General features: G+C 39.6%; 48 protein-coding genes and 1 tRNA gene (2 of these 49 running past the window's edge). 26 read left to right on the plus strand and 23 right to left on the minus strand.

Going from position 1 to position 57,671, the window contains the following annotated elements:
• The 3 genes from IM793_RS03070 to IM793_RS03080 form a co-directional block, all read right to left on the minus strand.
• Window positions 1-25, minus strand: partial view of an MgtC/SapB family protein gene (locus IM793_RS03070; protein ID WP_193419687.1) — the 5' end (the start) only. It extends 677 nt beyond the left edge of the window; 25 of the gene's 702 nt are visible here — the first part of the coding sequence; the start codon lies at window positions 23-25; its stop codon lies beyond the left edge, outside the window.
• A gap of 260 nt (window positions 26-285) precedes the next feature.
• Complete coding sequence (locus IM793_RS03075) at window positions 286-1,653, minus strand: HAMP domain-containing sensor histidine kinase (RefSeq protein WP_193419688.1); 1,368 nt, start codon at window positions 1,651-1,653, stop codon at window positions 286-288.
• Window positions 1,654-1,679: 26 nt separating this feature from the next.
• Entirely contained in the window at window positions 1,680-2,363 is a 684-nt protein-coding gene (locus tag IM793_RS03080; protein WP_193419689.1) for a response regulator transcription factor, read from the minus strand.
• Between the two features lie 506 nt (window positions 2,364-2,869).
• Between IM793_RS03080 and IM793_RS03085 the strand changes: the two genes are divergently transcribed.
• The 11 genes from IM793_RS03085 to IM793_RS03135 all read left to right on the plus strand — a co-directional run bounded on the left by IM793_RS03085 (window position 2,870) and on the right by IM793_RS03135 (window position 15,519).
• Window positions 2,870-3,481, plus strand: a complete 612-nt coding sequence (locus IM793_RS03085) for a DUF3575 domain-containing protein (protein WP_193419690.1) — start codon at window positions 2,870-2,872, stop codon at window positions 3,479-3,481.
• Window positions 3,482-3,656: 175 nt separating this feature from the next.
• The gene (locus tag IM793_RS03090) at window positions 3,657-4,985 is read left to right on the plus strand and encodes an Mfa1 family fimbria major subunit (RefSeq protein ID WP_193419691.1); all 1,329 of its coding nucleotides are present in this window, start codon (window positions 3,657-3,659) and stop codon (window positions 4,983-4,985) included.
• Between the two features lie 127 nt (window positions 4,986-5,112).
• On the plus strand, window positions 5,113-6,003 hold the full coding sequence (locus IM793_RS03095) for a FimB/Mfa2 family fimbrial subunit (RefSeq protein ID WP_193419692.1): 891 nt from the start codon (window positions 5,113-5,115) through the stop codon (window positions 6,001-6,003).
• 163 nt (window positions 6,004-6,166) lie between these two features.
• Window positions 6,167-7,978: a BACON domain-containing protein gene (locus IM793_RS03100; protein WP_193419693.1), complete on the plus strand. Its 1,812-nt coding sequence runs from the start codon at window positions 6,167-6,169 to the stop codon at window positions 7,976-7,978.
• Between the two features lie 115 nt (window positions 7,979-8,093).
• A complete protein-coding gene (locus IM793_RS03105) occupies window positions 8,094-9,563 on the plus strand; it encodes a FimB/Mfa2 family fimbrial subunit (protein ID WP_193419694.1) in 1,470 nt (489 codons plus the stop codon).
• 34 nt (window positions 9,564-9,597) lie between these two features.
• Entirely contained in the window at window positions 9,598-10,725 is a 1,128-nt protein-coding gene (locus tag IM793_RS03110) for a clostripain-related cysteine peptidase (RefSeq protein WP_227256120.1), read from the plus strand.
• Between the two features lie 72 nt (window positions 10,726-10,797).
• Window positions 10,798-11,706 (plus strand): DUF5106 domain-containing protein, encoded by a 909-nt coding sequence (locus IM793_RS03115; protein WP_193419696.1) that lies wholly within the window; start codon window positions 10,798-10,800, stop codon window positions 11,704-11,706.
• 39 nt (window positions 11,707-11,745) lie between these two features.
• Window positions 11,746-12,654: a class A beta-lactamase, subclass A2 gene (bla, locus tag IM793_RS03120; protein ID WP_193419697.1), complete on the plus strand. Its 909-nt coding sequence runs from the start codon at window positions 11,746-11,748 to the stop codon at window positions 12,652-12,654.
• 123 nt (window positions 12,655-12,777) lie between these two features.
• Window positions 12,778-13,758, plus strand: a complete 981-nt coding sequence (locus tag IM793_RS03125) for an AraC family transcriptional regulator (protein ID WP_193419698.1) — start codon at window positions 12,778-12,780, stop codon at window positions 13,756-13,758.
• A gap of 3 nt (window positions 13,759-13,761) precedes the next feature.
• Window positions 13,762-14,724, plus strand: a complete 963-nt coding sequence (locus IM793_RS03130; protein WP_193419699.1) for a helix-turn-helix transcriptional regulator — start codon at window positions 13,762-13,764, stop codon at window positions 14,722-14,724.
• Between the two features lie 249 nt (window positions 14,725-14,973).
• A complete protein-coding gene (locus IM793_RS03135) occupies window positions 14,974-15,519 on the plus strand; it encodes a transposase (RefSeq protein WP_193419700.1) in 546 nt (181 codons plus the stop codon).
• 397 nt (window positions 15,520-15,916) lie between these two features.
• On the opposite strand, the gene IM793_RS03140 is transcribed toward IM793_RS03135, so the two are convergent.
• The 8 genes from IM793_RS03140 to IM793_RS03175 all read right to left on the minus strand — a co-directional run bounded on the left by IM793_RS03140 (window position 15,917) and on the right by IM793_RS03175 (window position 23,743).
• Entirely contained in the window at window positions 15,917-16,333 is a 417-nt protein-coding gene (locus IM793_RS03140) for a hypothetical protein (protein ID WP_193419701.1), read from the minus strand.
• Between the two features lie 10 nt (window positions 16,334-16,343).
• Window positions 16,344-17,060 carry a hypothetical protein gene (locus tag IM793_RS03145; RefSeq protein ID WP_193419702.1) on the minus strand — a complete coding sequence of 239 codons (717 nt, stop codon included), beginning with the start codon at window positions 17,058-17,060 and terminating at the stop codon, window positions 16,344-16,346.
• A 270-nt stretch (window positions 17,061-17,330) separates the two neighbouring features.
• Window positions 17,331-17,708, minus strand: coding sequence for a carboxypeptidase-like regulatory domain-containing protein (locus IM793_RS03150; RefSeq protein WP_193419703.1), 378 nt, complete (start codon window positions 17,706-17,708; stop codon window positions 17,331-17,333).
• 90 nt (window positions 17,709-17,798) lie between these two features.
• Window positions 17,799-18,068: a hypothetical protein gene (locus IM793_RS03155; RefSeq protein WP_193419704.1), complete on the minus strand. Its 270-nt coding sequence runs from the start codon at window positions 18,066-18,068 to the stop codon at window positions 17,799-17,801.
• A gap of 332 nt (window positions 18,069-18,400) precedes the next feature.
• Window positions 18,401-18,487, minus strand: a tRNA-Ser gene (locus IM793_RS03160).
• A 172-nt stretch (window positions 18,488-18,659) separates the two neighbouring features.
• On the minus strand, window positions 18,660-19,100 hold the full coding sequence (locus IM793_RS03165; RefSeq protein WP_227256121.1) for a DoxX family protein: 441 nt from the start codon (window positions 19,098-19,100) through the stop codon (window positions 18,660-18,662).
• A 660-nt stretch (window positions 19,101-19,760) separates the two neighbouring features.
• Window positions 19,761-20,585 (minus strand): response regulator, encoded by an 825-nt coding sequence (locus IM793_RS03170; protein ID WP_193419706.1) that lies wholly within the window; start codon window positions 20,583-20,585, stop codon window positions 19,761-19,763.
• Complete coding sequence (locus IM793_RS03175; protein ID WP_193419707.1) at window positions 20,570-23,743, minus strand: two-component regulator propeller domain-containing protein; 3,174 nt, start codon at window positions 23,741-23,743, stop codon at window positions 20,570-20,572. The genes IM793_RS03170 and IM793_RS03175 overlap by 16 nt, the downstream gene beginning before the upstream one ends.
• A 1,316-nt stretch (window positions 23,744-25,059) precedes the next feature.
• On the opposite strand from IM793_RS03175, the gene IM793_RS03180 reads away from it, so the two are divergent.
• The 7 genes from IM793_RS03180 (at window position 25,060) to IM793_RS03210 (ending at window position 36,459) form a co-directional block, all read left to right on the plus strand.
• Window positions 25,060-28,263 (plus strand): TonB-dependent receptor, encoded by a 3,204-nt coding sequence (locus IM793_RS03180; RefSeq protein WP_227256122.1) that lies wholly within the window; start codon window positions 25,060-25,062, stop codon window positions 28,261-28,263.
• Window positions 28,264-28,282: 19 nt separating this feature from the next.
• Window positions 28,283-30,187: a RagB/SusD family nutrient uptake outer membrane protein gene (locus tag IM793_RS03185; protein ID WP_193419708.1), complete on the plus strand. Its 1,905-nt coding sequence runs from the start codon at window positions 28,283-28,285 to the stop codon at window positions 30,185-30,187.
• 12 nt (window positions 30,188-30,199) lie between these two features.
• On the plus strand, window positions 30,200-30,901 hold the full coding sequence (locus tag IM793_RS03190) for a DUF3823 domain-containing protein (RefSeq protein ID WP_193419709.1): 702 nt from the start codon (window positions 30,200-30,202) through the stop codon (window positions 30,899-30,901).
• Between the two features lie 156 nt (window positions 30,902-31,057).
• Window positions 31,058-32,023: a glycoside hydrolase family 43 protein gene (locus IM793_RS03195; protein ID WP_193419710.1), complete on the plus strand. Its 966-nt coding sequence runs from the start codon at window positions 31,058-31,060 to the stop codon at window positions 32,021-32,023.
• A gap of 117 nt (window positions 32,024-32,140) precedes the next feature.
• Window positions 32,141-33,178, plus strand: a complete 1,038-nt coding sequence (locus IM793_RS03200; protein ID WP_193419711.1) for a family 43 glycosylhydrolase — start codon at window positions 32,141-32,143, stop codon at window positions 33,176-33,178.
• A gap of 15 nt (window positions 33,179-33,193) precedes the next feature.
• Entirely contained in the window at window positions 33,194-34,273 is a 1,080-nt protein-coding gene (locus IM793_RS03205; protein WP_193419712.1) for a cellulase family glycosylhydrolase, read from the plus strand.
• Window positions 34,274-34,605: 332 nt separating this feature from the next.
• Window positions 34,606-36,459: a glycoside hydrolase family 2 protein gene (locus IM793_RS03210; protein WP_193419713.1), complete on the plus strand. Its 1,854-nt coding sequence runs from the start codon at window positions 34,606-34,608 to the stop codon at window positions 36,457-36,459.
• 105 nt (window positions 36,460-36,564) lie between these two features.
• Here the strand turns inward: IM793_RS03210 and IM793_RS03215 are convergent, their stop codons facing one another.
• Window positions 36,565-36,867 (minus strand): HigA family addiction module antitoxin, encoded by a 303-nt coding sequence (locus IM793_RS03215; RefSeq protein WP_131526778.1) that lies wholly within the window; start codon window positions 36,865-36,867, stop codon window positions 36,565-36,567.
• Window positions 36,868-36,935: 68 nt separating this feature from the next.
• Window positions 36,936-37,244 (minus strand): type II toxin-antitoxin system RelE/ParE family toxin, encoded by a 309-nt coding sequence (locus tag IM793_RS03220; protein WP_131526779.1) that lies wholly within the window; start codon window positions 37,242-37,244, stop codon window positions 36,936-36,938.
• Between the two features lie 384 nt (window positions 37,245-37,628).
• Here IM793_RS03220 and IM793_RS03225 point away from each other — a divergent pair, with 384 nt between their 5' ends.
• Both IM793_RS03225 and IM793_RS03230 read left to right on the plus strand, forming a co-directional pair.
• Window positions 37,629-40,697 carry a glycosyl hydrolase gene (locus IM793_RS03225; protein WP_227256123.1) on the plus strand — a complete coding sequence of 1,023 codons (3,069 nt, stop codon included), beginning with the start codon at window positions 37,629-37,631 and terminating at the stop codon, window positions 40,695-40,697.
• A gap of 72 nt (window positions 40,698-40,769) precedes the next feature.
• On the plus strand, window positions 40,770-42,275 hold the full coding sequence (locus IM793_RS03230) for a glycoside hydrolase family 43 protein (RefSeq protein ID WP_193419714.1): 1,506 nt from the start codon (window positions 40,770-40,772) through the stop codon (window positions 42,273-42,275).
• Window positions 42,276-42,399: 124 nt separating this feature from the next.
• Here IM793_RS03230 and IM793_RS03235 read toward each other — a convergent pair whose 3' ends face one another.
• The 4 genes from IM793_RS03235 to IM793_RS03250 all read right to left on the minus strand — a co-directional run bounded on the left by IM793_RS03235 (window position 42,400) and on the right by IM793_RS03250 (window position 47,300).
• Window positions 42,400-43,395 carry a hypothetical protein gene (locus IM793_RS03235; RefSeq protein ID WP_193419715.1) on the minus strand — a complete coding sequence of 332 codons (996 nt, stop codon included), beginning with the start codon at window positions 43,393-43,395 and terminating at the stop codon, window positions 42,400-42,402.
• Window positions 43,396-43,435: 40 nt separating this feature from the next.
• Complete coding sequence (locus IM793_RS03240) at window positions 43,436-43,879, minus strand: GNAT family N-acetyltransferase (protein WP_193419716.1); 444 nt, start codon at window positions 43,877-43,879, stop codon at window positions 43,436-43,438.
• 233 nt (window positions 43,880-44,112) lie between these two features.
• On the minus strand, window positions 44,113-44,928 hold the full coding sequence (locus tag IM793_RS03245; protein WP_193419717.1) for an MOSC domain-containing protein: 816 nt from the start codon (window positions 44,926-44,928) through the stop codon (window positions 44,113-44,115).
• An 11-nt stretch (window positions 44,929-44,939) separates the two neighbouring features.
• A complete protein-coding gene (locus IM793_RS03250) occupies window positions 44,940-47,300 on the minus strand; it encodes a mechanosensitive ion channel family protein (RefSeq protein ID WP_193419718.1) in 2,361 nt (786 codons plus the stop codon).
• Between the two features lie 270 nt (window positions 47,301-47,570).
• Here IM793_RS03250 and IM793_RS03255 point away from each other — a divergent pair, with 270 nt between their 5' ends.
• Window positions 47,571-48,344 carry a hypothetical protein gene (locus IM793_RS03255; protein WP_193419719.1) on the plus strand — a complete coding sequence of 258 codons (774 nt, stop codon included), beginning with the start codon at window positions 47,571-47,573 and terminating at the stop codon, window positions 48,342-48,344.
• A gap of 48 nt (window positions 48,345-48,392) precedes the next feature.
• Here IM793_RS03255 and IM793_RS03260 read toward each other — a convergent pair whose 3' ends face one another.
• Entirely contained in the window at window positions 48,393-48,845 is a 453-nt protein-coding gene (locus IM793_RS03260; protein ID WP_193419720.1) for a hypothetical protein, read from the minus strand.
• Between the two features lie 178 nt (window positions 48,846-49,023).
• On the opposite strand from IM793_RS03260, the gene IM793_RS03265 reads away from it, so the two are divergent.
• Complete coding sequence (locus IM793_RS03265) at window positions 49,024-49,692, plus strand: hypothetical protein (RefSeq protein WP_193419721.1); 669 nt, start codon at window positions 49,024-49,026, stop codon at window positions 49,690-49,692.
• Between the two features lie 639 nt (window positions 49,693-50,331).
• On the opposite strand, the gene IM793_RS03270 is transcribed toward IM793_RS03265, so the two are convergent.
• Window positions 50,332-50,841 carry a PRC-barrel domain-containing protein gene (locus IM793_RS03270; RefSeq protein WP_193419722.1) on the minus strand — a complete coding sequence of 170 codons (510 nt, stop codon included), beginning with the start codon at window positions 50,839-50,841 and terminating at the stop codon, window positions 50,332-50,334.
• Between the two features lie 282 nt (window positions 50,842-51,123).
• On the opposite strand from IM793_RS03270, the gene IM793_RS03275 reads away from it, so the two are divergent.
• Together IM793_RS03275 and IM793_RS03280 are read left to right on the plus strand one after the other, a co-directional pair.
• Window positions 51,124-51,429 carry a hypothetical protein gene (locus tag IM793_RS03275; RefSeq protein ID WP_193419723.1) on the plus strand — a complete coding sequence of 102 codons (306 nt, stop codon included), beginning with the start codon at window positions 51,124-51,126 and terminating at the stop codon, window positions 51,427-51,429.
• Between the two features lie 92 nt (window positions 51,430-51,521).
• Entirely contained in the window at window positions 51,522-51,701 is a 180-nt protein-coding gene (locus tag IM793_RS03280) for a hypothetical protein (RefSeq protein WP_193419724.1), read from the plus strand.
• A gap of 67 nt (window positions 51,702-51,768) precedes the next feature.
• Here IM793_RS03280 and IM793_RS03285 read toward each other — a convergent pair whose 3' ends face one another.
• Together IM793_RS03285 and IM793_RS03290 are read right to left on the minus strand one after the other, a co-directional pair.
• A complete protein-coding gene (locus IM793_RS03285; RefSeq protein ID WP_193419725.1) occupies window positions 51,769-52,368 on the minus strand; it encodes a GIN domain-containing protein in 600 nt (199 codons plus the stop codon).
• Between the two features lie 566 nt (window positions 52,369-52,934).
• Window positions 52,935-53,684: a hypothetical protein gene (locus IM793_RS03290; protein WP_193419726.1), complete on the minus strand. Its 750-nt coding sequence runs from the start codon at window positions 53,682-53,684 to the stop codon at window positions 52,935-52,937.
• 444 nt (window positions 53,685-54,128) lie between these two features.
• Here IM793_RS03290 and IM793_RS03295 point away from each other — a divergent pair, with 444 nt between their 5' ends.
• Window positions 54,129-55,400, plus strand: a complete 1,272-nt coding sequence (locus IM793_RS03295) for a sugar MFS transporter (RefSeq protein WP_193419727.1) — start codon at window positions 54,129-54,131, stop codon at window positions 55,398-55,400.
• 136 nt (window positions 55,401-55,536) lie between these two features.
• On the opposite strand, the gene pepE is transcribed toward IM793_RS03295, so the two are convergent.
• The gene (pepE, locus tag IM793_RS03300) at window positions 55,537-56,232 is read right to left on the minus strand and encodes a dipeptidase PepE (protein WP_193419728.1); all 696 of its coding nucleotides are present in this window, start codon (window positions 56,230-56,232) and stop codon (window positions 55,537-55,539) included.
• A 94-nt stretch (window positions 56,233-56,326) separates the two neighbouring features.
• On the opposite strand from pepE, the gene IM793_RS03305 reads away from it, so the two are divergent.
• Window positions 56,327-57,406 (plus strand): ATP-binding protein, encoded by a 1,080-nt coding sequence (locus tag IM793_RS03305; RefSeq protein ID WP_193419729.1) that lies wholly within the window; start codon window positions 56,327-56,329, stop codon window positions 57,404-57,406.
• A 260-nt stretch (window positions 57,407-57,666) separates the two neighbouring features.
• On the opposite strand, the gene IM793_RS03310 is transcribed toward IM793_RS03305, so the two are convergent.
• A protein-coding gene (locus IM793_RS03310) for a hypothetical protein (protein WP_193419730.1) crosses the window boundary here: on the minus strand, window positions 57,667-57,671 show its 3' portion. 367 nt of this gene lie beyond the right edge of the window; the window shows 5 of its 372 coding nt (coding positions 368-372); its start codon lies beyond the right edge, outside the window; it ends in the stop codon at window positions 57,667-57,669.

A 57,671-nucleotide genomic window follows, 5' to 3' on the forward strand; every position in this document is an offset into this window, starting at 1 on the left:
TGAGGGTGAATTCAAAAAGTGTCATAAATTTCTTTTCTATGCCCGAACCGGACATAAAAGAAATTTATGCCTGAGGGGCGGTTAAACCATTAATTGTTGTTTTGAAATAGGGGCCTGCGTCCATTATTGTTCTTTTTTATTGTGCTGCAAAAGTAGAAAATGCCTTTTAAAGAGGCTGTTAGAAGAGAAACAGAAATTTATTAGAAATTCATTAGAAAAGATCGGGCAGTTAGCTTATCCGAGGCGGAAAACCAATAAGAATCAATACAGAATAATGCAGGATTACTAAAGATGCGGGATATCAATCCTGAACGTGCTGCCCTTGTTTACAATTGAATTGAGCTGTATAGTTCCCTGATGCATAGAAATGATTTTTTGGCTGAGCGATAGCCCTATTCCATTTCCTGAGCTAAAGTCTTTATTTTTACCCCTGTAAAAAGCGGTAAATATGTTTGGTATATCTTCAGGAGGGATTCCTATTCCGGTATCTTTAAAACTTAAACTGATTCGTGTAGCATTAAAATCAATTTCTATGGTGCACAAGTGATTTGGAGAAAACTTGCAGGCATTTTCAATCAGGTTAATAAACGCCACTTTCAATAAATACTCGTTCCCGTTAATTAAGATATCATCATCATCCTCAATTTCGCGGGCAAACTGCACATCAACTTTATAATTTTCACTGATTTTAAGTACGGCTTCCCTGGCTTCCATTAAGAGTTCGTCTGCACGGAGTTTTTTCATGCTTACGGTGTTTTGATCATAGCTGGCTTTTGCAAGATCGAGCAGACCATTTGAGAGCTTTGCCAAACTTTGGGCATCATTTAATGAAAGTTTGATGATTTCTTTATACTCATCCGTATTGCGTTCCCTAATCAGCGCCAGTTGTAGTTCGCCTATAATTGTTGATAATGGTGTGCGGAGTTCGTGGGAGATATTGCTGACAAAACTTTTCTGACTATCGAAAGATTGCTCCAGGCGATCAAGCATACCGTTAAAGGTATGTGCCAGTTCGCCAATCTCATCTTTTTGGTTTTTTACCTGAACGCGGTTATACAGATTGGTCGCCGTAATTTGAGCTACTTTATCTACAATTTCGGTTACCGGTTTTAATGCCCTGCTAACAAAGTAATAACCAGCGGCAATGGTTAAACTGATGATGATGATAAAAGAAACAATTAAAGCGTATTTAAACGCTTGCAAACGGTTTAAGCCATACTGGTCGCTAGCAGCTGCTGTGATTACATAGGTTTTTTGATGGTGCTCATAGAGCAGGCCTACCACCTGTAACGAACCCTGATCGAAGGTAATTTCTTTTTCCTGCACAATCTGATCGATCATTTTTCGTGTTTCCTTAACCTTGTCTATCTGTACCGCATCATGGTAAAGGAGGTGAAACGAGGTGTCGTATATTGCTACCTCTTCTTCAAAAAGCGAATTGGGCGTAGTTTTATAAATGAGCTGTAATACTGCTGCAGGTACTTTTGCATCAAAAAGCAGGTTAGCTTTTGTAATTGCTTCTCTTTTTAGCTGTTTATAATACTGGTCTTTTCTTGTCTTTGCAGAGTAGATATAAATAAATACCGCAAAGGCGAGGAGCAGCGAGGCAAAAAGCGTGAGAAATAACAACAGAAGTTTTACCCTTATTTTCATATTTGAGTTTTAATGGTAACAATGTTTTATCCTTCTTTAAATATGAAGCCCATACCCGGCTTGGTATGGATCAGTTTAACACTATGGTTTTTATCTATTTTCTTTCTGAGGTAATTGATATAAACATCGATAAAATTTGTGCCCGAATCAAAAGTGTCCCAAACTTTTTCAGCTATTTCCGTTCTGGACAGTACCCTTTCTGAGTTTCCCATCATATACTCCAATAAGCGGAATTCTTTAGGTGTAAGGTTAACGGGCTCATTGTTCCTTTGTACCATTTTGGTTTCCAAATTCATTTCAAGATCGGCAAAGCGGAGGATAAAACCCTGGCTAAAAGTATTGTTTAAAGCCTGGTTCCGATTAATCAAAGCCCTGATCCGTGCATGAAGCTCTCTGAAATCAAAGGGTTTTACCAGGTAATCGTTTGCACCGGCATCAAAGCCTTCAATCTTATCATCGGTGGTACCCAATGCGGTAAGCATAATAATAGGGATATTGGGAAGGCTAAGCCTGATCTCTTTACACAGGTCTATCCCGTTTATTTTTGGCAGGATCAAATCCATAAGGATCAGATCAAATGATTTTGATAAGGCCAGTTTCTTTCCCATTTCTCCATCATAAGCAAGGGTAACCTGGAAACCAAGTTCGGTCAACCCTTTATGGATCAGTTCAGCTACCCTTTGTTCATCTTCTATTACCAGAATCTGCATACCGAAAATTTATAAGTGCAAACTTCAATATTATTTGCCTATAATTTATGTTTTTGTGTTTTAAAAATTTTAGAAAAGGGTTTAAATGCTTACAGGAGTAACATCATTGAACGGCCGTTGAATTTGAAGGGCGGGCAAATGAAAACTATTTTAGGTTGATAAAACCAGGAAATGCTAACCCATAAATTTCACAATAGGTTTCCATTAGCGCATCCGTCCGCATAGCATCATTAATGTATAATGGCTCCGTTGTAGACCTGCTTATACATCCAAAGCTTATCGCTGAGTAAAGAATAGGGTATAGTAAATCATTTCATTTTGCCGCTGCCTGGGAGATGTTTTAGTGAAAAACGTCTAAACAGGCAAGAAACATACCTCTTTTTTTGTCTTAATCTGATAGTTTAATGGCTGAACATAGCCTCACTTAAAAGGCATAAAACCGAATTTTGCGGCGTGAAAAGGTTAAGCCATTTTAAATGATCCCGGATTAATTAAATAAATAAGTCATGAAAAAAAAGCTACTATCTATATGTTTCTTTATACTATTAATTTGCTGTGGCAGGGTGCTGGCGCAGGAAAAGGAAAATACTTTCTTTAAAGAACATCAACTTGTTATAAAGACCAATCTACCAGCCATTGCATTAAGAAATATCAATATCGCAGGTGAAATAAGCTTAAGCCCGGATAACACCGCACACCCGCTTACCCTGCATATACCGGTGTCCTATAACCCCTTTAACTATGGTGGAGATGCCAAACTAAAACACATCGCTGTGCAACCCGAACTAAGGCTGTGGCAGAGAGAAGCTTTCAGTAAATTCTTTGTAGGCCTTCATGCGCATTATGCTTACTATAATGTAGGAGGTATCTCGGGGATTAACAGGCAACTGAAAGAAAACCGCTACCAGGGAAATCTTTTCGGAATGGGGGTATCGGGAGGTTATACGCACATGATCAATGATAGGTTTGGTGTTGAATCAGTTTTAGGTTTAGGCTATGCATTTATGGATTATGACGTTTATGATTGCCAGCACTGTGGCGCTAAAACAGGAGAAGAAAGCAAAGTTTACTTCGGTCCCACAAAATTTTCAATCTCATTAGTATACAAGATTAGGTAATAACCCAAAAATTAGTGAAAACAACGGTTGAATAATGCTTAAAAAGTGTTGTAAGGCCTTTCTATACAATAAATAAAAGGAATAATTAAACAAAAGTAAAATGAAACCATCATGGGCAAACCTTATAAACATGCGCATGATAGCTTCATCAGCAATAAAAATAAATGATATAACGATGAAAAAGTTTATTAAAAATTATGCCTTTGTGGCATTCGCTGCCTTATCAATAGCAGCTTGTAAAAAAGATCAAAAAAACGGAGTTAATTTTAGCGGAAGTAATGGAAAAGATGCCAGGCTTCAGCTAATGGTAACCGCACCAAAATCTGTATCTACTTATGCCGTGGGAGATGACAATGCAACTGATGCGGAGATGAAAATCAATACGATAGATGTATTTGTGTATGATGATGGGGCACCTTTCACGCTTACCTCTTATGTCCATATTGAGGGAAGTGATATTTATGAAGCTGATGGAAAAACGATCAAAGCGCAATCTCTTGATGTGAAAACTGGCGCCAAACAGGTTTTTGCTGGCGTAAACCTTCCTCAGGAAATTGTAAACAAATTAAAGTCAAACTACGCCAACATGAATACCGCTATCAACGTAGATATGCCTGCTTTGGTAAACGGCGATGGTTCTGTTGCCATGTTTAACGAAAGTATCAACCGTATCACCATTTCAGATATTGACGGTGCCAACAAAATAACAGTACCTGTTAGCCGCTTGGTTGCTAAAACCAGTGTGAAATCTGGACAATCTTTAATGCTTTCTAATATAGCAGGTGGTAATTTGTCAGAACTTAATTATACTATAGGCCAGGCAAATACAAAACAAATTGTAGCTCCTTTAGTTAACTTTAAGGATGCTAACTGGTTGGCTGCAGCGCATAATGCTTCTGATTTAAAATTGGTAGATGTTGCCAGTTTCCATCCGGTAAATGCTGCCTCGGCCACCGTTGGTAGCCAAAATGTGGTATATGTGCCAGAGAATACCTCTAAAGAGCACCAACACAATCAGGTAACCTATGTTAGTGTAAGGGCCAAGTTTACGCCGTCTGTACTAACCGGTACCAACCCGCTTGCAGCCGATGGAACATTCTATGCCGTATTCACCAATTTTGGGGTATACTACTTTGGTGCATTAGAAGAGGCACAGGAATATGCTATAGCAAATGGAGGTGCAGCACCAATTACTTACAATAACGGCCATTGCTACTACCGCTTATATTTAAATCCAGAAGGAAACGTAATGGGTGAAGGCAAATATGACTTACTGAGAAATGTATATTATAATGCAACTGTTACCAAAATTAACGGTTTAGGAACGCCGGGCGAAAACCAGATCAATGGCGACAACGGTACGCCTGCTAATCCCGGAAAACCACTAATATCACCAGACCCGATATCGCCTACAGATCCAATCGCACCATCTAAAAAAGTAAGCATAGAGGCTACCATTACCATTGTACCATGGGCTATGCACGTTGCAGATTACGAAATTTAAAATTTGTCTGAAGCTTTTTAAAGATGAATAAGCAGATTTCTGAATTGCAGAAATCTGCTTATTCCCATAACAAAAACGGCTCTTTTAAACAGCTTTATTTAAAAAATGCAATTATACCATTTTGAATATGAGAAGGATATTTATAATTATACTGGTGCTCATGGTGTCAACCCAAGCTTGTATAAAAGAGAAGCTGGAGGATTGTGAATTTAAGATAGCTGTTTATTTTACCCAACCAGATAGCTGTAATAATCGGCCGGTTTATACAAAGAGTGGTCAGCTCACTGTTTTTGCGTTTAACCAGTCGGGTATTTTATCGGGCCGTTTTTCTAATGCCGGAGTTTCTTTCGGGGCGGATGAGCAAATTACATTAAACCTGAAACAGGGGGTTTATACCCTTGTGGCAGTAGCGGGATTAAGTGACAAGCATTTTGCAAACCAAAGCCTTATAAATGGGCAGACGCGTCTTAGCGAATTTTATATCCCCTCCTATGTGGTGAAAGATGGTGATAAAGAAACAGAAAACGGGGCATTTTTTATTGGAGTACTGCAACAGGTTAAAATAACACAAAACAATGCATGTTCAATAGCCATGAAATTAGTGGGCAAACCGCTCAATTTAACTTTAAATGGTGGTTTGGTTAACCATAGTTACCAGGCAAGAATAAGTTATAATGCCATTGGGTATAGCTTAACAAATAATTTAACCTACAATTTTGCTACAGATCATTTTACAACTGCAAAGCTTTATACCAATGCCGTAAAACAGGATGTTTATCATGCAAATACGGGTATTCTTTGGCCTGCCGGAAATCAGGCATCCAGGTTAATAATACGCGATTTAATTAACGATGTCGACATTTTTAATGCTGATGTCAAAACGCTACTGGCCAAATTTAGCCAGGTCGATTTTAACTGTGAACCTGTAATTAATATACAGATTAATTATTCCCTTTCCCATAATATTGAAATTGTTATAAATGGCTGGAAAGTGCAATACTCAGAAATGGAGCTATAGTTTAATCATAAAAATGGGTACTAATGAAACCATCATGAGCATACCTATTCACAAACAATAGTAAATATGCCCATGGTAGCTTTATTGCCGCTAAAAAACAAGCTGCGAAGCAAGCATGAGTTCCGTTAAAAAAGATGAAATAATAACGAATAATTATATGCTGATGAAAAAGTATCTATATGCATTTATGCTGATGTGTAGTATGGCAATTGTAAGTTGTCGTAAAGAAACAGCACAATTCGAAAGTATGCCAGATGGGGCAATAAATCAGAGGGTGAAACTCATGTTGAACCTGCCCAAATCTGTGCAGCCCAAAACCTATGCCATTACCGAAAATGATGAAAACAGGATAGCATCCATAGATTTGTTTGCTTTTAAAATAGTGGATGGCAAAGAACTTTTTTCATATTATACAAAAGGAATCATACTGGCAGCAGACGGCATGTTGGGAGAGGCCGCTTTTTATGCGGATTTAGTAAAAACTACAGACGATTACCGTTTTGTAATTCTTTGTAATGCCAGGGAGGAAGTACAAAAAGCAGCGGGTTCATTTATCGAGGGTAAACCTAAAGACGATATATTGCATAGCCTGGTTAAGTTAAGCAGTGAAAAATGGACAGCGGCAACTTCTGCTAATTTCATACCTTTCCCGATGTGGGGAGAAGGTGAGATTGTAAAAGGAGTAAATGTGCAAACCAGTAGCATGACTTTTAGTGTATTGCGCAGTTTGGCAGCTATAGATGTAGTTTTAGCACAAGATGCAGGCAATGATTTCCGGATAACTTCGGTGAGTATCTTTAACGCTAACAACAGCGGTCAGATTGTGCCTTTTTCAACCAATTATGATGTAAATCATCAATCTGTAACAGAGGTAAGTTTACCAGCTTGTGTTCAGTTTTTACCGGTTCAGGATTATCACCTTGACCAGCCTTCCACCGAACTGAAAAATGAAATTTATCTTTTTGAGAGCAAAGCGGCCTCAGATGTCTTTACATCTGAGGCAACAGGGCTGGTAATTGGTGGAAAATACAAGGGCAGTAACCAGATCACCTATTACAGGATAGATATGGTTGATAATAGGGGTAAGCCCATCGCATTGTTGCGCAATCACCATTATACTGTAAATATAATTAAGGTAAATGGTGCAGGTATTGCAGATAAGGAGTTGGCATGGCATAACAGGCCCGTAAACATAACGGTAGGCATTACCCAATGGAGTGAAGCCAATTTACCCGACGTGAATATCCCCGAAGTTTATGAATTAAAGGTTGGGCAGGAAATTTTCCAGGATAATGGTGGAAGGAAACGGATAAACCTTGATCTTAATGCCACTTATTCAGGCGGGTGGACCGTTACTTCAAGTACAAATTGGATAATTCCAGCCGCTGGCAGTGGCCCGGCCGGCCAGGCGCAAAATTTTTCTTTTAATGTAGCCAGTAATAAATCAGGCGCATCCAGAACAGGTACACTCACTTTCAAATCCGGAATATTAAGTAAAACCATCAAGGTTACCCAGGCTGTACCAAACTTTGCAGATAATTTGCCAGGTCTTGATGTATATGTGGCCAAGGACGACCTTCCCGGTTTACCTACCTGGTACCTTGCAGCAAATGTAAAGGATGGGTCTACATCTACATTAGATGCCTTGAAAATTCAGTTAAACCCTGCGCGTACAGGCAGCTGTGCCCAGGTATATGGTGAAGGCTGGCGTTTGCCCAACTATGATGAATTAACCCGCCTTATTCCGTACCAATACAATCAGCGCAGTGCTGTTGAAAAAGCTCTTCGTGAGGCTGGGGCAACTCTTTTTGACAGACAGTATTTTTACTGGACAGGTACAAATTATATCAATAATTCCTCTGGCGCCTGGGCCCATATCATCAACGCTAACCCTGGTGGGGGTACCTTAAGCACTATAACTTTAAAAACTTCTGTAAAATACCGGGCCAGATGTGTAAAAAGTATCCCGTTGTAATAACAAAAACTTAACGCAAAATGCGATGAAACCATCATAAGTACACCGCTTACAAACAGCAATAAAATATGCTTATGATAGCTTCATTAACCAATAAAAGACAAATTATATTCCAATGAAAATATTCAGCTATAACTTAACGGAAAAATGGCCATATACTGTCTTAAAAACAGGGTATGTAATGGTTGCTATCGTATGGTGCATAAATATGCTATCCTGCCGGAAACAAGAGATGCTGCCCGCACAGGTATGGAACGGAAACACAAGAGCTGTAGATTTTAATGTGCAGCTGCCCGGCCATGCAGAAGCAGTTAGTACCTACGCCATTACCGAAAACGAAGAGAATGCAATAAATACAGTAAACGTATTGGCATTTAAAGTAACGAATAAAGGTTTGGAAAATGAAAGTGAAACCTTTGCATACAGTGTAACAGGAACCGGTATTTCAACACCTGATGGTGCAAATAGTGCTGGTAAAAGTTTTAAAGCCAGTCTTAAAATAGATAACGACAATAATTACCGCTTTGTAGTGCTGGCCAATGTAAGTGAGCAACTTAACGGAATAACGATAAATGAAGGGGAGCGTAAAGAAGCAGTGATGGCAAAATTGGCTTTCTCTAAAATGGGTCAGTGGAATGCCACTTCCGTAACAAATTATGATGCTTTTCCGATGTGGGGTGAAACGGAACCTGCTGTTATTACTGCAAATACAACTGCATTAAACAGCATTGCACTGGTAAGAAGTCTGGCCCGTATAGATGTAGTTCTTAAAGAAACTGCCGTGTCAAACTTTCAGCTCAGTACAGTAAATTTGGTTAATAGCTATTCTGAGGGGTTAATTGCACCTTTGAGCAATAACTTTAATGGAAATACGGTAACATCAGAAAGCATGCCGCCAGCAGCACAGCGAAACGTTAGCCCGGTTACCTATCGGGTACTTTCTCCAGGCAAAAGCCTGCAACAGGAAATCTATGCTTTTGAAAGTCCTAAAAGTTCATTACAGCCAAACCAAACCACCGGTACAGAATTAATAATTGGTGGGAGGTATAAGGGAAGTGCTGTGGATACCTATTATCGGATTGCTTTTATGGATCGGTCAGGCAACGCCATACCCTTATTGCGTAATTATAAGTACACCGTTAATATTACTGCCGTAGGCGGAGCTGGTTATGCCAGTATCTCCGATGCACAGAATAACATTCCCATAAATATGGAGGTAGAACTGAAGCAATTAGATGATGGTGGCTTAAATGTAATCAGCACAGATGGCCAGTACCTATTGGCTTTAAGTACAGATCAGGCTGAGGTGGGTGCGGCAAGCGGGCAGGTTATCCGTATCAGAATTTCTTCACTAGGTGCTTCATGGTATGCATACCGGAACCCTAAAGATACAGGCTGGATAAGTGTTGCTACAGAAATGGATTCTGCAAGCGGTAAATGGAGTTTGCTGATCTATATCAACAGCAGTAACCTAGGCGCTTCCAAGCCCAGAACGGGGAAAATCACCGTTAGGCTTGGCGATGCAAATACAACAATTGGCAGGATCAGTAAAACAATTACCATAACCCAGCGCAATACAAATTAGGCTGTAATTGATCGGAATCTTATTTTAAATGGACATGAAAACAAAAAACTATTTATTATGTGGCTTGCTGATGATGTTTATATCCTGTAAAAAGGATGCTAACATGGTATCTCCTGTTGTAAATACTTCTCCTGAAAGTAATCGCACGGTGTTGGTTTACATGGGTGGTAACAATAATCTGAGCAACGAAACTTACGACAAAATAGAGGCGCTTAAAACATCTTACACTTTGGGCATGGGCAAATTGTTGATTTTCCAGGCTGCAAAAGGTATAAGTCCAAAGCTAATGGAAATTAGTGCTGGCAATAACGGGCATGGAGAAATCAAAACACTGAAGACATATAATAACAGAAATGCAGCCAGCAGCGGTGTATTTAAAGATGTATTGCAGGATCTTGTAAAAGAAGCGCCCGCAGATTCGTATGGACTGGTGCTCTTTTCGCATGCGTCGGGTTGGTTGCCCGAGCGTACGCTGATTATGCCCCGCACTATTTTACAGGATAGCGATAAAGATATGGAACTGCCAGATTTTGCAGCAGCCATACCCGACCATTTTTTTGATTTCATGGTTTTTGAAAGCTGTTTTATGGCAGGGATAGAGGTAGCCTATGAGCTTAAAGATAAAACAGATTATATTGTGGCCTCCTCTGCCGAGATACTTTCTCCGGGTTTTATAGAAATCTACCCGAAGGTGTTGCCTTGCCTTTATAAGCCAACCGCAGATTTGGTATCCTTTGCCCAACTGTATTTTAATCATTACAACCAAAAAGAAGGTGATTTGCGTGCAGCAACGGTTGCTGTTGTAAATACCAGAACATTACCCGCGCTTGCGGCATGGGTAAGGCAGCATGTAGATGGTACTTTTTCCGCAAACGATTTAAAGGAGGTACAGCATTTCGACAGGTACCAGACGCATCGCCTGTTTTTCGATTTCGAAGATTATTACCGTCGCTTATCTCCGCCCGAAAGCCATAACGAATTAGCCATCCTGCTAAAAAATACGGTGGTATACAAAGCTGCAACTCCCCGGTTTCTATTGGGGTATAGTGGTTTTGTAATACACGAATTCAGCGGTTTAACCAGCTACATTCCCCAGGAAGATTTCGGATATCTGAATACAGCGTATAAGAAATTGAAGTGGACGGTAGCGGTAACCCATTAAAGATTATTTTATGAAACCATCATGATTATAAATCATGACAGCTTCATCGCTATTGAAGAAAAAAATAAACAAATGAAAAATCTGATATTAATAGGCTTGTTTATCCCTTGTTTACTTAACTCCTGCAATGTCTCCACCTCAAAACAGGCAGGCCACCAGGATAAGCCAGGTGTAACCGGTAATTTCGAAGAAACCATTAATGATACCATACTGCACTATTGGGACAACCTCAATGTGAGTGATACGGCAACACTTTTTAGAAAAGAGGTGGGCGAGCAACAACTGGTTGATTATCTGTATTTGCTAAATAAAACATCGGCAGGTTCAGCTCATGATGGTTTAATCACTTTGTTGGATAAAATGTTAACCAATCAGGCCTTATTCGATCATTTTATCAGTCTTATCGAAAAATATCTTGATCATCCTGATTCTCCGCTAAGGAACGAAGAGCAGTATATTTCCGTGTTGGAGTACTGTATAAAAGATGAACGGTTAGATGCCAGATATAAGATAAGGTCACAATACCAGTTGAGCATGTTATATAAAAATAGGTTGGGCCATGCAGCAGAAGATTTTAACTACAGCACACCTTCTGCTGATCAAGGTAGTTTGTATAAGATAGATGCCCCGCTCACATTGTTGCTTTTTTATGATCCCGATTGTGAAAACTGTAGGGAAACCATCAGCCAGCTATCCAATAGCAAAATGCTGAAAGCGATGCAGCGTAAAAAAGAATTGCAGGTATTGGCTATTTACACAGCAGACAATCTTGGTCTTTGGAAGGACTATGCCTCTTCAATACCTGCCGAATGGATAAATGGCAGCGATAAGCAGCAAATACACAAACAAAAAAAATACGATTTACGGGCGTTTCCAACGTTTTATCTGCTGGACAAAGATAAAAAAGTGTTACTGAAAGATGCCTATATTGATGTAGTTATGGATACCCTGGGTACGATTGCAAATAAAAAAATTGGTTAATCAGCGGTCAAAATCGATGTAAAATATATATTTATAGATATGAAATGTTTTAAAGTTCCGAATCAGGTTTGGATTGTATTATGCTTATTGCTTATCTCAATTAACATCCTTGCGCAACAACGTAAACAGGATTTAAAAAAGGCAATCGAAACCATCGCCGGTAAACACGCCGCTAAAATAGGTTTTGCGGTAGCTGATCTCCAGAATGCGGATACCATTGGGTTTAATGGAACAGTCCATTATCCAATGCAAAGTGTATATAAATTTCATCTGGCCTTAGCTGTGCTAAAACAGGTTGATGAAGGTAAGTTGACGCTTGATCAGCAGATTCTTGTAAAAGCTAAAGATCTTTTACCCAGTACCTGGAGCCCCCTTAGGGATAAATATCCTCAAGGTAACGTGTATATTCCGCTTGCCGAAATATTGGGATATACAGTATCACAAAGCGATAATAACGGTTGCGACATCTTGTTCAGATTAGTTGGTGGGCTAGCAAAGGTAAACCAGTTTATCCACGGCATTGGCCTAAAAGATGTAGCCATTGTAGCCACAGAGGAGGAGATGCATTTAGATGAAAAAGTTCAGTTTAAGAACTGGAGTACATCTTTCTCGGCTGTACAATTGCTGAAGATGTTTTACGACAAGAAAGTACTTTCTAAATCTTCTGGTGATTTTCTCTGGGATATTATGGTAAAAACTGTTTCAGGGCCAAACAAGATAAAAGGTTTACTCCCTAAAGGAACCATAGTGGCACATAAAACGGGTAGTTCTGGTATAAATTCAGCAGGAATTACAACGGCAAGCAATGATATTGGTATTGTTGCTTTACCAAATGGGAAACATTTTGCCATTGCTGTTTTTGTATCAATGACAAAGGAAGAGGAAAAAGTAACGGATCAGATCATTGCCGAGTGCAGTAAAGCCGCCTGGGATTATTTTTCGAAATAACATATTTGTATTTCCGGTGTTTGCTATAAAACCACCAAACGTCTTTAATGCTTTTTTTCTATACTGCACTCAGTCACTGGTTCTAGGGTTTCTGATCTTCAGATTTTTCTTTAAATTAGTCTCATGAGAGAAGTCATACAGCATCACGGTGTAGATTTATCATGGACAGAGGACTTGTCGGTTCAGCTCAATGGTTACGTTGATGGAAACTTCATCTGCATTCCCGAAGAATTACAATCCGGAACCTGTTATGCTATAAAAGTAAATGAATATATATCCGTATATGTTACAGACGTAACCTATAACACCTCTATCGTTTTTCGCTACAGAAATAAAAGTAGTGATTTTGTAACCCTGCACTATGATTTTACGGAAGGTAATGCCGTAATTATTCTAAACGAAGAGCTAAAATCAGTTGGTCGCTGGGCGTATAACGAGGCTTTTGTAGACAGTTGTATGGATGTCGATTATGAAATTAAAAAAGGCAGCAAAGTTTATAGCATCACCATTTTTATTTTAAAGGAAGAAATTAAACGTCAGCTTTCATTTATTCCACAGTTCGACCAAATACTGGGTGCTTTATTTGATCCCGAGCAAAATACATTTATCCGCTTTAGTAGGGGAAGTAATCGGTCCTGGTGGATTGCTGATGAATTACGCAAAGCCAATCAGCAGGATCCCCTGTATGAAACACTCCTTAAAGGCATTGTTTATTCCTTACTCAGTGAGTATATGGATGGAATACTAACTCAGGAAATTTTGATTGAAAAGGTATCAAAAGAAGATCTGGTTGGAATTATCGAATCTCAGTCTTTTTTAATTGCAGCACTGAGAAGACCATTTCCGGGAATAAAAGAATTATCCGCCCGTGCCTGTATGTCAGAAACAAAATATAAGACTTTATTCAAAAAAATCACGGGTAACACAGCGAATTCCTTTTTTTTAGAAAATAAATTATTTCATGCCCGTGAGATGCTCGAAACTGGTTTACACACCATAAGTGAGGTGGCCGATCATTTTAACTTTACTACAGCTTCGCATTTTACGGATCAATTTAAAAGTTTGTATAATGTACCACCTAAAGATTACCTGAATCATTTTTAACCAATGAAAGAGGGAACTTTACATATCAAACACAGGTTTGAATTAACGGCTGAATGGCAGCAGGAAATCGTAGATGGCTTGGGGAATAAGTTAATCGACGATAAATACATGATTCATGATGGCCGTGCAGCTACCGGCTTTTCTTTATTTTTAGCGGTAATGCCTGGCCTGTCTGTATTGCTGATGGATGTAGTTTATCATATTGATGTGGCCTTTACAAGGATGGCCAGTCGCGAACCTCTTTACCTGATGTATTTTGATTTGAATGAAGGATTTAGCACACGCATTGTAGAAGGTGATAGACAAAAAGTGCGCTACAGTTCAGATATTGGTATGGGATTTATAGATTCTGATACACAAAGTACGCTAATCCCTTCGCCGGGGGAAAGGTATTACAGCCTTCGTATTTTTGCGAGTAAACAGCTCATCAACTCCATTGTGGGCGAGGTTACACTCTTTTTTAATACCCATGTGGATAGTGCCAGCCGGTTAATTCTTAATGAGCTGAAAGACCGTCCTTTCAATACACCTTCTTATGAATTGCTGTTAAAAGGCGTTGCACTCAGGGTATTGACCAATACGTTAAATAGGGTGAGGGAACTGGAAACTTCAGATCATAAAATGTCGAATACCGATGTTAAAGGGGTTATGGAGACAGTAAAGTATTTAACTAGTGATTTGTTGATGGATTTTCCGGGTTTAGAAACTTTGGCTGAGATAGCGGGTATGTCTATTTCCAAGTATAAAATTATTTTTTCCAAAATGATGAACAACAGTCCTCAAAGGTTTTTCACAAAAGAGAAACTATCACTGGCAAATAACTTGTTGCAAAAAGGCACTTTTGCTTCAATAAAAGATGTAGCTCTTGAACTTGGCTACGGCAAGCCTGGACATTTTGCTGCTGTTTACAAAAAAAACTTTGGATATCTTCCAAGCGATGTTTTTGTGAAAAAAGTAAGCGTTTAGATCATTCTAAATGTTTGGTGGTTAACCAAGCTGACCGATACTGAGGGATTAATTCAAACTTGAAATCCCCTGCCAGTCCGAGCGGATTGCAATTAGATAAAATCTGCTGGTGCGAGTTTTTAACTCGTATCGATATAGAAAAGCCATAGTTCTAAAATTTAGAAAGTCGCAATCTTAAACTTTCATAATTTTCGAAGCATAATAATCATAGATTATCTAAATTGCTGTAAATTAGATAAACAGAACAAAATGAGCAGAAAATATAAGTTTTATAACAAAGAGGGGCTATATTTTGTCAGCTTTGCAACTGTGTATTGGATTGATGTTTTTGTTAGGTTACAATATTTTAACATTTTGATAGAGAGTTTAGATTATTGTAGAAAAAATAAAGGCATGGAAGTTTATTGCTGGTGCATAATGCCTAGTCATGTACATTTAATATTTAGAGCAAAAAATAATAATCCAGGCGATGTACTACGCGACTTTAAAGTACATACATCCAAGAAACTTCAGAAGGAGATTAGTGAAAATATACAAGAAAGCAGAAAAGAGTGGCTGCTTTGGATGTTTAAACGAGCAGGAGACAAAACCAGTAATGTAACAAATGGCCAGTTTTGGCAACAGCATAACAAGCCTATTGAGCTGTGGTCAAATGAAGTAATTGATCAAAAAGTCGATTATATTCACAACAATCCAGTTGAGGCAGGCTTTGTAACAGAAGATTACCATTGGAAGTATAGTAGTGCAATAGATTTTTCTGGAGAAAAGGGTTTGTTAGAAATTGATATGATTTAAGTTAATTTGGATACGAGCTACAAGCTCGCACCAGCTCGGGGAAAAGGGTTTGTTAGAAATTGATATGGTTTAAGTTAATTTGGATACGAGCTACAAGCTCGCACTAGCTCGGGAATCACTCACCAGAACTATGTAAATTCATGCATGTCTTGGGTATGCCGGAAACGAAAAAAGCCCGAAATATCTCTATTTCAGGCTTTTGTTTCTTCAGCGGGGATGAGGGGATGCCTCTGCAACATCTGGAAGGAATTTTGGCCATTATTAAGGAAATTTACAAGAATAATTTGTCTTGTAATTTAAGCCTTAAAACCGCTTAAAATAAGTTGCTTGATCAATTTACGTAGAAAAATTGGACACTTTGCTGAAAAACAAATGGCAATTTTTGATATATCCAAGCTTAAATTTCGTTATATTTCCATACGCCGGAAATGGTAAGCAAAGTTAGTCCAGGTTGTTTTTCACCATAGCTAAAAACACAAATATATTTTGAATGACAAGACGGACAATCTGTTCCAAAGTACAATGTTGGTAAATCATTCACTGTCAATTCTCCAAAGTGAAGTAAATTTATGGAGGTTTCGGAGACAATTTTATTTTTTAATAATTCATTTTTAGCTAAAACCTTTTCGTTATTGTACAATTGAAAAATCGGAAAGCCTGATTCATAAGGTGTTATTTTAACGGTATTTTCATGGCCACAGGTACAACATTTGAATTTTACTGCTGCTGAGTTACCGATCTCTGCATTACTGAACATGCTTTTGGCAACAGAAACCTGTTTTTCAATGAATATTTTTTTTGAAATGGAATACATCTAAATGATTTTATTGTGCAATAACTACGCCCACAGCTCCCGGGTATTTTCCACTCGGGTTTTTCTTAATTGTTACTTTAATATACCCTTCCTGGGCCAATTTATTCCAGGTTTTTTGGTAGCCAGTAGCTGGATCGATCGGGATTTTCCACATGGTCTGCTTACCATTGCCCACCTGATTAAACCAGGGAATAATATCTGCTGTTTGGCCTTTGAAATTTAATGAATTATTTAAAACTTCGATTTCATAATAAAAATCATAAGTATTTTCTGGTTGATTCAAGGCTCTTTGCCCAAAGGTATACACATATCCATTGATGATTGGACTTGTAAAACTTCCTCCCAAGGTCGGAGCTCCTGTTCCGCTGTAGGTTCCAATCGCACCACTGTATCTATCGTATTTTTGTCCCATCGTGATTGGTGTATCATCTAATGTATTGTAACCTCCGTTTGCAGGTGGCCATTTTCCGTTTAAGTTGTTGTTTATAAATAGCGTTTCCAGTTCGCCCCACTTTTGTTTCTTGTATAAATCGTAAATCTGATCCCTCATCGTCTGGCTTACAGTGTTTGAAGGATCATAGGTCGCAGCCAGTTGGTTTGCGTTTTTGTAAAATTCAGTGGGTGCCGTAATTGGTGGTTCATCTAGAAGACCATCCTTATCTGAGCGGCAAGCCACAGAGAACAATGCAATGTTTAAAAGTAGTAGGTACTTTAATAAATTTTTCATAGCTGTTAATTTAGTTTAGTAAAATGATGATTTGGAAATAGATCGGTAATGAGAGTAAAATAAGACATTAAACCGCATGACGAATCTAATATTTTTTAATGATAAAAAATACAATTGAATAAGAATATTCGCTACATATTGCCCTCGCTGGCGCATGTGTGTCGCGTGTGAAAAATATGCAGAAGGCATGTTTACACCAAAGCGCCATTCATAAAAAAAAACCTTCAGGGTTTAAGCCTTCAGGGTTTTATTTTAGAGATTATTAGTGATTTAGTTTATCGTTCTCTCATTAGATTCTTTCAATACGAAATCAATAACTAAAGAATCACCCTTTACTAGATTAAGTGGCATAGTAGAAGAAAGTAAATATCCGATGTAGGAAGCGCGTAAAATAGTTTTTCCTGGCTTAACTTCAAGCTTGTATTGACCATTCCTATCAGTACTTGTCAGGAATGTTGTATCAGTAGATTTAATGGCAACACCTGGTAATACTCGGTTGGTCTTTTCCGTATCATACACAATTCCAGTAATAACTACTTTATCACCTTTAGTTTTAAATAAAGAATGAGTATATGTGCCTTGACGGTTTATCGAGCAGCTAGCTAAACCAATGTATATTAGCGATAGAAGCAAAATTCCTTTTTTCATAGTTATAGTATTTAAATATTTAACATCCCGATATTGTGCCTTTGCCTACCTTAGGCGTTCCGTTTCTATCTGTACCGTATTGCTCAGCAACTATAGTATCCTGAATTCTATTTTATCAGCAGTTGAAAGTGCTTTGTATGCAGGGGTAGCCTCTAATCCTCCCCATGCCATGTCGCTGTAAAATTGTGTTTTTTCTGCAGGTGTTGAAAATGTGATATTATGAAGATCTCCATACTCCATTAATCCGGCGGCAATATCATCCTTAAATTCAATTGTCATTTCAATATGCTGCACATCGTTTAGGTTCGGTCGCTTTTGTTTTTGCCATTCCACTAACATATCTGGATAACTATATTCCATTCATCTAAACCAATCAGCAGATCTTTGAAAGTATCAAGTACGTATAGGTTATCTAAAGTGTTTTCTGCATTACGGTATAAGTCTTTCTTCATGTAATGCTCAATGCGATGCTGTGTTATTTTTGATAAATCAAATACGAAACTGTAAAAACTAATCAGTTATATGCTTTTTAATAACCGAACTCAGGTTATAAGGATAGGGTGCCCCAGTGGTGCGAGTTTAAAAGGGCACCTTAAACTGCGAAAAATTGTGTGATTTTGCTATGGTCTATAAACAAAAAAAGCCTTAAACATAAGTTTAAAGCGTTTTTGTGTATTTTGATTATACATTTGCGGAGAGTGGGGGATTCGAACCCGCGGACCCTTTAACAAGTCAACAGTTTTCAAGACTGCCGCAATCGACCACTCTGCCAACTCTCCGCCGCAAAAGTACAAACTTGAAGCAAATCTGCAAATAATTTCTACTTAAATAATTTAATTAATATTTTAAGCCTTGCTAATCATTTAGTTAGTGGGTATAAAAAAAGCAAAAAGCATCAATATACAGCTTTTTTAAGCCGTTTATGTTGGGGTTTTGTGTTTGTATTTTGAATTATGCTGTCTGTTTTGGCAAGATTTTCTCGTGTTCGACCGATAAAATTCCATTTCCTTCGATGGCAAAACAGATTAATCCAACCAGTACTGAAACCGAAAACCAAAATTCTGAGTAGGGTTTAAAAATGCCTCCCGAAATATTGATAAAGAATACGGCCCCGATTAGTATAGGTAAATTAATGAGGCAAAATGTACGCGTATAGGTACCCAGGGTAATGGCTAAACCACCAATTAGGTGTAATACGATAATGAAATGTGCCAGTAAGCTGATGCTGATGGCGGTGCCTAAAAATGCACCCCGCATGAGGTTGCTAAATGCCGGCATATTGATGTAAAAATCAATGCCCTTCCAGATTAAAATAAGGCCTAATAAGATTCTAAAATAATCTAACCATTTTGGGTGGTGATGATCGCCCCAGTTCTCGATTTTCTTAAGCATTTTCATAACTTATATATTTTGGTTAATACAATTTACGCATAATAAAAGATAATAACAATGGCTGGTTAAATGTTTGATTTTGAGATGGAAAATGGAAGGAATTGAGGTGTGAGAAGGTGACGAGAATAATAATGAAAGTTCGTCATCCGATAGCTAGCTATAGGATCCCGCGAAGGCCTATCGTGTGGACACATCTTTTTTAAGAATGGTTTGGGCATCATACTAGCTGACTTTAATAAACCACAGTCTTTACCGAAGGACGCCGTCAATCCCAGGTGGCGGGAGAATCAAAAAACAGGTGCACAATGACCCAAATAGCATTGCCAAGCCTGAAACGCAGTGGTTTTGTGTTCATTAGCAATGAATTCAAAATTTAATATAAATTGAACACAAAACGAAGTGCCACTGTTTTTTGATGTGCGTGGGCGGTGAGAAGCCACATTGCTGGATTGGCAAAGCGCTTTGGGTACTTTGGCGCTCCAAAGTACCATGCCCCGCGGCATGGAGCGGTATAAGAATATTATAATTAGTGCCTCCACACGATACGAACTTTTTGGGGAGAGATCTGTATGTATAGATTTCTCGGCTACGTTGCACTCCGCTCGAAATGACGATTTATCTATGTTTACACACGCATCAATACTTGGTAATCCTTTAAAATTACCCTTTTTTCTTTCCTGCAACACTGCTGTTCAAATAATCAGTAGGCGACATTCCAAACTGTTTTGCAAAATTCCGTCCGAAATGCGATTGCGAGCTATACCCCACCATTTCTGAAATTTCGTAAATTTTCAGTAGCCCTTCATTTAAAAGTTCAGCAGCTTTTTTTAACCTCGCTAAATTAATCAGTTCATTCGGACTCAGGTTAGAAATAGATTTGATTTTCCGGTATAAGGTTGGCCTGCTCATATTCATCTTTTCCGCCAGGTGTTCTACATCCAGATCCTGATCGCTGATGTTTTTGTTAATGGTATCCTGTAATTTTTCCAAAAACAACTCATCTGCCTTAGAATGGGCAATGCTTTTCAGGTGGAGCAGGGGAGAATTGGAGAAATATTCTTTGATCTTATTTCTGTTTTTAAGCAGACTGGAAATCTGCACCTGTAAAAACTCGGGCGAAAAGGGCTTTTCTACATAGGCGTCGGCGCCAAGCTCTAAACCTTCAATTTTAGATTGTAATGAATTTTTTGCGGTAAGCAAGATAACGGGAATATGGCTAAACTCCATAGTCGATTTCACTTTTGCACAAAACTCAAAACCATCCATTTCGGGCATCATTACATCACTAATAATGAGCTGAACAATTTCACGCTGCAATATTGCCAGGGCTTCTATGCCGTTTCTGGCTTGTAAAACATGGTATTTTTCATCCAGGTCATCCGAAATAAAATCAAGGATATCCTCATTATCATCGACCAATAATACCACGTTTTTCTCAATTTCCTGTTGATCTTTCATCGTGAGCGTACCTACAATTTCTTCCATTTCCCGTTCAGGTTAAATTCAATAAGTTGATGGATGGGCAGTTCTAATACAAATATATTAAAATGATGGTCATTAATATCCAGGTACAACTCGCCGCTATGCAGCTGTGCGAGCGATTTGGAAATGGAAAGACCTATGCCAGTTCCAGTGGTGATCTGCGTTTCTTTAGCCCTGAAAAAAGGCTCAAAAATCTTCTCCCTGATTTCTGTAGGTATTTTATTGCCGTCGCTTTTAACGCAAACTTTAAATTTATCCTGTTCTGCTGATTTCGTTAAACTGATTTCAGCTGTCGTTTTTCCATATTTAATGGCATTGTCAACCAGGTTGCTGATGGTTTTGTAAAAAGCTTCTACATCGATATAGGCCTGGAATGCTTTTTCGGGCAAGTTGATGGTATAATTTATGTTCCGTTGCTCGGCTGCGGGCTGAAACTGGAGAAAAATATCCTTTAATATCTCGCTGATATCAGCCTTTACAAAGTTCAGCGAAAATTCGCTGGTTTCGGTTTTTCTGAAATCCAACAATTGGTTGGTTAGTTTGAGCAACCTATCCGTGTTTCGACCCATAATGCGTAAATTCTTTTCTATTGCGGGCACGGCATCGGCCTGTTTAATCAATTTCTCCATCGGTCCGATAATCAAGGTAAGCGGTGTCCTGATCTCGTGGGCAACATTGGTAAAAAATTCGATCTTCGCCTGATAAACTTCCTTTTGTTTTTCATGCTCAAAAACTTCCATGCGCCTGCTGTTCTTGAGTGCAATTTTTCGGTGGTACCTGCGCACCAGGAAGAAAATTATCCCGCTTATTGCGATCAAATAAAGCAGATATGCCAGGGGGCTGAGGTAAAAAGGAGGACGTATTTTGATGAGAAGTTTAACATTTTTGGTGCTCCAGGTGCTGCTTCCTTCAACCAAAGCTTTCACTTCAAAAATGTAATTGCCAGGGGCAAGTTTGGTAAAATAAACTTTCCGGTTGGTTTTTAAATACTCCCAATCTTTATAAAGCCCCATCATTTTATAAGCATACTCTGTCATTTCAGGCGATAAATAACATAAGGCAGCAAAATCGATACTAAAAGATGATTGGTTATGGTTAAGTTCGATGGTATCGGCATAAACAATCGATGTATTAGCAACAGAATCTTTCCCATGTAAACCGATTTCCAAGCTGTTGATCTGAAACCCGGTTAAAAATACCGGGGGCTCATAATTTGTTGCCTTTAAATTGGCCGGATTAAAGCTTATCAGCCCTTTTACGCTTCCAAAATACGTTCGTCCATCTTCATCCTGATAGGCAGAACTGTAGTTAAACTGATCAGTAAGTAATCCGTTGGCTTTAGAATAGGTTTTACTTAATCCCGTCGAAGGATCGAAGTGAATAAGGCCGCGTGTACTGCTGATCCAGAACTTATTCACCGCATCTTCCTCGATACGGAACAGATAATTGCTGGGGAAACCATTTTTTATTCCGTAACGCTTAAATTGATGTGTTTTCTGATCAAACCTGCAAAGTCCACCACCATCCGTAGTTACCCAAATATGCTGTTTGCTATCTTCAAAAATACTGTTTACGCTGTTATGGCTTAAACTTTTCGCATCTGTTGCAATATTCCGATAGTTCACATAGCCTGGTCTGGATAAGTTAAACTTAAATACACCATCGTTAAAGCTGCCCGCCCAGATATTGCCCTTACTATCTTCCATAACCGAATCGTAAAAAATAAATGGGAGGCCGGCAATAGGGTCGAAATCATCTCTTTTGCGATTATAAAGATAAATCCCGTTGATGGTTCCAACTAAAATTTCACCCGACCGCGTTTTACAAAAAGTAACAATAAAATTGGTACGTAAGGCATTTCCAACACCTGCCTGGTAATGTTTAATTACCTTTTCTGTTTTCAGGTCTAAAACATCCAGGCCATGTTCAAAAGTGCCAATCCAGAGTTTGTCGCCGTCAACCAATAATCCGTGGATATTGGAATAGGCAATGCTTCCCGGTTTTCCATCTGGTAAAAAGTGTTTAAACACCCCTGTTTTTACGTCGAGTTTGTTCAGTCCGGCATCCTCCGTACCAATCCATAAATGGCCATCCCGATCTTTTGTAATTTCCCTCACATCGCTTCCACTGATTGAATTTGTACCTTTTTGCGGAAAGTATTTGGTAAACAGCGAAGTATGGCTCGAATAGTAATTTACTCCTCCAAAGTAGGTTCCGGTCCAAACTCCTCCTTCACGGTCGACACAAATGCTATAAACGGCATTATCGCTTAAAGAATAATCGTTATTATATTGTTTTTTGAGGTGGATAATTGCCCCACTTTCATCATTATAAATGTAAATGCCCGATTCTGTAGCAATCCAAAATTCATGCGGGCCTGTTTTTTTGATATCCCGAACAAAAATTGGTGTTTGGTCGTCGTTTAATCTGAGTATATTTTTTGATGTTAAGGTAACAGGGTTGAAAAGTTTAACACCTTGATTGGTCGTGCCAACCAATAAATTTCCATTTTCAGTCTCTGCAATTCTGGATACCCAGCCATATTCGGTTTTGGCATTTTTGCCATTAATATTAAACTGCTGAAAATTATTCGTTTTAGGATTGTATTTTTCCAACGTTCCCTTTCCGGTACTGATCCATACACTGCCATCCTTTAAAATCGTTACCAGGGAGGCATCGAACGGTGCATTAAGGCCAAAAGCCTGTAGTTTCCTGGTACGCTTTTGATATAAATATATCTTGAATGAAGATAGAATCCATAAATTTCCACGCAAATCGCTCGCCAGGTCTGTAATCCGCATCCCTTTAGTTGCTGCAATAATGGCGAAGTTTTCTTTTGTTGCATTGTATTGATAAACGCCGTTGTTTGTACCAACCCAAAGTGTTTGCTGCTGATCGTGGTGAAGTGCAGAAATCAGATCATTGCCCAAACTGCCTGCCTTTTCAGTATCGTGGCGGTAAGTTTTAAAAGAATATCCATCAAACCGGTTCAGGCCATCTTTAGTTCCAAACCACATAAAGCCATTTCCATCCTGCACACTGCAAAAGGCCGTATTATTAGAAAGTCCGTTCTCTACCTGGTAATGCCTGAAATAATAAGGTTGTGCCCAAAGCAGGTTGGCCGAAAATAACAGGTATAAAAGGATGATGAGTTTTTTCAAGATATATTGGTCAGTAGCTTCAAATATATTAAAGAAATGTTTTGCTTTCAGGTTAATTTAAGTTTGAGAGGATTCGTAGAAAAATTGAGACAGATCGGTTTTGTGCTACAGGGCAAATTTCCATAGTTAAAACTGGAATATAAGAATGTTATGTGGTTGCAACCATGATAAACGATTTCATTTTTATTTGGAGCAGCCTTAGGAACTCAATTTTTCTATATTTGAAAAACTGTCAATTGTTAATTGCAAGCTGATTTGGGCGGTCCCTAAGCTGCGCAAAGGTCGGGCTTTTCAGGGCTGCGCTTCGCTCCGGTACCGATGAAGGATCGGTACTGAACCCTTACAATCCCTAATGCAAAACCCACTGCAAGGTCTGATCTGAATTAGGACTACAGGCCTGTGTTAAATAAACCTGATAGAACGGAAAGCCCGGAGCCCGATTTTTCATCGGGAGAGGACTTGAAGAGATAGCAGGGCTTCACTAACCGAAACGTGCCAGCCCTATCATTTCCAAAAAAAACAATAACCACTTCAGCAACATATCGGTAACGCGACAAAACTACAAATGGTCAACTACAAGCTTATTTGGGCGTTACCTAAGCTACGCAAAGGTCGGGCTTTGCATGGCTGCGCTTCGCTTCGGTACCGATGAAGAATCGGTACTGAACCCTTACAATCCCTAACGCAAAACCCACTGCAAGGTCTGATCTAAATTAGGACTACAGGCCTGTGTTAAATAAACCTGATAGAACGGAAAGCCCGGAGCCCGATTTTTCATCGGGAGAGGACTTGAAGAGATAGCAGGGCTTCTCTAACCGAAATGCGCTAGCCCCATCATTTCCAAAAAAACAATGACCACTTCAGCAACATATCGGTAACGCGACAAAACTACAAATGGTCAACTACAAGCTTATTTGGGCGTTACCTAAGCTACGCAAAGGTCGGGCTTTTCAGGGCTGCGCTTCGCTCCGGTACCGATGAAGGATCGGTACTGAACCCTTACAATCCCTAACGCAAAACCCACTGCATTATAAACCTCTGTTAACTAAACCTGATAAAACGTAAAACCTATGTGCATCTTTTTTATCTGTAGCTAACTTATTGCAAAACTTTACCATAAGTAAATTATCTGTGTGTATCCTTCTCATCTGTGGTTAATTATATTTCTTTAATCCCTCCACACAAATCGAGACAAAATGGAGAAATATTGATACAAATACGTATCCCGCGCTAATGCTAAAAACCGAATCTTTGAAAAGAATTAAATCGAACTAAAACCATTTACTTCTAGTATTTAACCAAATTCCTAACCAAATATGAAAAGAAGTTTACTCTACTATGGCGGCTTTGTACGCATGGATTGGTACTTGCTTCAAAAGATGTTTTTGAAACGCAAAATCCTCTCTGCTATTTTTACCTCAATTACCTTACTCCTGCTTTCATTTCAGCTTAGTGCACAGGAACAAAGCACCGTGACCGGTACCGTGACTGACGAAAAGGGTGAAACAGTTGTGGGTGCCAGCATTAAAATTAAAGGTACCAGCACAGGGGCAACCACTGATGCTGATGGAAAATTTAAAATCCAGGTGGCCGATAAAAATGCGACCCTGATTTTTATTTATGTAGGTTACGTCAACCAGGAAATTGAGCTGGCAGGTCGTTCGCAGGTTAACGTTAAACTTAAACCCTCCAACAACGATCTTTCAGAAGTGGTGGTAGTGGGATATAACACACAGAAAAAAGAAGCCATTACGGGGGCTATCTCTTCCATTAGCAGTAAAGACCTCGAGAAAGTGCATGGCGGTTCAACCGTGAGTACTGGCCTTGCTGGTAAACTGCCCGGGGTATCGTTTAGGATGCCTGATGGTAGACCTGGATCAAGTGCCAACATCCAGATCCGTAACATGGGTAATCCATTATACGTAATTGATGGTATCCAGCAGGATGCAGGGCAGTTTAATAATATTTCGCCCAATGATATTGAAACCATCAGTGTGCTAAAAGATGCTTCGGCTGCTATTTATGGTAGCAGGGCTGCTAACGGGGTAATTTTAGTGACCACTAAAAGAGGTAAAAACAGTACTCGTAATACCTTCAGTGTTGATGCTTATACCGGATGGCAGAACTGGGTGCGTTTCCCTGAAACTACCGATGCTTACCAATGGATGTTGGGAAAGGCTACCGCAGAATTAAACCAGAACGGCAAAACAGATATTACCCCGGCCGAACTTGAAAAATGGAAAGCCGGAACAGAATATGGCTATCAGAGTCAGAACTGGAGAGATATCATCATTGCGCCAAATGCACCGCAATCTTCAATTAATTTAAGTGCTTCCGGTGGTAGCGACAAAGTGAATTATTACTTTTCGGGTACACACCTTGATCAGAAAGGGGTATATGGAACGGAACGTGAATTCGATTTCAACCGGACCAACATCCAGAGTAATATAGAAGCTAAAATAACTGACCGTTTTAAAGTAGGGATGTTGATCAACGGCCGTATCGAAAGTCGCGATCAGCCAGGTGTACCGGGTGGTGACGATTATTTTGCTGCCCGTTTTGCGCTTTTGAGAAACAGGCCGACTGAACAGGCTTATGCAAATGGTAATCCAAATTACCCGAATGATATCGGACACAATACCGAACAATTTGCCGTACAGAGCAAGGCCTTAACCGGTTACTGGAAATCAGACTGGAGGGTTTTACAGACCAATTTATCAGCAAGTTATGATACGCCTATAAAAGGTTTAGAGATAAAAGGTTTATACTCTTATTACATCGCCGATAACGTAATCAATGGCCATGAGTATACTTACAATGTCTATACTTATCATCCGGAAACTGGTGTTTACGAAGAAAAAGTTGGAAGCTCTAACCCATACAGGGAGCGCAGAAACGAAAAAATATACACCAATACTTATCAGTTACAGGCCAATTACAACCGTACTTTTGGTAAACACACTGTTGGTGGCGTTTTGGTAGCGGAGCGTTTAGACCGTTTTAGAACCTATACTTTCCAGCATGCCGTACCACAGACCAATATTCTGCCTGTTTTGCAGTTCGCAGATATGGATGGACAGGATTTTGCTGATATCCAGGAAGAAGAAGCCCGTATTGGTTACGTGGCCAGGGTAAACTATAATTATGACAATAAATATTACCTGGAACTTTCTGGCCGTAGAGATGCCTCATGGAAGTTTGCACCCGACAGGCGTGTAGGTTATTTCCCTTCAGCATCCATTGGTTGGAGAATTACCCAGGAGAAATTTATGAAATCGCTTTTAGGTGAAAGTACGATCCTAAATGATTTGAAACTCCGTGCTTCCTATGGTGTACTTGGTGATGATGATCTAGGTATTGACCCTTTTGCTTACATCCCTGGTTACCGTTACAACCAAGGTACTGTGATTTTGGATGGGAAGAACATTACCACTTCAAGGGATAAAGGACCGATCATCAATAACCTAAGCTGGTTGAAAAGCAAAATGACAGATATCGGTTTAGATTTTTCATTGTTTAACAGTAAACTTAGCGGAACTGCAGATTATTTCTACAGAAAACGTACCGGTTTAAAGCAGGTTAAAAATGATGTGGTGGTGCCAATTGAATTGGGATACCCACTGGCAGCAGAAAACCTGGAAAGTGATGCGCAGTTCGGAGCCGAATTTGCGTTAAATTACAGGGATAAGATAGGAGAATTTAACTACAATGTTGGCGGAAATATTTCCATTAGCCGAAGAAAATTTTTAGATCAGTATAAACCGCGTTACGGTAACTCGTGGGACAATTACAGAAATAGCTACAACCAGCGTTATACCGATATTTTTTGGGGCTATGAGGTAACCGGCCAGTTCCAGAACGTTGATGAGATCAATAATTACAAAGTAAACATCGATGGGCAGGGAAACCGATCTTTATTGCCGGGCGATTTAATTTATAAAGATCAGAACGGCGACGGTGTGATTAATGACCTGGATCAAAGACCGATCGGATATACCACACAAGGTCAGCCGAACATTGGCTTTGGTTTCACCATAGGCGGTTCTTACAAAAACTTTGATTTTTCAGCAGATTTTTCTGGCGGTGCCTTGTACTCGTGGAACCAGAATTGGGAACAGCGCTGGGCATTTCAGAACACAGGTGCTTTATTGCAAAGTTTTGCTGATGACAGCTGGCACCGCACCAATCCATACGACCTGAACAGCGCATGGATTCCTGGGAAATATCCTGCATTACGATTTAATGATGGCGGACACAGCAATTACAACAAAAACTCTACTTTTTGGCTGCACAATGTAAGGTATCTGCGTGCCCGTACGCTTGAGGTCGGTTATACTATACCAAAAAAATGGGCCGAAAAAATCAAGATCCAGAATGCCAGGGTTTATGTAAACGGATATAACCTCTTTTCTATCGATAACCTGAAAGATTATGGTGTAGACCCTGAAATTGCAGATGATAACGGATTACAGTACCCACAGAACAAGTTTTTTAATATCGGTATTAAATTAACGCTGTAACATGAAAAAGACTAATCAGATGAAAAAAATTATATATGCATTTGCTGCCATCGCCTTTTTGAGTTTTGCGCAGTCGTGTAAAAAAGATTCAGAATTTTTAGATAAACAACCTACCAGTACCCTGCCCATTGATGCGGTATGGAAAGATCCAAACCTGGTGCTTACCGTTGTTGGCGATCTTTACGACCGCTATCCAGATTACCAGACGATCGAGGCATGGTGGACTTTTGCCGTTTTTGACGAAGGTTTTGCCTCCGCCAGCGGTGATTATTTCCGTCACCAGAATTTAGAGTATGGTTATGATGCCTGGAGATACTGGGACATGGGTGTTTACGGTTATATCCGTGACCTGAATATGTTTATTAAACGCGGGCAGGAATCTACCGCGTTAAAAGCAGAAGACCGCGACCGTTTCCTTGCCGAAGCGCGTTTTATCAGGGCGGGGGTATATTTCGAAATGGTAAAAGCAATGGGCGGTGTGCCGTTGATCACAACCGTTTTAGATTATAATTATAGCGGCGACCCAAGTTACCTACAGTTTCCAAGGGCAAAAGAAACCGAAATTTATGATTTCGTGATTTCAGAACTGGAAGCCGTAAAAACCATACTGCCTGATAATCCGACTGTACAGAGCAGGGCTACAAAAGCTGCGGCATTAGCCATGGAATCAAGAGCAGCATTATATGCGGGTTCAATCGCCAAATACAGCAACTCGCAGTTGAGCTTGCCAGGTGGAGAAGTGGGTATATCATCGGGTCTGGCCAATGCTTATTTTACCAAATCCTTAGCTGCCGCAAAAGAGATTATCGATGGCGGCAAATATTCGCTTTACAAAAAGAACCCTAATTTATCTGAAAATTTCGCCGCGCTTTTTACTGATAAAGGCAGTAATCCGGAAGTGATCTTTGCTAAAGATTTTAAATTGAAAACCAATAAGGCTCACGGTTTTACCATCGATAACCAGCCACGTTCTTCTGCTGAAGAAGCGCAGGGCGGGCGTTTAAATCCATCCTTAAATCTGGTTCAGTCTTTCGAAAAACTGGATAATACTTATGCATCTATGGCCTCGGTTGATGGAAGTGGTAACCCGGTTTACTATAGTGGTATTACCGATATTTTTGCAGGTCGCGATGCACGTTTGGCAGGAACGGTAATTCTGCCGGGAACGCAGTTTAAAGGCAAAACCGTTGATATCTGGGCTGGCTACCAATTGGCAGATGGTTCTATCGTAACAGGCGATAATTTCGGACAGAACAAAACGAATGTTCTTCCGGGCAATGCAGGTTCGGTACAGGTGGTTGGTGCTGATGGTCCTGTCGACGGACTCGAATTTAGTGCACAGTCAGGCTTTTATGTCCGCAAATATTTAGATCCGGCAACAGGTTCAGGCCAGATCGGTACCCGCAGTGATGTTTGGTGGATCCGTTACCGTTATGCCGAGGTATTGTTAAATGCAGCCGAAGCAGCTTTTGAACTGGGCGATCCCACTACAGCAGCTAACTATATTAAACAAGTAAGAGATCGTGCAGGATTAACTGTTGCTTTAACCCCGGCAGAGATTACTTTCGACCGTATTGTACACGAACGTAAAGTAGAATTTGCTTTTGAAGGTCATGAATTATGGGATATGAAACGCTGGAGACTGGCTGATAAAGTTTGGAACGGCAATAACATGTCTGCAGCCGATTTTATCAATGCAAATAACATTGGCAGCGCAACACGCACCAGTACGCAGGTATTTGGTTTGTGGCCTTACAAATATTATAATCCTGGCAACGCAAACCATTTGAAATATATTTTTAAAGTGATTAAACCAAGCCGTGTAACCGCTGCACACCGTTTCCGTATCGGAAATTACTACTCTTCAATCGGGCAGGATGTACTTAACGGAAACCCTAAAATTGTAAGAAACCCTAACCAATAAGCAGATATAGATATGAAAATTAGATTTTATTTCATGATAGGGGCACTTATTGCCGTTCTTTTTGCTTCATGTAAAAAAGATAACTACGAAGCACCTGAAGCCGATTTTACCGGACGGATCGTTTATAAAGGAGAGCCCATCAGTGTTCAATATGGTCAGGTTAATTTCGAACTCTGGCAGTCGGGTTTTGGGAATTATTCCGCGCTGAATGTTAATGTGAGCCAGGATGGAACCTATTCTGCTAAATTATTCAACGGAGATTATAAATTGGTTTTTTCTCCAAACCAGGGGCCTTTTTTATGGAAAAAGAATGCTGCCGGAAGACAGGATAGCATTGCGGTAAACATTAATGGTAGTAAAACCATGGATATTGAGGTAATGCCTTACTACATGATCCGCGGAGCCACACTTACCGCTGCAGCAGGTAAAATAAATGCTTTTTGCAAACTTGAAAAAATCATCACCAATGCCGATGGCAAGGATATTGAAAATGTATCACTGTACATTAACAAAACACAATTTGTAGATGGTAGCAATAATATCGCTACCCAGCAGATCAGTGGTGCAGCCATCGCCGACCTCAACAACCTGAGCATGAGTGTTACAATCCCAGGCATAACACCCACTCAAAATTATGTTTTTGCCAGGATAGGTGTTAAAATTGCCGGTGTTGACGATCTGATTTTTACACCTGTAAGTAAAATAGGTTTTTAATTTTTTTAAATTTTCGTCATTCCCGCGCAGGCGGGAATCTTAATGAGCATGTAGCCAATCTAATCATTAGGCATTAAGATTTTCAATCAGGTTGGGAATGACGATCAAAATAAGTATATTAATAATCAATATCTTACCCTTAGCAGATCATATTAAATGAAATATCTTTTCGCCTTTTTTTTATGCTTCTTCGTATTTTCTATCGGTAAAAACGTGTCTGCAAAACCGCTAAATGATACCCTTTATCTTGCCGATCCGACCATTTTTGTAGATAATGGCCGTTATTATTTATATGGTACGAGTAGCGATCTAGGTTTTTTGGTTTATGTTTCAAAAGACCTTAAAACCTGGAGCAAAAAGTCAGAAAATAATGGATTTGCTTTAAAAAAGGGTGATGTCTTCGGTAGCAAGGGTTTTTGGGCTCCACAGGTATTTAAAAGGGGAAATACTTATTATATGGCCTACACCGCCGATGAGCAGATTGCTATTGCTCAGAGCAAAAGTCCTTTAGGTCCATTTAAACAGGAAACATTAAAAGCCATTTCTGGAACAGGGAAACAGATCGATCCGTTTGTATTTACCGATGCTGACGGGAAAAATTACCTCTACCATGTCAAACTTGATAAAGGCAACCGGATTTATGTATCCGAACTGAAGGCTGATTTTTCGGATGTCATCCCGAACACTGCAAAGGAATGTTTATCTGGAACCGAATTCTGGGAAAATACCGCAAAAACCGATTGGCCGGTAACCGAAGGCCCAACGGTACTCAAAAAAGATCAGCTTTATTACCTTTTTTATTCTGCAAACGATTTCAGAAATCCCGATTATGCGGTGGGTTATGCTACTTCGGGCTCACCAACGGGGCCGTGGACGAAATATGGGGAAAACCCGATCATTAGCAGGAAGTTGTTAAAATTTAATGGAACCGGTCATGGCGATTTTTTTACCGATAAAAACGGGGCTTTGCAGTATGTATTTCATACCCATTATAACAATCAAAAAGTATCCCCGAGGGCTACAGCTATTATAAAAGCTGCTTTTATCAAAGATAAAAACGGTACTGAACAGATGCAGTTCGACCCGGAAAGTTTCCGCTTTTTAATGCAGGGCGTAAATTGATTGCTTTTGTAGAAATATTGAAACAAAAGAAGGCTGGTTTCAGAAAAGAAATTACTTTTTTTAAAGATTGATAAAATGCAGCAGCCTGAAAAAAATAGCAGGTGTAAAGCTTTAAAAATGAATAAATTGAAACTAAAATTACTTTTCGCACTTTGCCTGTTAGTGATGGGAGGGTTAAATGCACAAACATTTATCAATCCTCTGTTGCCATCCGGTGCCGATCCTTATAGTTATTATAAAGATGGTTATTACTATTATACCCATACCACTGGTAACCGTGTAGATCTTTGGAAAACCAAAACCATTGATGGCCTTAAAAATGCCGAGCGGAGAACCATTTGGAAAGCACCTGCCGGAACGATGTACAGTAAAGAAATATGGGCACCTGAGGTGATGTTTTTAAGGGGGAAATGGTATGCTTATTTTGCTGCTGATAATGGAAAAAATGAAAACCATCGCATGTATGTTTTAGAAAATGCTTCGGCCGATCCAATGAAAGGGGAGTGGGTATTTAAAGGCAAGGTTGCCGATCCTACTGATAAATGGGCCATTGATGGCGATGTAATTGATTTTAAAGGCCAACTGTATATGATCTGGTCGGGCTGGGAAGGAAATGAAAACGGTAAACAGGAAATTTTTATGGCTAAACTTAAAAATCCGTGGACGGTAGATGGAAACCGCGTAAAAATTTCTACCCCAAAATTTGACTGGGAAAAAATAGGCGATCTGGGTGGTGGTGCCCACGTTGATGTAAATGAGGGGCCACAGTTTTTGGTGCACGGTGGCAAAATCTTCATCATTTATTCAGCCAGTGGCTGCTGGACAGATTTTTATGCGCTGGGCATGCTTTCGGCTTCAGCAAAAAGCAACCTGCTCGATCCAAAATCATGGACGAAAGCCGATAAACCTGTTTTTCAACAATCGCCAAAAGATGGCGTTTATGCCCCTGGTCACAATTCGTTTTTTAAATCTCCTGATGGGAAAGAAGACTGGATCCTTTACCATGCCAACGATAAACCAGGGCAGGGCTGTGGTGGCTTCCGTTCTCCAAGGGCACAAAAATTTACCTGGAATGCTGATGTTACCCCTAATTTTGGTATTCCTGTAAAACCGGGCGAAAGTTTAACCGCACCATCAAACCACCATAATAAATAATCAGATATAACCGATATGAACCTAAAAAACTATGTTCTCCTTGCTGCAGTGAGCCTAAGCATCAGCACGGGCTTTGCACAAAAAACAAAGAAAAATGCTGATCCTGCAAAAGTTTGGTCCGTAGAAAAAGCCAATGCCTGGTATAGCGAGCACAAATGGCTAACTGGCGCAAATTACATTCCATCTAATGCCATCAACCAGTTGGAAATGTGGCAGGCAGATACCTTTTCGCCCGATTTGATTGATAAAGAACTTGGCTGGGCAGAAGGCATCGGCTTTAATACGCTTCGTGTGTTTTTATACAGTAAAGCCTGGAGCCAGGATCCAGTAGGTTTTAAAAAACGCATGGACCAGTTTTTAACCATTACCCACAAACATGGCATTAAGCCCATGTTTGTTTTTTTCGACGATTGCTGGAATAAAACTTCCGCCATTGGCAAACAACCTGAACCAAAAACCGGTATCCACAATTCGGGCTGGTTACAGGATCCCGGTGATCCGGCTTTTAAAGAAGAAGCCAACTTCCCGGAACTGGAAAAATATGTAAAAGATGTGCTTACCTATTTTGCACACGATAAAAGGATTTTACTTTGGGACTTATATAATGAACCTGGAAACAGCGGAAAATTGGAAGCAACTATTCCTTTGTTAAACAAAACCATCAGTTGGGCACGTGCAGTTAATCCCGATCAACCGATTTCAATTGGCTTGTGGAGCTGGGGTTTTGAAAAACTGAATGCCATACAGCTCGCCAATTCGGATATCGTAACTTATCATAATTATGAGGCGCCAGAATGGCACCAGCGTACCATTGACCTGTTAAAAGCAAGCGGCAGACCGCTGATCTGCACTGAATACATGGCACGATCACGCAATAGCCGTTTCTCTAACATTTTGCCAATGCTTAAAAATGAAAATGTTGGCGCTATAAACTGGGGTTTCGCTGCAGGTAAAACCAATACCAAATATGCCTGGGATACCCCACTTGCCGATGGATCTGAGCCGATCGAATGGTTTCACGAGATTTTTCAGCCCGATGGTACACCATACCGCCAGGACGAAGTTAACCTGATCAAAAAACTCAATAACAAATAAATTATTGTCAGTGGGAAGACCCGAAGAAGAACTTCATAAAAATTATTGTCAGTCTGAGCGGAGTCGAAGACCCTTAGTTGAAAAAAGTCCTTCTACAGGCTACCATTTACAGATTTCAGTAAAGGGTCGTCATTCTCGCGTAGGCGGGAATCTTAAAGCTTATTGCATTAAGATTCCCAATCGGGTTGGGAATGACGACTCCTCGCAGCCTATCAATTCAAAAAAAGTAATTTATATTGACTTTTACGAAACAAATAAACGCTTAGGAAACTATTCCCTACTTAAATTAACAACATTGCCAAACCCAACTTAAACACTCAAATTTTAAACCAATGAATAAAAAAGTCTCTATTTTCTTATCGCTGCTGGGGCTCTCACTTTCCTTGTCCGCACAGCAGCAAGACAAATCCTGGTCGATGGTGAAAGGGAAGATCTCTTCGCCATGGGCACAGGAAGTTAATCCTAAGAATGTATTGCCAGAATATCCTCGCCCTCAGCTTGAGCGTACTGGTAACTGGAAAAACCTGAATGGTCTTTGGGATTATGCTATTTCCGGAAAATCGCAGCATCCGGCCATTAACCAGGGTAAAATACTTGTTCCTTTTGCTGTAGAATCAGCACTTTCGGGTGTTGGTAAAACGGTTGGTAAAGACAGTTTATTATGGTATAAAACCGTATTTACAGTGCCTTCGAACATGAAAGGCAAAGAAATTTTGCTTCATTTCGGTGCTGTTGACTGGAGATCGACCGTTAGCATCAACGGCAAAGAAGTAGGAAAACATGAAGGCGGTTTTGATCCTTTTAGTTTTAACATCACACCATTTTTAAATAAAAGCGGCAGCCAGACCTTAACCGTCGAAGTTTGGGATCCGACAGATGAAGGACCTCAACCAAGGGGTAAACAGGTTAAAAGACCTGAAGGCATCTGGTACACTCCGGTAACGGGCATCTGGCAAACGGTATGGATCGAAGCGGTAAACAAATCACATATCGATCACATTAAAGTAACACCTGACATCGATCAGCAATCATTAGCTGTTACGCCAGTTTTAACGGGAGCTGCTTCAGGCAATCAGGTAAAAGTTTCGGCCTGGGATGGCACGACAAAAGTTGCCGAACAAACCGGTGATGGTAGCGGTACAATTACTTTAAAAATTGCCAATCCAAAGTTATGGAGTCCTAAAAGCCCGTTTTTATACGATTTAAAAGTAGAACTGCTCGCTAAAAACAAAAAGGTTGATGAGGTTAAAAGTTATTTCGCCATGCGTAAAAGCTCGATCGGGAAAGACCAGAACGGGATACAGCGCATGTTATTGAACAACGAATTTGTTTTTCAGTACGGTCCGCTTGATCAGGGGTGGTGGCCGGATGGGCTTTACACCGCGCCAACTGATGCAGCCTTGAAATTCGATGTGGATAAAACCAAAGAAATGGGTTTCAATATGATCAGGAAACACATTAAGGTAGAACCAGCCCGTTGGTATTACTATTGCGATAAAGCCGGAATGTTGGTTTGGCAGGACATGCCGAGCGGCGATCTGGGTAATGGCTGGGAAAACCGTCCGGGTGTTTTAGATCATGGTTCCGATCAAAACAGGACCGCCGAATCTGAAGGATATTACAGAAAAGAATGGAACAATATTATTGATGCGCTTTACAATGTGCCATCTATCGTAGTGTGGACACCTTTTAACGAAGCCTGGGGCCAGTTCAAAACTGTAGAAATTGCGAAATGGACTAAAGAAAAAGATCCTTCTCGATTGGTAAATACGGCCAGTGGAGGCAATTTCTATCCGGTAGGCGATATTATCGATTTACATAATTACCCGCATCCGGCCATGCCTAGTCCAGATTATTTTGGAAAAGATTATGCACTTGTACTGGGCGAGTTTGGTGGCCTTGGCCTGCCTATTGACGGCCATGTGTGGCAACAGAAAAATAACTGGGGCTATCAGAGTTTTAAAAATAAAACAGATCTGTTTAACAAATACGCAGAGTTTGCCAAACGTTTAGAAGAATTAATTCCTTTAGGGCTTTCTGCCGGAGTATATACCCAAACTACTGATGTTGAAGTGGAGACCAATGGATTGATGACTTATGATAGGAAAGACATCAAATTCTCGGAAGAACAGATGAAAGCTTTACATGATAAACTGTATCAGATCAGGGTGTCGGTAAATAAATAGTCTTATCACTTATCGATTATTATTTTTCCAAAATCGAAAATGTCCCTGTAATTGTATTTGTAGATAACTAAATGATTAGCCCGTATTGATTTACGGGCTATCTTTTTAAGCAAATTCATTTTGTTGTTCTTGTATTCTGGCTATCTGCAAATCATAAGCGGTTTGCAGATTATACCAGTACTCAGCACTGATACCCAATTGCTTTTCAATTTTGAGCGCAAGTTGTGCAGAAATGTTTCTTTTCCCTGCAAAAATAAGGCTTAAATTATTGGGAAAAATATCTAAAGCTTCTGCAAAATCTTTTTTGACAATGCCCCTTTCTTCTATTTCTTCCAATAAAAACTCCCCTGGATGGAAAGCCTGAATTTCAATTTCAGCACCTTTAGAATTAAAGACCTGATTATTCATGATTTGTGGTATTAAATATTGCCTCAGCTCCCGAAAGCTGAGGCAATATTGTGACAGCCAAAGGCCAATTAAGCATAATGGTTATTGATTTCTTCAATTATCATTATTTCAAGACGATCATCTTTTCCGATTTCAAAAATAAGCCGATAAGCTTTATTTAAACGGATAGAATACTTATCCTTGAATTTCTTCTCTTTTAACTTTTCGAAGTGCAGCGATTTGATTTGTCTCAGATCCTGCGTTCCTTTTGCACCCTTAACCTGAAAAATTCTCTTTTTGTAAGCAATTACTACTTCTTCTGGGAATTTAGGTTTTCCGGTAAATTTTTTGTTTTCAGCGAGCTCCTCCAGATACTCGTCTCGAAAATGAATTTCCATAATCTACGTTTTATTTTTTTTGTCTGCCATTTTGTAATTCTCCTATTTTATTCGTTCACAATAAGTTTTTTAACTCTATAATAACTTTTTGTTTAGTGGTTATAATTATTATATAGTAAATGTATAAAAAATATATTTACTATCATTATTTGATAATTATCTATTTATGATAATTATCAAATAATGATAAATTGATGACTTTTTTGATGTTGATATTTTAAAATTTTTTATCAAAAACCGTAAATAAAATTCATTTCAGTTAAAACAGCTGATCTGAATTATGATATATTTGTTAATAAAACGATTTACTTACAGATTGCTTAATTAAGTAGCGCTACATTTAGAGTAAGCCGATTTTTAACCAAATGTAAGATATACCGGAAAATGAAAGCGCTCAACTATTCAAACACCATGGCATTTTTTAGAAATAGATATGTTTATCTGATTTTATGCTTTTTTACGACCAACGTTGTAAAATCGCAGATCAGGGTGCCAAAAGAGCGTGTAAGTGAAATGAAGGCTAACTTCCTCCTTCCAAAGGATAGCTATAAACCTGGGGTATACTGGTATTTTATGGATGGGAACCTTTCTAAAGAATCGATAAGCAAAGATCTCGAATCTATGAACAAAGCCGGTATCGGTAACCTGGTTTTTCTGGAAGTTAATGTGGGCATACCCCGCGGCAAAGTAGATTTTTTAAGCAAGCAGTGGATCAGTCTTTTTGCACATGCAGAAAGAGAAGCCAGGCGGCTTGGCATTGAGATCACTTTAGGTATTGGACCGGGGTGGACAGGAAGTGGTGGACCCTGGGTAAAAGCCGAGGAATCTATGCAGCATCTTGTTTCCAGTCAGGTAGTGGTTTCATCGGCAGATAAAGGCAAGATTATGCTGCCAGTTCCTAAGCCTAAAAGGCCATTTTTCGGTGAAGACAATCTCACCGTTGATTTTAAAAAGGACTGGATGGCTTATTATAAGGATGTGGCGGTGCTAGCTTTTCCTTTTGAAGAACAAACAACCAAAATAGCGGATATTGATGAAAAGGCCCTTTACTACCGTGCACCTTATAGTTCTGGAACGGTAAAACCTTATCTTTCCTCCTCCTTTGCCATGCAGACAGGGAAAGGAATAGAAAAATCAGCTATTTTGGACCTCACTTCCAAAATGTCCTCAGATGGTTCGCTCAACTGGACCCCGCCGTCTGGCAAATGGATGGTTATGCGCTTCGGTGCACGCAATAACGGGGCGATTACGAGGCCCGCACCCGTTCCGGGTATTGGCTTTGAATCTGATAAATTCGATACACTCGCTTTAAACCATCATTTGGATACCTATGTGGGTAAACTGTTGAGCAGTATAAACAAAACTAGGAAAGATGTACCGGGTGGGCTTAAGCGGCTGCATATGGACAGCTGGGAAATGGGCGCACAGAACTGGACAGGCAGTTTTCGACAGGCTTTTATCAAAAGCAGGGGCTACGATCCGCTAAAGTATTTTCCTGTCTATTCAGGAAATATTGTCGGAGGTTTGCAAGAGAGCGAACGCTTTTTATGGGACCTGAGAGAGACTGCTCAGGAACTTATCCTGAAAAACCACGCAGAACAGGTAAAAGCCTATGCGCACCGTCATGGCTTATCCCTTTCCATCGAGCCTTATGATATGAACCCAACCGCCGATCTTCGGCTGGGAGCGGTGGCAGATGTACCCATGGCCGAATTCTGGAGTAAGGGATTTGGATTCAATTCTACTTATAGTGTTATTGAGGCCACTTCGATAGGTCATGTGATGGGGCATTCGCTTATTCCGGCAGAAGCTTTTACTGCTCAGGATAATGAGGGATGGAAACAACATCCAGCCAGTATGAAAGACCAGGGAGACTGGGCATTTGCAGCTGGTGTGAACCGCTTTGTATACCACACCTTTCAGAATCAGTTTTTGCCAGATTCGCTCAAACCTGGTGCGACAATGGGGCCATATGGAGTACATTGGGACAGAAACCAGACCTGGTGGCCCATGGTAAATGCTTATCATACCTATGTAAGCAGATGCCAGTACCTGTTGCAGCAGGGAAGAACCGTTGCCGACATTCTTTATCTCACTCCCGAAGGTTCACCACATGTGTTTGTACCCCCTTCTTCTGCGCTTAGAGGCGATACCCTGGCCGATCGCAGGGGTTATAATTTTGATGGGTGTGCGCCTGCACAGCTTATGAAAGCGCATGTAGAAAACCGCTATATTGTATTTCCAAGCGGTGCCAGATACCGCATAATGGTACTTCCCGAAAGTGAAACCATGACACCCGAACTGCTTACCAAAATTTCATCACTGATCGGCAACGGCGCAACCATTATCGGCAACCCACCAAAGCGTTCACCGAGTTTGATAGGTTATCCCGGTTGTGATCAGCAGATTAAAAAGATCGTTCGCGAAATATGGGGGCAGGGGCAATTGCCCAAAACGCAGGAGGCAAAACGTTACGGTAAAGGAACAATCTTCTGGGGAGAAGCGTTACGTAAACAACAGGACCATCTTTATCCTCATTACGGGCAAACAGCTGAGGTACTGCATAAATTACTATTGGAAGAGGATTTCGTTACAACGGCACCTGTAAGATATACCCATCGTAACAATGGGAATTGGGACATTTATTTCCTTTCGAATACCAGCGATAGCGCTATCAGTTTTAAAGCTGCTTTCAGGTCGGTAAAAGGCGCTCCGGAGATTTGGGATGCGGTTACTGCTAAGATTAAACAGGTAAGTGATTTCACAGTTACCAAAACAAAAACAATGATCCCGATAGCATTGGCGCCCTATCAGAGCTGCTTTGTGGTGTTTTCAAAGGAAAATCGCAATAGGCAGTTAGCTGGTCTGCGTGAAACACAGCACCAGGAACTGCTTACCCTCAAAGGACCATGGGAAGTTAATTTTGACCCGAAATGGGGAGGGCCAGAAAAAGTGGTTTTTGATTCCCTATCTGATTGGTCTAAAAACAAACTTGAAGGTATCAAATATTATTCAGGGATTGCGGCCTACCACAAAACTTTTGATTTTAAAGCAGGTAAGCCTAAAGGAGCAATCTATCTGGAGCTTGGAAAGGTGAAAAACCTTGCCCGGGTAAGCCTTAATGGGAAAGTGGTTGGCGTGTTATGGACGCCACCTTGGAAAATCGATATTTCCACTCAGGTTAAACCAGGAAAAAACGAACTCGCTATAGAAATTGCCAATCTTTGGGCAAACCGGCTGATCGGCGATGAAGCAAAACCCGATGATGGGATAGCCGATGGTCAATGGCCGCAATGGTTATTAAATAGCAAGCCACGAACCAGTGGAAGATTTACCTTTACCACATCTAAGCAATATAGTTCAGATTCACCTTTATTGGAATCTGGACTTTTAGGTCCGGTACGGATTATAAATGAAAGCATAAATATCAAAAAAGAAGTTAAACCCAGGTAATGTCCCTTTAGCGCAATAACAATTTTGAAATCGTGCCAGCAACTGGCCTTTAGTACAAAAACTAAATATAAAATGAAGTCTTTAAAATACCTAATATTAGCGATAACAGTTAAACTGCTCCTGATCGCGAATCTTTTATCTGCACAGGTTATTATAGAGCCTGTAATTGCCGGAGACTTTGCCGATCCATCCATTATCCGGGCCAATAATCAATATTACGCCGTGGGTACTTCGTCTGAATGGGCACCTCATTTTCCGATCTATAGCTCAAAAGATCTGCTGAACTGGAAACAGAAAGGTTATATTTTTGAGAAGGCCCCAGCATGGACATCGGGTTCGTTTTGGGCACCGGAATACGATTATCATGATAAAACCTATTTCATTTATTATACTGCGAGAAGGCAAAAGGACAACGTTTCATGCATTGGTGTGGCCACTTCAAAATATCCCGATAGGGGCTTTATTGATCAGGGTATTATTATCGATTATGGAAAAGAAGCAATCGATGCATTTGTTTACCTTGACGGCAATACGCGTTACATTACCTTTAAAGCTTATGGTTTAGATAATCGTCCAATTGAGGTTTTGGCCTGTAAGCTAGCCAAAAACGGACTTAAAGTAGAAGGAGAACCATTTTCTTTGCTTAAAGATGATCAAAAGATTGGTTTGGAAGGGCAGAGTATCCTGAAAAAAGATGGCTATTATTATCTTTTTTATTCTGCCGGAAACTGCTGTGGCGCACAATGCGATTATAATGTAAGGGTGGCCAGATCAAAATCTTTTGCCGGACCATACGAGCTTTATGCTGCCAATCCCCTGTTAATGGAAAATGAATACTGGAAATGTTCAGGACACGGTACGTTTGTAAAAGCTGCAGATGGAAAAGATTATTACCTCTACCATGCCTACAATAAAAAGACCAATATTTTCTCGGGAAGACAGGGCATGTTAGCCCAATTGAGCTGGCCATCGAAAGGTGGATGGCCGGTTTTAAAAGAACAATCAGGTCCAAGCCTTAACCGGGATTTGAAACTGAACTTCACGAGGCCGCAGATAGATAAAAATTGGCAATGGGATTTTAGAAACTCAACGCCAGGAATTTCGCAAAAGAACGGGCAGCTTCATTTATCCGGGATTATTAATAAAGATAACCTAAGCGGGATAGCATTAACCGTTAGACCTATATCAGCAACTTTTGACGCGACTACGACAGTAACAAATACCAATAATGCACTAAAAGGTTTAGTGTATTATGGCGATGCAGGCTCGGCTATAGGCATTGGCATAGCTGGAAATGAAATAGAATTTTGGAAAGTAGAAAATAAAACCAGAACAGTGATTGCAAAGGTGGAAATACCAAAAACAGTTCCGGTTGAGTTTAAAATGAAAACCGCAGATGATTTAAGCCTGCTTGTATTTTTCAGGAAACCTAATGAAGAATGGCAAAATGTTCAGGCAAAGGAAAAAATTACGGTTAACTTTTTACCACAATGGGATAGAAGTCCACGTATTGGTCTTCATTTTAATGGAAGTGTTGGTCAGGATGCTGACTTTTCCACTTTTGAATTAAAGTATTGATTTTTGTGCCGTCAGATGTTACCATCTGACGAATTTGAATTTCTGTTTATGGTGCAGTGAGATACCACTAAGAATCCGATGAAAAACGGAACTCACATATTGCATGACAAAAAAACGAAGGTTATTATGCCCTCGCCAGCCTGAACTCATTATAACACATTATAATATTAAACCCGAGGAAAATGATGGACTCCGAACTCACCTTCAATCTATTGATATCAACTCCTAAAATAGAAGAAATAAACAGCGTAGAGAAAACCAGTATCGCACTCAAAAATATGCTGATAAAAGCCGAATGTAGCAACATTGTAATCCTGAATAGGTTTGCCTGAAAGAAATATTCGGGGTTGCGGATCATCTGTACCAGGTTAACGATAATGAAAAAGCCGATAAGCACCACGTAAATGTTCATATAGGGCGTGGCATTATCCCATGCCAACAAGTTAAAATATCCTTTCGAAGTGAAATAAATAATAATTCCGAGGCAAATCAGGGTTTTAAAGGCCATCCAGAATTTTTTGCCCGAAAGCAGGAGGTATAATTTAGGGTATTTAACGCTATCGACATGATCAGCGATTCTCAATAATTTAGCAGATGGAGGTATAAAGGGATTAAACGCGCCTAACAGTATAAGCATAATGGTGCTCATAAACTGAAAAATGGCATCACTGATCAACCGCTCCATTTTTTCCTGATTAAGTAAGGTATCGTTCGAATAGGTAAATATCGATAACGAGATGAGTATAATAACCACATAGTGAAATATTACACCCGCATAATTACTTAAACCGGGTTTGTTTAATCGCTGGCCTTCGGTATTCTGCTGTTTGTTACTTGATGAGAATTTAGCAGATAGCGATTTAAGCGAATCGGCTGTGCCCCTTGCCATCAGGGCAATGGCAAGCACAAAAATTCCTATACCAATAATAAAAAAGGCTATACCTGCGGCCTCAAAGCTGTGTAGCCCAAGGAGAAAAATAACCGCCCCAATGCCAAGCGCTAAATGTTTGTATTTGATTTTGGTAAAACCATGCATGTTGAGCAGTTGGGTGTAAAATAATCCAAATGCAGCACCTATTGCGATGGCCATTAACAGTTTTTCTGTGATATTTCCGGGCATAGTTTAGATGAAAAGTTGTTTGCTAACGATAATCAAATTTTTACTGCTGTAGGGCCATAGAAAGTATAGGAAAAGGTTTTCCTGCTCCATCCTGCTCACTCCGTTCGAAGGTTACAAAACCAAGCTTTTCATAAAAACCTACTGCTTGTTCATTTTGCTCATTTACATCTACCGTATTGACATCATGTTTATCTCTAGCAAAATCAATCAATGTTTTACCGAGTCCTTTTCCCCTGGCATCGGGATGGATAAAGAGCATCTGGATCGATTTTTTGTTGATGCCTATAAAACCCATCACCTCTTTTTCAAAATTAACAGCGTATAACCTTACCTGATCAAAATATTCAGTTAAAATCAGCGAGCGGTAGGTCATAATATCATTTTCAGAAAGAAAATGGTGTGTTGCCCTTACAGAACTTTCCCATACTGTAATCAGTTTTTCGTACTCCTTTCTACCTGCAGCTACAATTATTGCTTCTTTCATTCAATGAATATTAAATTATTTTTTTCCTGTATTTAAGGTGCAAAGTATTCGTTAAACGTTAAATGCGGTGAAAAGTTTGCGCACTAACATAAAGCATTTTGCGTCACGGAATGAGCTTAGGTGATCTCAGGTGGCTAAGGTGGTCAGAAAATATTGAATAATTAAAGTCTTAAGATTTTTTACCAATAAGAAATTAAGGTTGTTGAGAATTTTACCGGAATATCCATTCCATCTTAAGCCTTCCATGTCATCACCTTTAATTCGTCACCCACACTAATTACCCCACTTTGCTGGTGCAGTAAATTTTGCCCGAATAGGATTTTTTTACCAACTGTACGGTAACCGGCCAATGTCCTCAATGGTTCCTGTCCTTTTTCGCCTGTTTGCTGATCAATGGTAATGAGTACACATCTTGCACAGGGTTTTACCGCCGAAAATAGAATCTTGCCAATGTAAAATGCTTTAAAACTGTCTTCAATGTGAGGCTCCCCGCCTGTAAAAACAAAATTTGGACGGAAACGATCCATTTTTATCGGGTTTTCGAGTTTTTCATTTAGCCCGTTAAGCGAAGATTGGCCTATGATAAGGCAAGGATAACCATCTGCAAAACTTACTACTTCATTGTGCGATGCATATCTTGGGTCTACCATTCTTTTCTCCGCCACCGGCATTTTTACCAGTTTTACTTTAAATTTCAGGAAATCAGAAAACCAGTTGCTTACCCCGGTATTTACTTCAGTGCCAAAAGTGGTATCATTCCAGATTACAACCGGAATCTGTATACCGTTATCTTCCTGCAGATCAAAAGATATGGTTTGGTTGCTGTTTATTTTATGTGATATGATCAGCCTGCCATTATTGATATTCACCGCAAGCAAGGCCAGTTCGAAATATTTTCTTTGTGTGATAAATATGCCTTCTTCATCAACAAGCATCCATCTCCTGTCGTATTGTAGACCTTTTTCTTCTAATTGGGCTTTTTCAAGACTGATACCACCCAATGATTTAATAGGGTAGACATATAACCCGGAAAGGAAAAAAGTATTCATGCAATTTATTATTATAAAATTTCAATTCCTTTTTGTTCGAAGGCTTCAAAAATCTGTGCATTGATCATGCTTTTGGTCAGATCAGCCTTTGAAATATCCTTACACCAGAAATAAATGTTGATTTTGCTGTTGATTTTGCTCACCGGACTGATCATGATCACCGGTTCTTTGCTAATAAACACGTTGTCGTTTTCGCCTATAATTTCCCTGATCAGGTTGACTACATCGGTGGTATTAAATGGCTTGGCAATCGATAAAGAAATGTTTACGCGCATCTGGTTATTGCTCAGCGTCCAGTTAATAATGTTATTGGATAGGATGGCACCATTGGGAATGATGATTTCGGCACCCTCTTCGCTAAGCAGTGTACTCGCACGAACACCGATCTCTTTCACCCTGCCTTTTTTATCGCTTAGTTCTACAATATCGCCTATTCTGATGGTTTTATCAAAAATAAGGATAATCCCTGATACAAAATTGCTTACAATATTCTGTAAGCCCAACCCAATTCCAACGCCCAACGCACCCAGAATAACCGTTATTTTATCGATTGGTAGCCCGGAAGCTGCAACAGCGATTAAAAAGCCTCCAATTAATAACACCAAACGGGTTACCAGTAATTTCGAACGTTCTCCTTTGTTATCCTCAAAATTATCATCGCCAGTATCGCCGAAGAAATAGGCAATGTATTTTTGCAAAAAGTTGGCAATCCAGATAATACCCAAAAACAATACAATGCCCCCAAAGGTAAAAGAGAAACTGCCTATAGTTCTTTTTTCAGTAAGGACTTCCATTACCGACTCGTAGAGGCCATTAAATATATTCAGGTTGGTGGTAAATATTACAAACCAGATTAGGGTAGCACCAATACCTGTGAGCCTTTTAAGTCCTGATATTACAGGTAGCCAGTCAAAATATTCCGGAAATCCCTTCCGAATCCTGCTGCTTTTCATCTGCAATAAAAAGGCTTCTACCAATACTTTGGCCAGAATGGTTAAGGATATGGCATTTAAAAGTGAGCTTACCCCGGTTGAATAAAAAATCTGCGTGAGGGTAAAGCGGCCAAATAAATTACAAAATGTGGCAATGATGGCAAAGCCAACATATATAAATCCTGTGATGAGGATCATTTTGTATTTTTTGGCTTTTTCATCGAGTATTTTCCATACCATAACACCATAGGCAACTGAACTGGTAGTGAGGAATAACAGGAGCCAGCGCTGGTACCTGGGTGGCATACCCAAAAGACGTAAGAAAACGGGTGCAAGAAGGAGTATCACAAATAAACACCAATAGTAAAATAACTTTGAGTTTAACCTTTTGCGGAAATATACAGTGAGCAAAATCGCGAGGATAATCTCTACTGCTTCTATGTATAGTGCAGGCGCCCTCAAATCGAAAATAGGCGCCAGTGCAAAGAGCATAATGAAAGTGATTAAATAGGGCTGCGGACTGATCAGCGAAAAACCATCAAGTGTTTCTAAACGACCCCGCTGTTTTACGCTTCTAAAGTTGAAGAATACCCAGAAGAAAAATATGGTACAGGTAAAAAGTAACAAGATTCTGCTGCTCCTTGTATATATGAAATAATACCGCGATATTTCCTGCTCTCCTTTAATAAACCTGCGGAACCCCATACTTTTATTCGCCGGCTTGTTTACTGATTCCCATAAATAACGGCGCTCTTTACCAAAAGCTTTAATGCTCACCGCATCAAGCTGGCTATCGGTAAGATACATTAACTCTTTAATATTGATGAGATTGGAAGAAGTTCTGGCCTGTAGGTTATTGATTGATAAGGTAGTCGTTTTCAACAAGCTATCCATCACTAAACGTTTCTTCTTTAGTTCTGCAAATTCACTTTTAAACATAACCTGCACTGCAGGTACTGTAAACACTTTAATCAGTACGGTATCTTTACGCAGGTTAAGAATTTCGGTTTTTAATGCCCGTAATTCCTTTTCATATTCATCAAGGTCTGCTAAACAATCTTTGTTATTGCTTTGTAGTTCTGCCAATAAGGTTTGATCCATCTGCAGGTTTTGCAGATTTGGATACCTGTCACGCTGTGTCAAGCGGCTTTTTAGCAGTGCCAGCGCGGCTTCATCCTGGATTAAATGTGCTTCTATAGGTTTGAGTTTCTTAAATGAACCAACCGTTACAGGCACTTTATTAACCGTTTCAAATACTTTTTCCAGGTGTGTAAGGTAATCGCCTTTGGTCAGTGTAGCAGAATCTGAAAGAATGGATACATCCTGCCCCTTATCTGCTAACCTGTCTTTTTGTGCAAATGCATTACCCGTAACAAGAAAGGTAAAAAGCAGGAGTATCAGATTTCGGAACAGTATCGGGAAATTATTTATTGTTATCATTGGATTTAAAGCAGTATTGAGATATTCCTTTTAAGGATATATATCGCCAAAAATAAGGATTAGAATTGATTTTACGTCCGGTGGTTTTGGCTATTTCATTTATACTGAACCTTTAAAAATGTCAGAGCATTAATGACAGAGAGAATTTTATAAAAATAATACTGGAGTTCAATAAAAATTAAATAATTTCAATTAACATTTGCTGCCATTTATAACAGTTGCCAGCTAAAAAATAAATAAAAGCCGTAGGAAATTTACCATAAACAATCGATGAAGAAACAGACTAAAATTATCCTCGGGATTTTGGCGTGCATGATGATGATGGCTATTGCATTGATGTATAAACTGCATTGGTTTGGCGCAGGTATGAAACCTCAACAGGCAGCAATCAGTAACCCTGATCGTGTTGTTGTGCGCGATACACAGGAAGTAATTCTTAGCCCTAAAAAAGAAAGCCCGAAAGAAGCGTCGGAAATCGAATTTCCAACAAGCGGAAACAGCATTGAAGATTTTGTTCCCGGATTGTATAAAATTGCAATGGATGCCAAAGGTCTGTTAAATAATGACGAACTGGAAGATGTAGTTTTGGTGCTCCAGAACAAGACAGACAGTACAGATTTACGGCCTACCTTAGTTTTATTGAAACAGCCGGAAGGTGGATACCGTTTATACGCCAGCGCCTGGCTGGCCATTGGCGCTGCCTATATTAATGGTGATTACCAGCAGTATGACAGTGCAGACATCAGCATAGACGCAAAAAGAAATTTAATTATATCAACTTACGGCAGCGGTCCGGTAGGTAACCGCGAAACCAGGTACCGTTTTATCGATAACGAACTTGTTTTTACCTTTATGGAAACGTTTAACGCGGGTGCAGGCCAGCAAACCAGCGCAACGTATGATGTTTTAAACCGAAAGGTAACGGTTGAAGATATCAATACCATGAAAGAGGATATGCCTGCTACAGTTAGCCATGGTACTTTGCCACAACACCCACCTTATCTTTTTAAAGAGCTGGATCCAGCAACGGTTTTTTCTGAATAATCAACCAAATACTGCTGTTCTTTTAACGTTGACCGGAGATAATCAGATTTATTCCTTTGTGAGGTAGATATTCATCACACCTCTTGCAGCAGTTTGGTTAGTTCCATAAATGAGCGATTGTTTATCTGTTACCTCCGAGCTAATCCGCAAGTACTGATCGGTCTGTGCTACAATGCTCCAAGTGTTCTGTGCGGCAAAATTAGGATTGCTGAAAGTGAGGATGCGGTTATCAGCATTTCTCCTCAAAATATAGTCTGAAAACTTTACTGATGTATTAATTTCAGTAGAAACTTTTACCTGTTTATCATCAAATGTCCAGTAGGATTTTAGAGCATCTGCTATGATATGGCTAACTTTGATTCCGGAAGCGTTGTAAAGCTCGAGGTCATACCCTCCGGTAGACCATTTGCCACTCAAGGTTTCACTCGTGATATGATCAGTGTCTTTTTTGCAAGCTGATATATTGATTAAGATCAATAATAGAAATAAAATACGCTTCATGGCTGGCCTTTAAGTAGTTGAAGTTAAATAAATCAAAATGAATTCACAAATCTATTATATTGCTCAGTCAGCTACTGGTCATTTGATAGCTGAATAAACTCTTTTAAATTTATTTACCTCAGCCTGTAGCAAGCACCGTGATATCCACGTTTACATTTTAAATTAACACTAAGCACTAATGAAAAAAATCTTACCAATTTTGTTCGTATTATTTTGTATCGCTGGATGTAAAAAGGAAAAACAGGGAAATTATTCTGAAACGATAACAAAGGGAGAAAAATGGGGAATAAAGATCGGCAGCTCGCACGCTGAAGTATACGCCCAGCTGCAAAAGGCTGGCCCGACGCTCGACTTTCAGAATGTGGCAATTTTTGGGCACAAGCCCTACAGTTCGCCGGAAAGCCTGGGTCAACTCCTTCCTTATTATTATGCGCTCACTATTTATAACAATACCGGAACCTTAGATCGTATAGTGCTGCTTTTTAGTGGAGACAAAGTGCAGCAGATTGCTACAGGCGGTGGCCTCACCACACCAGTAAACAAATGGCCTGAAAATGCGGCTGATGATACGGCGATAAAAGTTGATGATCCGGTTTCAGGTTTAACAGCAAAGCTGATCAAAATCCATCAGTTACCAGCTTATGCAGCTTACGGATTTGTACTTTCTGATAAACCATTAAACAAACCGTACGATCCCGATATGAATAATCACGACGATTGGCAGTTTGGCTTTTCAGACTTTGTAAGTGCAAGCACCAGCGGATCTTCAACAGTAACCCTTCATTTTAGGTCAGGTAAGCTGGAGAGTATCATGCATGATTATCGCGAAGGGCAAATATTTAATTGATCCAGCTTACCGAAATTAAAATAGCAAGTTTCAAAAAACGAGGATGTATCATAAATATAGATTTGTCATCCTGAGGATTAATTAATTGTTTAAAATCAATATGAGTGACGTATAATTGTCTTCTCTTATCCTACGGCGCGGTCTTGCCTCGGCTCGCCGCCGCCGAAGGGCTCTTTCTTTTTGGTGTCAAAAAGACCAGCGGAGCTAGCTTGAATGCCATTGAAAACATAAAGACACATGAAAAAACAAAAAAACACCGGCTGAAAATTTATTCATATGTTGTTTATAACTTTCAGCTGCATTCATGAGGGCTTCGCCGTTTTCTTTCGAAGCTAGTAGGTTGGCTTGGGCAGTGCAGCCCGAAAAATTTGTTAGGCCGGATTTAGGTAGAACGGGGATACCGTGCTATGGCCTAGCTGGATGGAAATGCAAAAGCGGTTAAAGTGCTGATTAGTAATGATTTTCGAAATAACGTCAATGGTAGCTTGTCGAAGGACCTGTTAAATAGGTTTTAAGGTGGTTCGACAAGCTCAACTGACAGCATTCAAGGTGAAATGGTATGTGTTATACAACCTCTTTTTTCTAATGCAACTATAATTAGCGACGCCTATGCACCACTAGCAAAATTTAACACATTAATTAAATTAATGGATCAGAATCATGATTTCTGGGATTTTGTTCCGGAAAACTATTCTTATCGAAATGATGGTGACGATAAAAGTTTGCACAGTCAATCTCTACAATTTCATCCTCCATCCGCAATGCCGCCGGACTGCCGATCACGTTGCGGATTTGGTTCTCCAACTCAGGCGTAACTTCACCAATAATATATCTCGGCATTGCCCTGAACTGATCATGGTGAATATCGGGTAAAATAACTTCTTTTTTACCCTCACCTAAATTTACGAGGCCGATTGGGATCAGCACAGCTTTTTCTTCCAAGTCTTCGCCCATATCAGCAAGTTCCACAATAACATACCGTATTGCATTTTGCTCGGGATCGAATAGGAGGTCGCGCACTTTTCCAACCGGGTCGCCGGCTTCATTTCTTACCGGCCAGCCTTTAATGTCAGCCTCGCCATCTGTTAATTGATAAATACTTTTTGAGAGCTCTTCTAAATTGCTGTATACAATAGTTCCTGAATTCATAATTGCTTTTTTAAAGGGGCGATTAATAACGATGCCCATTTTTACAACAAGTTTTTCAGGAGATGGTTTTTATGTTAATGCACCGTTTTACAAAAAATGGGCAGCTTAAACGAATATCGAAAACTGTGAAATGATCTATAAGTATTTGTAATGTAGTGTTTTATCTTAATGTTACAGAATGTGAAAAGCTACAGGATATCAATCAAAATAATTTTTTATCAGGTGGCTACCATACTGTTTTACAATTATTTTGTATAATAGTTAAAATAGAAGCAGAAGTTAATGAAGAATATAGCTGAATTTAAAAAGTCATTAGAAAAAGATAGGCCAGAAAGCAATATGTCGGTTCAGCTGCGGGCACTTTGGTACGATGCAAAAGGAGATTGGTATACGGCACATAACCAGGTCGACCATTTAGAGGATATTGCCTCTGCCCGCATCCACGCCTATCTGCACCGCAAAGAAGGCGACATCTGGAATGCCGATTATTGGTATGCTAAAGCTGGTGAAAAAAGGCCACAATTATCATTAGATCAGGAATGGGAAGAATTAGTAGAACGGTTTTTATCGAAGGCGAACCACGTATGATTTAGCGCATATAAAAGTAAATGACAGTGCGTAAATTGGGAAAATGATGCCAGAAATGGTATTCATCTCCTCAAATCTCCAATCCTTTTTATTTGGCAGGTATTTTAAATGAAGGTGTAAGGGAAGTTTCATCCGCTGCCCAGCGTTTATTCGGACGTTTGCCCATTACCAGCTCCAATTTGCTCCTCGCATTAAACTATTTAGCCTGCTTGCGTCTTACTCCGGTAAAATGTAATGCTTTTGCCAAAAATTATGCTGTAGCTTATGATTAAGCGCCGTATAAACAAAAAAAGAGCGATGAATAGATTCCACCGCTCTTCGACTGTTTAATTTTATCTATTATTTTGCTAATGAAGCAGTTTGTGTTGTTTCGGTTACTGGCGAACTCATTTGAGTTTTCAGTGCAGCAAATCTGTCTAAATTCAATTTTGGTGTGCTTCCCATTACCAAGATATGTTCTGCTGTAGCTCCACTTAATTTTAAATCTGCACGACCTTCAATTACGGTATACAAACTTTCTGTATTTGAATTGATCTCGGCAACAGCATCTCCTTTTAAGAATAACTGAAGGTATTTCGAATCCAATTTACCTGAAGTTTTTACCACTGCATTTTCAGAAGCCTGGATTCTATAGATATCTTTTACATAAACGGTAATCTTAGCTGTATTACCATCTGCCGAAGTGATTTTTAGTGCATGGCCATCCTGGATCACTTTTACTTTTCCGGTGTTATCATCATTATAATTTACACTTTCTTTTTGTCCTTGTACCAATATAATTTCCACATTTCCACTTACAATAACCTGGCTGATGTTTTTAGGTGCCGACATTTTGATTGGCTGTTTCTCGTCTGCCATTACACTTGTGGAGAAAATAGCAGAACTTAAAACGATAGCTGCTAATACTGATTTTGTTAGGGTTTTGATAGAGGTTTTCATAATGCTGTTGTTTATATTTTTATAATATTTTGTTTCTGTTTTAATGATAAGACGCAGGTATTACAGAAACGTTGCAGCAGCAATCAGGATATTATACCAACACAGGTAAACAATCGACGAACAGCTATAAAAATCAGGTGAAAAAGCGTTCGTTTTCTGAATGAATTCTACAATTGCTTGATTTTACGGGCAGGTGCTAAATTAAATTCCAGAAATTAACCAATTACTAAATAGATATAGAATTGTTATCCTGAGGATTAATTTATGGTATAAAATCAATATGAATGACAGGAGATTTTAACGGAAATATCTCGCTGAGGCATCGTCATTGCGAGAAGGCTTTTTCAGCGACGAAGCAATCTTACAACGATCGCTATTAGCGTGCGCATTAAGATTGCTTCGTTCCCCGCAATGACGGCTTTTCTATTGGAGTCTGTCGATGGCAGCTTGTCGAAGGGTCTGGTTAAGGTGTTGCAAGGCATTCGATACATTCGTCAAGCTCAGTACAGGCTGAGCTCAACGTGACATATTCGATTGAATTACAAATAAGATCCAATCTCCTATAACTAAAATTTAATCGATAGTTTTTCAGAAATGAGCGCATTGTTTTTATAGTACTCAAAAAACCAACTTCCGCTCTTTTTTAAAACTATGCCATTTGCGCTCCCGTTGTTCGAAATGTAACAATCCTCCATTGAGGTTTTTAGTAAGGTCATTACAATTTTAGGTGTTGCATCTATCAGTTGGTAGCCATTGCTTATAGGTTGTGCATATAACATTGCTCCTTGTTGTTCTGTTTTGGTCGCCATAGGCTGTTCAGCAGGTACAGGTGCAGTTTTGGCCTCTGTATTTGTATTAGCTAGTACTACACTTGTCGCCACAGGGAGGCTACCCGCTATATACTTTAAATCGTTAAAAGATGTCAAAGCATCTTTCAAGGCAAAATTATAAGAAGTTTCATACTCTTTCTCTCTGCTTTTTCCCTCCTTGCTCTTCATCACTACAGCACCCTTACAATCTTTAAGTAAAAGGGTAAGATTGGTAACAAACATGCTGTTTTTTTCCTGCAGTTCTACTACCAGGGCCTTGCATCTATCTGTCGCAATTTCTTCCGGTATTTCGGCATTGTCAAAATATACAGTAAAGCCTTTTTCCTCAAAAAAAGCCTTAATCAGGGTATTTAAGCCGTATTGGTTAACCTGCTTGAGAAAACTGAATTTCTCGGGTACAATAATGTATTTGTAATTCCCGGCATTAGACTGTGCCTGTACTGAAAAAGAGATTGCTAAAAGGATAATAAAAAGATATCTTTTCATAAAGGTTAATGGAGTTTGGATAAAATTCCGCCTCAATTTATAGAATGAAACGGAGAAAATCAAATTTATCGTTTCGTAATACAATCCGTATTAATCAATCTGTTATTCGATCAGATCTCACAGGCAAAAGAACAAAGTTTGTCATCATCCATTGCATTAATCGATTCAATTGTTTATTATTATGGCGATTAATGATCATAATCTAATCATAACACTGCGCTTGTCGCTTGTATAAAACCAAATATTCCAGAAAAATGGAGGAGCGCCTACTCATTAAATTAAATGGCTGGTTTAAATGCCAGCGTATTTCCTGCCTTAAAATTGTAGCCAAAAATCTAAATAAACTACCTGCCTGGATTCCTATTCAGGAACAACCTACCTGCTTGTTCAAAAATCTTTTTCTTATTGCGAAATTAAAACTAATTATAACCTAAATCTGAGCACATGCTTAACATTCAAACCACAAAACTATTCTGGGCAAGTTGTCTTGCATTATTAGTCACCTCCCTTTCCTTCGGCATCCGTGCTGGTATAATGAACCAGCTTGGGATCGATTTTCAATTAAGTACTTCACAGTTAGGCACCATTACGGCTGCTGCCTTCTGGGGCTTTCCATTGGCCATTGTGGTTGGAGGATTTGTAGTGGATATGATTGGCATGAAACGTTTGCTGGTCATGGCCTTTATTTTTCACCTGGCGGGAATTATCCTTACCGTTTTTGCGCAGGGCTACTGGAGCCTGTTTTTATCTACCTTGCTGATCGGCATTGCCAATGGTACTGTAGAGGCCGCCTGTAATCCACTGGTTGCCACTTTATACCCGGAGAATAAAACAACCAAATTAAATCATTTTCACTTATGGTTTCCCGGAGGTATTGTAATTGGTACACTGCTGGTTACCTTGTTTGTTCACCTTGGATTGGGCTGGAAAGTGCAGGTGGCCATGATGATTATTCCTACTTTAATTTATGGATATCTGTTTTCAAAGTTAGATTTCCCCGTTACCGAAAGGGTATCATCTGGTTATTCCAGTTCAGATATGTACAAAGCAGTACTTTCTCCATTGTTTATTTTTATGTTCATCTGCATGTTCGGCACCGCCATTACAGAATTGTTTACAGGACAATGGATAGGCTTGCTGCTTAAAAATGTAACAGATAATGCCATTCTATTGCTTACCCTTACAACCGGGATCATGGTAATTGGCAGGGGTTTTGCCGAACCTGTAGTACACCGTCTTGCTCCTCAGGGGGTACTGCTCTTATCTGCAATATTTGCTGCAGCCGGACTTTACATGCTAAGCACTTTTACAGGAAATTCAGTTTTCTTCGCTGCAATTGTTTTCGGTATAGGCGTTTGTTATTTCTGGCCAACGATGATTGGTTTCGTCGCTGAGAATGTTCCTAAATCAGGAGCTCTTGGCTTAAACCTGATGGGTGGTGCGGGAATGTTTGCTGTTTCTATTTATACCATGTTTATGGGGAGTTTTTACGATAACCTGATCGTTAAACATTTACCAACTGGTGCCTCGTTTGATGCGTATTTAAAAGCTCCTGAAAATTCTGCATTTGCACAGGCGCTTGCCAATGCCAAAAATCTGGCAGGTCCTGAAATTCTGCGTGCTACATTGATCATTCCAATCATATTAATTGTAGCTTTTGGCGGATTGGTGATCTACCTGCGTTCACGAAAAAAGACCAGCGTTGCAGCATCATAATTGATAACTTTATAGACTATCCGTCTAATACATGAGAAGAATAATAGCTACAAGTTTATGATGCTAAATTGATCATAACTTGTAGCTATTTGAGTTTTTATTTTTTCTGCCGCTGTATCGTTCTTCAATAAATTAATTATAACAAGGAACTACCCGGTGGGCACTCATAGGGGGCTTTGCCTGCTTCAAAAATTCTTGTGTTTTCACTGCCTTCAGTAGTTATTTTATTATTTAATATCCTGATCCAATTGCCTTCACGTAAGCCTATTACTTTGGTATCGTTCTGGGTTAGAAATTCCATAATCCTCGTTTCCCTTGTTTCTCCGTTATGTTTTAACTCCGGATTTGGATCAAGATAATGAGGGTTAAGGTTAAAAGGAACCAAGCCCATACATTCAAAAGAGGCAGGGTACACGATAGGCATGTCATTGGTGGTTTTCATATTCAAGCCACCAATATTGCTTCCGGCACTACAGCCCAAATAAGGTTTGCCCAGTTTGATATTTTCACTAAGATGCTTCATCAATCCCAGCTCATGCAGCGTTTTTACCAGAAGAAAGGTATTCCCTCCACCAGTAAAAAATCCTTTGGCTGCATCAATGGCGCGAATGGGATCATTAAATTCATGCAAACCTTTAACACTGATATTTAGCTGGGAGAAAAATTCGCGGACTTTGCCCGTATACTCTTCATGTGAAATGCCTCCAGGCCTGGCAAATGGAATAAAAACAATTTCATCTATTCCGGTAAAAAGCGTAATAAGCTCATTTTTTAGGTATTCAAGGTAATTGCCGCCAAATAGGGTAGAAGTAGAAGCGAGGATAACATTCATTTGTTGTGCTTTTATAGGCAATAATAATGTTTTTCCGTTAAATTTATTATCTATCTTGCAGTGCCGATTCAGACTCAACCTGTAGGCTAAATGCATGCAAAACAAAACCGAGCGGATCAGTGCACTTATTGAACTTAACGAAGAGCTGGAAAACTATTTCAGAAATACGATTATTCCCCAGCTTTTTGTCGATGCACATTTGATACTGAGAAAATTCACGCCTCCGGCCATGCGCCAGTTCAGTTTAAAGTATACTGATGTAGGAAGGCCTATTGAAGATATCAAAGAAAATTTTCGTTTTCCAACTATTATCGATAACATTAAGCATGTTATTGATTGTGGGGAAGTGCTGGAAAAGGAAATCCAGACGACAGACCTGCGTTGGTATCAGATGAATATTCTGCCTTATATTGTCCAGCGCGATAAGAAGACCAATGGCGTGATCATCACTTTTGTAGAAATTACGATGCGGATACGCGATTTAAAGGAGCAGGAAAAACTGATTGCTGAACATGAACTGCTTCTGGACACTATTTCGCATGATATAAAAACGCCGCTCACCAGTCTGAGCCTTACCATCGACATGCTGAGGAAACTACCAGAAAAAGGTATGGAACGTTTTCCGGTTCTTTTGGAAAAGGTGGAAAATAGCCTGACCAAAATGCAACAAATCATTTACGAGCTAACCGATTCCCGTGAGCAGGAGCATCGTTATAAGGCAGTGGAGGAACTGCTCGATTTTGAGCATATTCTGGAGGATGTCAGGCTCACGCTTGCCCCGCAGATAATTGAATCGTCTGGAAGTATAAAAACTGACATTGGTTTTTCTGAAATCTTATATATCCGTCGTAAGCTGCGTAGCATAATTTATAACCTGGTCAATAATGCCATAAAATACCGTTCAAAGGAAAGAAAACCGGAAATACTTATTAAAACCCATCGTGAAGGGGATTTTATGGTGATTGCTGTAGAAGATAACGGAATGGGAATTGCTCAACATAACTTAAATGATATCTTCGGAAAATACCAACGAATCTCGCAATCTGGTGAGGGCTCAGGTATTGGGCTGTATCTTGTTAAGGAAATTATAACGGCTTCTGGTGGAAAGATTACTGTAAATAGTAATTTGGGAGAGGGGTCTGTATTTACCGTTTATCTGAAAATCAAGAATTAATCTTTTGTAAATCAACGCTGTTTTGGCAGGTATAAGTCATATTTAAATCATTTACCGCTATTCTTCTTCAGTTACATTTTTGGAATTGGTGTAATAATGAATTTAGGATACAGTCAAGTTTCTGTTAAACAAATAAGATAGTCGTATCAGATGCATATTTAGATGAATCAATGCTTACAGATCGCGGGCTTTTTTTAGAAATGCAGGTCAGTTTTTACTTAAATTATGCTTGTCAGGATGCTGATGAACTAAAACTAATGCTACA

It is taken from the genome of Pedobacter sp. MR2016-19, assembly GCF_014947265.1.
Lineage (GTDB): Bacteria > Bacteroidota > Bacteroidia > Sphingobacteriales > Sphingobacteriaceae > Pedobacter.

Excerpts from the sequence above, each read along its gene's own strand:
- IM793_RS03135 (WP_193419700.1), top strand. The coding sequence starts at position 14,974 with ATGAGCAGAAAATATAAGTTTTATAACAAAGAGGGGCTATATTTTGTC.
- IM793_RS03075 (WP_193419688.1), bottom strand. The coding sequence starts at position 1,653 with ATGAAAATAAGGGTAAAACTTCTGTTGTTATTTCTCACGCTTTTTGCC.
- IM793_RS03235 (WP_193419715.1), bottom strand. The coding sequence starts at position 43,395 with ATGCCCGGAAATATCACAGAAAAACTGTTAATGGCCATCGCAATAGGT.
- IM793_RS03220 (WP_131526779.1), bottom strand. The coding sequence starts at position 37,244 with ATGGAAATTCATTTTCGAGACGAGTATCTGGAGGAGCTCGCTGAAAAC.
- IM793_RS03245 (WP_193419717.1), bottom strand. The coding sequence starts at position 44,928 with ATGAATACTTTTTTCCTTTCCGGGTTATATGTCTACCCTATTAAATCA.
- pepE (WP_193419728.1), bottom strand. The coding sequence starts at position 56,232 with ATGAATGTTATCCTCGCTTCTACTTCTACCCTATTTGGCGGCAATTAC.
- IM793_RS03200 (WP_193419711.1), top strand. The coding sequence starts at position 32,141 with ATGAATAAATTGAAACTAAAATTACTTTTCGCACTTTGCCTGTTAGTG.
- IM793_RS03255 (WP_193419719.1), top strand. The coding sequence starts at position 47,571 with ATGAAGAAACAGACTAAAATTATCCTCGGGATTTTGGCGTGCATGATG.
- IM793_RS03170 (WP_193419706.1), bottom strand. The coding sequence starts at position 20,585 with ATGGAAGAAATTGTAGGTACGCTCACGATGAAAGATCAACAGGAAATT.
- IM793_RS03225 (WP_227256123.1), top strand. The coding sequence starts at position 37,629 with ATGAAAGCGCTCAACTATTCAAACACCATGGCATTTTTTAGAAATAGA.
- IM793_RS03095 (WP_193419692.1), top strand. The coding sequence starts at position 5,113 with ATGAGAAGGATATTTATAATTATACTGGTGCTCATGGTGTCAACCCAA.
- IM793_RS03295 (WP_193419727.1), top strand. The coding sequence starts at position 54,129 with ATGCTTAACATTCAAACCACAAAACTATTCTGGGCAAGTTGTCTTGCA.
- IM793_RS03150 (WP_193419703.1), bottom strand. The coding sequence starts at position 17,708 with ATGAAAAAAGGAATTTTGCTTCTATCGCTAATATACATTGGTTTAGCT.
- IM793_RS03145 (WP_193419702.1), bottom strand. The coding sequence starts at position 17,060 with ATGAAAAATTTATTAAAGTACCTACTACTTTTAAACATTGCATTGTTC.
- IM793_RS03080 (WP_193419689.1), bottom strand. The coding sequence starts at position 2,363 with ATGCAGATTCTGGTAATAGAAGATGAACAAAGGGTAGCTGAACTGATC.
- IM793_RS03205 (WP_193419712.1), top strand. The coding sequence starts at position 33,194 with ATGAACCTAAAAAACTATGTTCTCCTTGCTGCAGTGAGCCTAAGCATC.
- IM793_RS03190 (WP_193419709.1), top strand. The coding sequence starts at position 30,200 with ATGAAAATTAGATTTTATTTCATGATAGGGGCACTTATTGCCGTTCTT.
- IM793_RS03100 (WP_193419693.1), top strand. The coding sequence starts at position 6,167 with ATGAAAAAGTATCTATATGCATTTATGCTGATGTGTAGTATGGCAATT.
- IM793_RS03130 (WP_193419699.1), top strand. The coding sequence starts at position 13,762 with ATGAAAGAGGGAACTTTACATATCAAACACAGGTTTGAATTAACGGCT.
- IM793_RS03140 (WP_193419701.1), bottom strand. The coding sequence starts at position 16,333 with ATGTATTCCATTTCAAAAAAAATATTCATTGAAAAACAGGTTTCTGTT.
- IM793_RS03165 (WP_227256121.1), bottom strand. The coding sequence starts at position 19,100 with ATGCTTAAGAAAATCGAGAACTGGGGCGATCATCACCACCCAAAATGG.
- IM793_RS03250 (WP_193419718.1), bottom strand. The coding sequence starts at position 47,300 with ATGATAACAATAAATAATTTCCCGATACTGTTCCGAAATCTGATACTC.
- IM793_RS03210 (WP_193419713.1), top strand. The coding sequence starts at position 34,606 with ATGAATAAAAAAGTCTCTATTTTCTTATCGCTGCTGGGGCTCTCACTT.
- IM793_RS03125 (WP_193419698.1), top strand. The coding sequence starts at position 12,778 with ATGAGAGAAGTCATACAGCATCACGGTGTAGATTTATCATGGACAGAG.
- IM793_RS03270 (WP_193419722.1), bottom strand. The coding sequence starts at position 50,841 with ATGAATTCAGGAACTATTGTATACAGCAATTTAGAAGAGCTCTCAAAA.
- IM793_RS03230 (WP_193419714.1), top strand. The coding sequence starts at position 40,770 with ATGAAGTCTTTAAAATACCTAATATTAGCGATAACAGTTAAACTGCTC.
- IM793_RS03090 (WP_193419691.1), top strand. The coding sequence starts at position 3,657 with ATGAAAAAGTTTATTAAAAATTATGCCTTTGTGGCATTCGCTGCCTTA.
- IM793_RS03265 (WP_193419721.1), top strand. The coding sequence starts at position 49,024 with ATGAAAAAAATCTTACCAATTTTGTTCGTATTATTTTGTATCGCTGGA.
- IM793_RS03110 (WP_227256120.1), top strand. The coding sequence starts at position 9,598 with ATGAAAACAAAAAACTATTTATTATGTGGCTTGCTGATGATGTTTATA.
- IM793_RS03115 (WP_193419696.1), top strand. The coding sequence starts at position 10,798 with ATGAAAAATCTGATATTAATAGGCTTGTTTATCCCTTGTTTACTTAAC.
- IM793_RS03240 (WP_193419716.1), bottom strand. The coding sequence starts at position 43,879 with ATGAAAGAAGCAATAATTGTAGCTGCAGGTAGAAAGGAGTACGAAAAA.
- bla (WP_193419697.1), top strand. The coding sequence starts at position 11,746 with ATGAAATGTTTTAAAGTTCCGAATCAGGTTTGGATTGTATTATGCTTA.
- IM793_RS03260 (WP_193419720.1), bottom strand. The coding sequence starts at position 48,845 with ATGAAGCGTATTTTATTTCTATTATTGATCTTAATCAATATATCAGCT.
- IM793_RS03305 (WP_193419729.1), top strand. The coding sequence starts at position 56,327 with ATGCAAAACAAAACCGAGCGGATCAGTGCACTTATTGAACTTAACGAA.
- IM793_RS03155 (WP_193419704.1), bottom strand. The coding sequence starts at position 18,068 with ATGGAATATAGTTATCCAGATATGTTAGTGGAATGGCAAAAACAAAAG.
- IM793_RS03215 (WP_131526778.1), bottom strand. The coding sequence starts at position 36,867 with ATGAATAATCAGGTCTTTAATTCTAAAGGTGCTGAAATTGAAATTCAG.
- IM793_RS03195 (WP_193419710.1), top strand. The coding sequence starts at position 31,058 with ATGAAATATCTTTTCGCCTTTTTTTTATGCTTCTTCGTATTTTCTATC.
- IM793_RS03185 (WP_193419708.1), top strand. The coding sequence starts at position 28,283 with ATGAAAAAAATTATATATGCATTTGCTGCCATCGCCTTTTTGAGTTTT.
- IM793_RS03275 (WP_193419723.1), top strand. The coding sequence starts at position 51,124 with ATGAAGAATATAGCTGAATTTAAAAAGTCATTAGAAAAAGATAGGCCA.
- IM793_RS03105 (WP_193419694.1), top strand. The coding sequence starts at position 8,094 with ATGAAAATATTCAGCTATAACTTAACGGAAAAATGGCCATATACTGTC.
- IM793_RS03085 (WP_193419690.1), top strand. The coding sequence starts at position 2,870 with ATGAAAAAAAAGCTACTATCTATATGTTTCTTTATACTATTAATTTGC.
- IM793_RS03290 (WP_193419726.1), bottom strand. The coding sequence starts at position 53,684 with ATGAAAAGATATCTTTTTATTATCCTTTTAGCAATCTCTTTTTCAGTA.
- IM793_RS03180 (WP_227256122.1), top strand. The coding sequence starts at position 25,060 with ATGAAAAGAAGTTTACTCTACTATGGCGGCTTTGTACGCATGGATTGG.
- IM793_RS03285 (WP_193419725.1), bottom strand. The coding sequence starts at position 52,368 with ATGAAAACCTCTATCAAAACCCTAACAAAATCAGTATTAGCAGCTATC.